Source organism: Streptomyces sp. NPDC111744, assembly GCF_055634995.1.
Genome location: NZ_JBVKCG010000001.1, coordinates 789,528 through 846,339, shown reverse-complemented (window position 1 = coordinate 846,339; position 56,812 = coordinate 789,528). Strand labels below are relative to the sequence as shown.

At 69.7% G+C, this 56,812-nt stretch carries 53 protein-coding genes, 3 pseudogenes and 1 riboswitch; of the genes and pseudogenes, 43 read left to right on the top strand and 13 right to left on the bottom strand.

Going from position 1 to position 56,812, the window contains the following annotated elements; genetic code table 11:
• The first annotated feature begins 312 nt into the window (after window positions 1–312).
• Genes ACZ7OO_RS04030 through ACZ7OO_RS04010 form a run of 5 tightly spaced genes read left to right on the top strand, consistent with a single transcriptional unit; the run spans window position 313 to window position 4,177 of the window.
• On the top strand, window positions 313–615 hold the full coding sequence (locus tag ACZ7OO_RS04030) for a hypothetical protein (protein ID WP_471501174.1): 303 nt from the start codon (window positions 313–315) through the stop codon (window positions 613–615).
• Window positions 612–2,018, top strand: coding sequence for a hypothetical protein (locus ACZ7OO_RS04025; RefSeq protein WP_471501172.1), 1,407 nt, complete (start codon window positions 612–614; stop codon window positions 2,016–2,018). The genes ACZ7OO_RS04030 and ACZ7OO_RS04025 overlap by 4 nt, the downstream gene beginning before the upstream one ends.
• Before the next feature lie 46 nt (window positions 2,019–2,064).
• Window positions 2,065–2,868: a hypothetical protein gene (locus ACZ7OO_RS04020; protein ID WP_471501170.1), complete on the top strand. Its 804-nt coding sequence runs from the start codon at window positions 2,065–2,067 to the stop codon at window positions 2,866–2,868.
• On the top strand, window positions 2,865–3,578 hold the full coding sequence (locus tag ACZ7OO_RS04015) for a hypothetical protein (protein ID WP_471501168.1): 714 nt from the start codon (window positions 2,865–2,867) through the stop codon (window positions 3,576–3,578). The genes ACZ7OO_RS04020 and ACZ7OO_RS04015 overlap by 4 nt, the downstream gene beginning before the upstream one ends.
• Window positions 3,578–4,177, top strand: a complete 600-nt coding sequence (locus ACZ7OO_RS04010) for a hypothetical protein (protein WP_471501166.1) — start codon at window positions 3,578–3,580, stop codon at window positions 4,175–4,177. Before ACZ7OO_RS04015 ends, ACZ7OO_RS04010 begins: the two co-directional genes overlap by 1 nt.
• On the opposite strand, the gene ACZ7OO_RS04005 is transcribed toward ACZ7OO_RS04010, so the two are convergent.
• Both ACZ7OO_RS04005 and ACZ7OO_RS04000 read right to left on the bottom strand, forming a co-directional pair.
• Window positions 4,167–4,730 (bottom strand): hypothetical protein, encoded by a 564-nt coding sequence (locus ACZ7OO_RS04005; RefSeq protein ID WP_471501164.1) that lies wholly within the window; start codon window positions 4,728–4,730, stop codon window positions 4,167–4,169. The genes ACZ7OO_RS04010 and ACZ7OO_RS04005 overlap by 11 nt on opposite strands.
• Before the next feature lie 18 nt (window positions 4,731–4,748).
• The gene (locus tag ACZ7OO_RS04000; protein WP_471501162.1) at window positions 4,749–5,417 is read right to left on the bottom strand and encodes a hypothetical protein; all 669 of its coding nucleotides are present in this window, start codon (window positions 5,415–5,417) and stop codon (window positions 4,749–4,751) included.
• A 584-nt stretch (window positions 5,418–6,001) separates the two neighbouring features.
• Between ACZ7OO_RS04000 and ACZ7OO_RS03995 the strand changes: the two genes are divergently transcribed.
• Genes ACZ7OO_RS03995 through ACZ7OO_RS03955 form a run of 9 tightly spaced genes read left to right on the top strand, consistent with a single transcriptional unit; the run spans window position 6,002 to window position 12,484 of the window.
• The gene (locus tag ACZ7OO_RS03995) at window positions 6,002–6,721 is read left to right on the top strand and encodes a hypothetical protein (RefSeq protein ID WP_471501160.1); all 720 of its coding nucleotides are present in this window, start codon (window positions 6,002–6,004) and stop codon (window positions 6,719–6,721) included.
• A 17-nt stretch (window positions 6,722–6,738) separates the two neighbouring features.
• Window positions 6,739–7,578, top strand: a complete 840-nt coding sequence (locus ACZ7OO_RS03990) for a hypothetical protein (RefSeq protein ID WP_471501158.1) — start codon at window positions 6,739–6,741, stop codon at window positions 7,576–7,578.
• Complete coding sequence (locus ACZ7OO_RS03985) at window positions 7,575–8,882, top strand: CpaF family protein (RefSeq protein WP_471501156.1); 1,308 nt, start codon at window positions 7,575–7,577, stop codon at window positions 8,880–8,882. Before ACZ7OO_RS03990 ends, ACZ7OO_RS03985 begins: the two co-directional genes overlap by 4 nt.
• 6 nt (window positions 8,883–8,888) lie before the next feature.
• Window positions 8,889–9,887: a type II secretion system F family protein gene (locus tag ACZ7OO_RS03980; RefSeq protein ID WP_471501154.1), complete on the top strand. Its 999-nt coding sequence runs from the start codon at window positions 8,889–8,891 to the stop codon at window positions 9,885–9,887.
• The gene (locus ACZ7OO_RS03975) at window positions 9,884–10,804 is read left to right on the top strand and encodes a type II secretion system F family protein (RefSeq protein ID WP_471501152.1); all 921 of its coding nucleotides are present in this window, start codon (window positions 9,884–9,886) and stop codon (window positions 10,802–10,804) included. The genes ACZ7OO_RS03980 and ACZ7OO_RS03975 overlap by 4 nt, the downstream gene beginning before the upstream one ends.
• Before the next feature lie 43 nt (window positions 10,805–10,847).
• The gene (locus ACZ7OO_RS03970) at window positions 10,848–11,099 is read left to right on the top strand and encodes a hypothetical protein (RefSeq protein WP_352224329.1); all 252 of its coding nucleotides are present in this window, start codon (window positions 10,848–10,850) and stop codon (window positions 11,097–11,099) included.
• A gap of 48 nt (window positions 11,100–11,147) precedes the next feature.
• Complete coding sequence (locus tag ACZ7OO_RS03965) at window positions 11,148–11,597, top strand: TadE family protein (RefSeq protein ID WP_471501257.1); 450 nt, start codon at window positions 11,148–11,150, stop codon at window positions 11,595–11,597.
• Window positions 11,598–12,026 (top strand): TadE/TadG family type IV pilus assembly protein, encoded by a 429-nt coding sequence (locus ACZ7OO_RS03960; protein ID WP_471501150.1) that lies wholly within the window; start codon window positions 11,598–11,600, stop codon window positions 12,024–12,026. It begins immediately after the preceding gene.
• Window positions 12,023–12,484 carry a TadE/TadG family type IV pilus assembly protein gene (locus tag ACZ7OO_RS03955; RefSeq protein ID WP_471501148.1) on the top strand — a complete coding sequence of 154 codons (462 nt, stop codon included), beginning with the start codon at window positions 12,023–12,025 and terminating at the stop codon, window positions 12,482–12,484. The genes ACZ7OO_RS03960 and ACZ7OO_RS03955 overlap by 4 nt, the downstream gene beginning before the upstream one ends.
• Here ACZ7OO_RS03955 and ACZ7OO_RS03950 read toward each other — a convergent pair.
• Entirely contained in the window at window positions 12,427–12,747 is a 321-nt protein-coding gene (locus tag ACZ7OO_RS03950) for a hypothetical protein (protein WP_471501146.1), read from the bottom strand. The two genes, ACZ7OO_RS03955 and ACZ7OO_RS03950, sit on opposite strands and share 58 nt — an antisense overlap.
• A gap of 93 nt (window positions 12,748–12,840) precedes the next feature.
• Between ACZ7OO_RS03950 and ACZ7OO_RS03945 the strand changes: the two genes are divergently transcribed.
• From ACZ7OO_RS03945 to ACZ7OO_RS03920, 6 genes and pseudogenes are all read left to right on the top strand, one after another.
• The gene (locus ACZ7OO_RS03945; RefSeq protein WP_471501144.1) at window positions 12,841–13,191 is read left to right on the top strand and encodes an SsgA family sporulation/cell division regulator; all 351 of its coding nucleotides are present in this window, start codon (window positions 12,841–12,843) and stop codon (window positions 13,189–13,191) included.
• A gap of 240 nt (window positions 13,192–13,431) precedes the next feature.
• The gene (locus ACZ7OO_RS03940; RefSeq protein ID WP_471501255.1) at window positions 13,432–16,416 is read left to right on the top strand and encodes a BTAD domain-containing putative transcriptional regulator; all 2,985 of its coding nucleotides are present in this window, start codon (window positions 13,432–13,434) and stop codon (window positions 16,414–16,416) included.
• Window positions 16,413–16,596: pseudogene (locus ACZ7OO_RS03935) on the top strand (prepilin peptidase); the annotation flags it as partial. The gene ACZ7OO_RS03940 and the pseudogene ACZ7OO_RS03935, both read left to right, overlap by 4 nt.
• 560 nt (window positions 16,597–17,156) lie before the next feature.
• Window positions 17,157–17,702: pseudogene (locus ACZ7OO_RS03930) on the top strand (prepilin peptidase); the annotation flags it as partial.
• Window positions 17,703–17,774: 72 nt separating this feature from the next.
• Entirely contained in the window at window positions 17,775–18,974 is a 1,200-nt protein-coding gene (gene mqnC, locus ACZ7OO_RS03925; RefSeq protein WP_471501142.1) for a cyclic dehypoxanthinyl futalosine synthase, read from the top strand.
• Between the two features lie 7 nt (window positions 18,975–18,981).
• Window positions 18,982–19,428, top strand: coding sequence for an imidazolonepropionase-like domain-containing protein (locus ACZ7OO_RS03920; RefSeq protein ID WP_352224338.1), 447 nt, complete (start codon window positions 18,982–18,984; stop codon window positions 19,426–19,428).
• A 19-nt stretch (window positions 19,429–19,447) separates the two neighbouring features.
• Here ACZ7OO_RS03920 and ACZ7OO_RS03915 read toward each other — a convergent pair whose 3' ends face one another.
• Window positions 19,448–20,458, bottom strand: a complete 1,011-nt coding sequence (locus tag ACZ7OO_RS03915) for a chitinase (RefSeq protein ID WP_471501140.1) — start codon at window positions 20,456–20,458, stop codon at window positions 19,448–19,450.
• Window positions 20,459–20,848: 390 nt separating this feature from the next.
• Between ACZ7OO_RS03915 and ACZ7OO_RS03910 the strand changes: the two genes are divergently transcribed.
• Genes ACZ7OO_RS03910 through ACZ7OO_RS03895 form a run of 4 tightly spaced genes read left to right on the top strand, consistent with a single transcriptional unit; the run spans window position 20,849 to window position 25,674 of the window.
• Window positions 20,849–21,172, top strand: coding sequence for a hypothetical protein (locus ACZ7OO_RS03910; protein ID WP_471501138.1), 324 nt, complete (start codon window positions 20,849–20,851; stop codon window positions 21,170–21,172).
• Between the two features lie 22 nt (window positions 21,173–21,194).
• The gene (locus tag ACZ7OO_RS03905; RefSeq protein WP_471501136.1) at window positions 21,195–23,666 is read left to right on the top strand and encodes a bifunctional polysaccharide deacetylase/glycosyltransferase family 2 protein; all 2,472 of its coding nucleotides are present in this window, start codon (window positions 21,195–21,197) and stop codon (window positions 23,664–23,666) included.
• The gene (locus ACZ7OO_RS03900) at window positions 23,666–24,955 is read left to right on the top strand and encodes an acyltransferase family protein (RefSeq protein ID WP_471501134.1); all 1,290 of its coding nucleotides are present in this window, start codon (window positions 23,666–23,668) and stop codon (window positions 24,953–24,955) included. Before ACZ7OO_RS03905 ends, ACZ7OO_RS03900 begins: the two co-directional genes overlap by 1 nt.
• A 23-nt stretch (window positions 24,956–24,978) precedes the next feature.
• The gene (locus tag ACZ7OO_RS03895) at window positions 24,979–25,674 is read left to right on the top strand and encodes a demethylmenaquinone methyltransferase (RefSeq protein WP_352224343.1); all 696 of its coding nucleotides are present in this window, start codon (window positions 24,979–24,981) and stop codon (window positions 25,672–25,674) included.
• Window positions 25,675–25,689: 15 nt separating this feature from the next.
• Here the strand turns inward: ACZ7OO_RS03895 and ACZ7OO_RS03890 are convergent, their stop codons facing one another.
• Both ACZ7OO_RS03890 and ACZ7OO_RS03885 read right to left on the bottom strand, forming a co-directional pair.
• Window positions 25,690–25,998 (bottom strand): PASTA domain-containing protein, encoded by a 309-nt coding sequence (locus ACZ7OO_RS03890; RefSeq protein WP_471501132.1) that lies wholly within the window; start codon window positions 25,996–25,998, stop codon window positions 25,690–25,692.
• A 110-nt stretch (window positions 25,999–26,108) separates the two neighbouring features.
• Window positions 26,109–26,645, bottom strand: coding sequence for a GNAT family N-acetyltransferase (locus ACZ7OO_RS03885; RefSeq protein WP_471501130.1), 537 nt, complete (start codon window positions 26,643–26,645; stop codon window positions 26,109–26,111).
• 48 nt (window positions 26,646–26,693) lie between these two features.
• On the opposite strand from ACZ7OO_RS03885, the gene ACZ7OO_RS03880 reads away from it, so the two are divergent.
• A complete protein-coding gene (locus ACZ7OO_RS03880) occupies window positions 26,694–28,028 on the top strand; it encodes a geranylgeranyl reductase family protein (protein WP_471501128.1) in 1,335 nt (444 codons plus the stop codon).
• A 6-nt stretch (window positions 28,029–28,034) separates the two neighbouring features.
• Here the strand turns inward: ACZ7OO_RS03880 and def are convergent, their stop codons facing one another.
• Together def and ACZ7OO_RS03870 are read right to left on the bottom strand one after the other, a co-directional pair.
• A complete protein-coding gene (gene def, locus ACZ7OO_RS03875; RefSeq protein ID WP_471501126.1) occupies window positions 28,035–28,661 on the bottom strand; it encodes a peptide deformylase in 627 nt (208 codons plus the stop codon).
• A gap of 214 nt (window positions 28,662–28,875) precedes the next feature.
• Entirely contained in the window at window positions 28,876–29,682 is an 807-nt protein-coding gene (locus tag ACZ7OO_RS03870) for a C40 family peptidase (RefSeq protein ID WP_471501124.1), read from the bottom strand.
• 756 nt (window positions 29,683–30,438) lie between these two features.
• On the opposite strand from ACZ7OO_RS03870, the gene ACZ7OO_RS03865 reads away from it, so the two are divergent.
• The 14 genes from ACZ7OO_RS03865 to nuoN are packed head-to-tail and all read left to right on the top strand — an operon-like array spanning window position 30,439 to window position 46,480.
• Window positions 30,439–30,798 carry an NADH-quinone oxidoreductase subunit A gene (locus tag ACZ7OO_RS03865; protein ID WP_007383963.1) on the top strand — a complete coding sequence of 120 codons (360 nt, stop codon included), beginning with the start codon at window positions 30,439–30,441 and terminating at the stop codon, window positions 30,796–30,798.
• A 14-nt stretch (window positions 30,799–30,812) separates the two neighbouring features.
• Window positions 30,813–31,367, top strand: coding sequence for a NuoB/complex I 20 kDa subunit family protein (locus tag ACZ7OO_RS03860; RefSeq protein ID WP_351740869.1), 555 nt, complete (start codon window positions 30,813–30,815; stop codon window positions 31,365–31,367).
• The gene (locus tag ACZ7OO_RS03855) at window positions 31,364–32,107 is read left to right on the top strand and encodes an NADH-quinone oxidoreductase subunit C (RefSeq protein WP_471501122.1); all 744 of its coding nucleotides are present in this window, start codon (window positions 31,364–31,366) and stop codon (window positions 32,105–32,107) included. The genes ACZ7OO_RS03860 and ACZ7OO_RS03855 overlap by 4 nt, the downstream gene beginning before the upstream one ends.
• Window positions 32,104–33,444, top strand: a complete 1,341-nt coding sequence (locus tag ACZ7OO_RS03850; RefSeq protein WP_471501120.1) for an NADH-quinone oxidoreductase subunit D — start codon at window positions 32,104–32,106, stop codon at window positions 33,442–33,444. Before ACZ7OO_RS03855 ends, ACZ7OO_RS03850 begins: the two co-directional genes overlap by 4 nt.
• Window positions 33,441–34,310, top strand: coding sequence for an NADH-quinone oxidoreductase subunit NuoE (gene nuoE, locus ACZ7OO_RS03845; RefSeq protein ID WP_471501118.1), 870 nt, complete (start codon window positions 33,441–33,443; stop codon window positions 34,308–34,310). The genes ACZ7OO_RS03850 and nuoE overlap by 4 nt, the downstream gene beginning before the upstream one ends.
• A complete protein-coding gene (gene nuoF, locus ACZ7OO_RS03840) occupies window positions 34,310–35,656 on the top strand; it encodes an NADH-quinone oxidoreductase subunit NuoF (protein WP_471501116.1) in 1,347 nt (448 codons plus the stop codon). Before nuoE ends, nuoF begins: the two co-directional genes overlap by 1 nt.
• Window positions 35,653–38,157, top strand: a complete 2,505-nt coding sequence (locus ACZ7OO_RS03835; protein ID WP_471501114.1) for an NADH-quinone oxidoreductase subunit G — start codon at window positions 35,653–35,655, stop codon at window positions 38,155–38,157. The genes nuoF and ACZ7OO_RS03835 overlap by 4 nt, the downstream gene beginning before the upstream one ends.
• Window positions 38,154–39,521, top strand: coding sequence for an NADH-quinone oxidoreductase subunit NuoH (gene nuoH / locus ACZ7OO_RS03830; RefSeq protein ID WP_471501112.1), 1,368 nt, complete (start codon window positions 38,154–38,156; stop codon window positions 39,519–39,521). Before ACZ7OO_RS03835 ends, nuoH begins: the two co-directional genes overlap by 4 nt.
• Window positions 39,514–40,158 carry an NADH-quinone oxidoreductase subunit NuoI gene (gene nuoI, locus ACZ7OO_RS03825; RefSeq protein ID WP_471501110.1) on the top strand — a complete coding sequence of 215 codons (645 nt, stop codon included), beginning with the start codon at window positions 39,514–39,516 and terminating at the stop codon, window positions 40,156–40,158. Before nuoH ends, nuoI begins: the two co-directional genes overlap by 8 nt.
• Entirely contained in the window at window positions 40,158–41,000 is an 843-nt protein-coding gene (locus ACZ7OO_RS03820; protein WP_471501253.1) for an NADH-quinone oxidoreductase subunit J, read from the top strand. The genes nuoI and ACZ7OO_RS03820 overlap by 1 nt, the downstream gene beginning before the upstream one ends.
• A complete protein-coding gene (nuoK, locus tag ACZ7OO_RS03815; protein ID WP_046726439.1) occupies window positions 40,997–41,296 on the top strand; it encodes an NADH-quinone oxidoreductase subunit NuoK in 300 nt (99 codons plus the stop codon). The genes ACZ7OO_RS03820 and nuoK overlap by 4 nt, the downstream gene beginning before the upstream one ends.
• Before the next feature lie 14 nt (window positions 41,297–41,310).
• Window positions 41,311–43,257, top strand: a complete 1,947-nt coding sequence (nuoL, locus tag ACZ7OO_RS03810) for an NADH-quinone oxidoreductase subunit L (protein ID WP_471501108.1) — start codon at window positions 41,311–41,313, stop codon at window positions 43,255–43,257.
• A gap of 5 nt (window positions 43,258–43,262) precedes the next feature.
• Window positions 43,263–44,834, top strand: a complete 1,572-nt coding sequence (locus ACZ7OO_RS03805; protein ID WP_471501106.1) for an NADH-quinone oxidoreductase subunit M — start codon at window positions 43,263–43,265, stop codon at window positions 44,832–44,834.
• Window positions 44,831–46,480 carry an NADH-quinone oxidoreductase subunit NuoN gene (gene nuoN / locus ACZ7OO_RS03800; RefSeq protein ID WP_471501104.1) on the top strand — a complete coding sequence of 550 codons (1,650 nt, stop codon included), beginning with the start codon at window positions 44,831–44,833 and terminating at the stop codon, window positions 46,478–46,480. Before ACZ7OO_RS03805 ends, nuoN begins: the two co-directional genes overlap by 4 nt.
• Before the next feature lie 123 nt (window positions 46,481–46,603).
• Here nuoN and ACZ7OO_RS03795 read toward each other — a convergent pair whose 3' ends face one another.
• Entirely contained in the window at window positions 46,604–47,125 is a 522-nt protein-coding gene (locus ACZ7OO_RS03795) for a hypothetical protein (protein ID WP_471501102.1), read from the bottom strand.
• Between the two features lie 311 nt (window positions 47,126–47,436).
• Here ACZ7OO_RS03795 and recQ point away from each other — a divergent pair, with 311 nt between their 5' ends.
• Window positions 47,437–49,431 (top strand): DNA helicase RecQ, encoded by a 1,995-nt coding sequence (recQ, locus tag ACZ7OO_RS03790; protein ID WP_471501100.1) that lies wholly within the window; start codon window positions 47,437–47,439, stop codon window positions 49,429–49,431.
• A gap of 144 nt (window positions 49,432–49,575) precedes the next feature.
• On the opposite strand, the gene ACZ7OO_RS03785 is transcribed toward recQ, so the two are convergent.
• The gene (locus ACZ7OO_RS03785; RefSeq protein ID WP_471501098.1) at window positions 49,576–50,514 is read right to left on the bottom strand and encodes a M56 family metallopeptidase; all 939 of its coding nucleotides are present in this window, start codon (window positions 50,512–50,514) and stop codon (window positions 49,576–49,578) included.
• Window positions 50,515–50,797: 283 nt separating this feature from the next.
• Window positions 50,798–52,015 carry a fumarylacetoacetase gene (gene fahA / locus ACZ7OO_RS03780; protein WP_471501251.1) on the bottom strand — a complete coding sequence of 406 codons (1,218 nt, stop codon included), beginning with the start codon at window positions 52,013–52,015 and terminating at the stop codon, window positions 50,798–50,800.
• 275 nt (window positions 52,016–52,290) lie between these two features.
• Between fahA and ACZ7OO_RS03775 the strand changes: the two genes are divergently transcribed.
• Together ACZ7OO_RS03775 and ACZ7OO_RS03770 are read left to right on the top strand one after the other, a co-directional pair.
• The gene (locus tag ACZ7OO_RS03775; protein WP_471501096.1) at window positions 52,291–53,535 is read left to right on the top strand and encodes a carboxylate--amine ligase; all 1,245 of its coding nucleotides are present in this window, start codon (window positions 52,291–52,293) and stop codon (window positions 53,533–53,535) included.
• Window positions 53,536–53,561: 26 nt separating this feature from the next.
• Window positions 53,562–54,175 (top strand): annotated as a pseudogene (locus tag ACZ7OO_RS03770) (FAD-dependent oxidoreductase); the annotation flags it as partial.
• Window positions 54,176–54,494: 319 nt separating this feature from the next.
• On the opposite strand, the gene ACZ7OO_RS03765 reads toward ACZ7OO_RS03770, so the two are convergent.
• Complete coding sequence (locus ACZ7OO_RS03765; protein ID WP_471501094.1) at window positions 54,495–54,767, bottom strand: hypothetical protein; 273 nt, start codon at window positions 54,765–54,767, stop codon at window positions 54,495–54,497.
• Between the two features lie 291 nt (window positions 54,768–55,058).
• Here ACZ7OO_RS03765 and ACZ7OO_RS03760 point away from each other — a divergent pair, with 291 nt between their 5' ends.
• Window positions 55,059–55,865, top strand: coding sequence for an HAD family hydrolase (locus ACZ7OO_RS03760; protein WP_471501092.1), 807 nt, complete (start codon window positions 55,059–55,061; stop codon window positions 55,863–55,865).
• Window positions 55,866–55,874: 9 nt separating this feature from the next.
• Here ACZ7OO_RS03760 and ACZ7OO_RS03755 read toward each other — a convergent pair whose 3' ends face one another.
• On the bottom strand, window positions 55,875–56,360 hold the full coding sequence (locus ACZ7OO_RS03755; RefSeq protein WP_471501090.1) for a transglycosylase SLT domain-containing protein: 486 nt from the start codon (window positions 56,358–56,360) through the stop codon (window positions 55,875–55,877).
• 3 nt (window positions 56,361–56,363) lie between these two features.
• Window positions 56,364–56,561: riboswitch (cyclic di-AMP (ydaO/yuaA leader) on the bottom strand.
• Window positions 56,562–56,812: the final 251 nt, after the last annotated feature.

Below are 56,812 nucleotides of genomic sequence, written 5' to 3'. Positions count from 1 at the left end.
GTGGGCGGGGGTGGCTTTTCCCTCGCAGGGCAGGCTGTCCAATTCGACCTGTGGAATCTGTGTTCCGCTCGTGCCGCGGTGATGTGGCACTGGATCGCTGGATATTCACGACATCTGTGCGTCTTCAGCCCCGAAGTGCGGGGATTGTGCGGATGTGGGGCGGTGGTTGGTGCGACCAGCCGGACGGTGCCCTTCCTTGGGACTCCCTTTGCGGCCTGTTGGTTGTGACCCCGAAAACCCCCGACCCACAGTGACCCTGGCCGTCTGTGTCCTGCGGGGCGGACGGGTAGGCAGGCGTTCACGGGGGTAGTAGTGGCGGATCACGTCAAGGTGTCCACGACCGAGTTGCGGGAGATCAGCCGGTCTGTCGCGAAGTTGAAGTCGAACTTTGAGCATGCGAAGGATCTCGTCGACTCGTACGGCTCCGAGATCGGGTCCGCTGATGTGGCCGGTGCCCTGGACGACTTCGCCGACGACTGGAAGAAGAAGCGCCAGCAGCTCTGTGACGGGCTGGAGTTCCTCGGGAAGACCGCGGGCGAGGCGGCCAAGGCCTACGACGGGGTCGATCAGCATCTCGCCGACGCTTTGCTCAAGGCCCAGTCGGGGGACAAGTGAGCGATCACGACTTCTCCGGCGTCGACTGGCAGACGGCTCGGTACGACGACAAGGAATTCACGCCGGGGGATCCGTATGAGGTGGCGCGGCTCGGCAAGCGGATCGCCGACACCGCCAAGCTGATCGAGGAGCAGGCCGGCAAGCTGAACAACCTCGTTGACGGGAACGGGTGGGACTCCGACGCGGGCAGGGAGTTCACCAAGAAGACCGGGGACACCGTCCAGCTGCTCAGCCAGTCACATCAGCGGTACGCGGCGGCCGGGGCGGCCCTCGGATCCTCCGTGCCGTACGAGCCCATCGCCGACACCGTCCGGGAGAACTGGGCCACCGCCCTCAACCACGCCCAGAATCGAGTTCGTGCGGCGCTCAAGAAGGCCGCCGCCGCCGACACCGACAGCCGCAATTATCAGAAGCAGATCGACCAGCACCCGTCGAGCGACGACAACCACCCCGACAAGCAGAAGCTGAAGCGGCAGAAAGAAGCCTCGGACGGGGACCTGGACGCCGCGAAGCGGGAGCTTCGGGCCGCGCTCGACTACCGCGACACCCAGGCCGGGTACGCCGCCAAGGCCATCCGGGATGCCATCGACCACGACGGGTTGAAGGATCCCAAGCACCACTGGTGGGACAACTGGAAGGACTGGGTCGCCGACATCGGGCACTGGGCGGGGGTGGCCGCGGCCGTTCTGGGCGTGCTGGCCCTCGCCCTCAGTTGGGTGCCGGTCCTCGGCGAGGTGCTCGGCGCGCTGGCGCTCATCGCCTCGGTCGTCGCTCTGGTCTGCGACACCATTTCGGCACTGGACGGCAAGGGCACCTGGCTGGACGTCGCCATCGATGCCGTCGGCGTGCTGTCCTTCGGCGCCGGGCGGGTCCTGGGGACGACGGCCAAGGAGGCGGCCATGGCCGCCCGGGGGGCGTCCGCGGTCAAGGATCTCCAGTTGGCGCGGGAGATCGGGCTCAATCCGACGGCGGCCCGCGAACTCGCCGAGACGCTCAACGGGGTCAAGCCCGGCGAGATCGGCAAGGCGCTGTCCGAGGGGCCCACGAAACTCCTGCCGCGGATGCGCTCGGTGGTCAAGGAGTCGCTGAACCTCAAGGCGTTCGCGACCGACATCCGCGATGCCCCCGCGGTGCACACGGCAGCCAAGGCCTTTGCGGAATCGGCGCCGAAGCTGTCGGAGGTCGCGGACTCCTCGTTCAAGACCATGGCGGGTCAGGCCAAAGCCCTCTACTACGGCAGTCAGGTACTGCCTCTCCTGGCCGGCTGGTCGAATCTGGCCCACACGAACCCCGACGAGCCGTGGGCCACCGGGCCGAACTTCCTCCAGGGAGCGAAGGAGATTCCGGGCATCGGGGCCGGCGGAACACCGTTCTACAACTGGCATTGGAGTACCAGCGGCTGACCCGGTCGGCTGTCTGGTGTCCCAGAGCGGAAAGAGCAAGGATCACGTGGCGAGTGGGGACGAGCGGTCCGTCGACGAGCTGTTCGCGGAACTGCCGGAGAAATGGCAGCGGTCACTTGAAGAAGTGGGCCTGGGGCTGCCGGAGCTGCGCCGTATCGCGGCCGGCCCGGAGGGCATGCAGCGGGTACGCAACATCCTCGCCGAGTTCTCGGAGGCCACCACCAACCCTCGGCCTGCGCGGGGCGGGTACGGCGGCGGAACGCCGGTGTGGCCGTGGGCCCGGCTGCTCCTGGTGGCCGCCGTATCGGTCGCCGTCTGTCTGCTCTCCAGCCTGTTCATCGGCAAGGCGGCGGCGTTCGTCGGCCTGCTGCTCGGGCTGCCGGTGTTCTGGGTGGCCTTCAAGACCCGTGACTCCCGCGGGGCCCCCGTCACCCGGTATGTCACCGCGGCCGCCTACCTCGTACTCGTCCTGGTCGGCTCTTACTTCGCCAACGCCTGGTATTTGCAGCTGCGCGGGGTGGAACAGACGGTCACCATCGCCGCGCCGACCCATCAATGGACACATGGGACCCGTGAGACGTATTGCAGGGTCCGGCTGCGGGACGGGTCCGTCCACGAGGTGATCGACAACAAGGAGAACTGTGCCGACCGGGTCGGGCAGACGACCACGGCCGTCGTCGACCCGGCAGGTCACTACAAGCCCTCTCTCGGCACGAAGTCCGACATCGGCGGCGTCCTCGAGGGCTACGTCTGCCTGGGCGCCGCCGTTGTGCTCGTTCTGGCACCGGTGACGGTCGTGGTCATGGGACGCCGCAAGCGGTACGACCAGGCGATGGGGACGGCGGTATGAACGGCGAGAGAGCCCGTGCGGGCGGTGCGGCCAGTACGGCTGACGCGGCCAGTGCGGCTGATACGGCCAGCGCGGCCGGGACGAACACGAACGTGTCCGCGTCGGCCGACACCCCTGACCCGCACCCCGCACCCCCCTCCGACTACCGCCTCGCCGTTCCCGAGGGGTGGGAGCGGATCGTGCTCGACCCCGAGCGGTGGGCGCACCGTATCGACAAGCTGGTCAAGCGCGGTCTACGGCGTACGAAGGCCGGTCCGCAGCTGGAGGCCGCACTCGCGGAGCGGATGCGGGAGCAGGCCGAGGCGGCGCACGCCAACGGCGGTGTCGAGATGTACGTCATGAACCAGATCCTCGGCCAGGTCCCGGTCTCCGCCGGCCTGGTCGTCACCGTGCTACGGCCGGCTCCCGGTACCGAGGCCGGCGACCTCGGGGACATCGCCCGCTCCCTCGCTCTGCGCGGGACCGCCGAGGACGTCACCCTCGTCGACCTCCCCGCCGGCCCGGCCGTACGCCACCGCTATCTGCGTCGCCCGGCCGCCGATGACCCCGACGGCAACAAGCTCGCCGTCACGCACCTGGACGTCCATCTCGCCGTCCCGCACAGCGACCAGCGGCTGCTGCTCTCCTTCTCCACGCCGATGGAGCCGCTGGCGGACGCCCTGGTCGGTCTCTTCGACTCCGTCGCCCGCACTCTGCAATGGATGGCCTGATGCCCGAGTTCGCCGCGTCCACGGTGCGTATGAGCGTGCCCGAGGACGCCATATCCCTGCCGGTGCGCGTGGCACGGCTCGACCTGGACGCGTGGGCCGCGGAGGCGGCCGCGCACCGCGTCGGTCCGGACGACGACGAACCCCGGCTCCGCCAGGCCCTCGCCGCCGAACTGCGCGAGGCCGCTGCCGACTCCCGCGAGCGCGGCCCGATCACCGCGCTGTCGTACGTCCCCGAGCCGCGCCTCGGCGAACTCGCCCGGATCGAGCTGTCCTCGCTGGTCGCCGACGACACGTACCCCACCATGACCGTCGACCTCCTCCAGCGCTACCTCGCGGCGCCCACCCCCGTCTCCTACCGTCCACCCGAGGCGGAACTCCGTACCCTTCCCGCCGGTCCCGCGGTGCGCGTACGGCACGCGTACGTCCAGGACGTCGGCCGGGACGGGCTGGGGACGGTGATGGAGACCTGTGTGTACGGCATCCGCGCCGATGCGACCTGGGCGCTCGTCCTGCTCACGTCCTGGCGGGCATTGGCCCACACGGACGCCCTGTGCGAGCTGACCGACGAGCTGGCGGGGACCGTCCGGGTCATGTCCTAGCCGCCTCGGCTCGTCGGGTGAGGATCACCATCCCCCACACCAGCAGCACGGCCGAAGCGATCGTCGAGGCGATGCCCACCGCCCACAGCCAGGGGTAGTGGTCGAGCACCCAACTCGATGTCCTGGGATGGTGTTTGCCGCCGTTGTCGACCGCGTTGAAGGCCAGGGAGAGGAACGGGACGAGCAGGGCCGCTGTCAGAACGGCCAGCACCGTGCGGGCCAGGGCGCGGGCCGGGCCGGCCTTCCAGGACCTGCGGCTCGCGCCGTACATCGACCAGAGGAACAGGGTGAACAGCAATGGGGCCGCCACTCCCAGGGACACTGCGAAGGCGTATGCCCCTCCCGGCCAGTTCCGCGCCGCCCAGCGCCAGGTGTCGTCGCCCCAGAACTGGTCGACCAAGGCCGGCAGGACGATGCTGCCAGCGACCGCCAGAAGACCCAGACAGCCGACGAATCCGTCCCTGCTTTTCCTCTTCCTCTTCTTGTCGCCTTCCCGGTACCGCAGCGCGGCCGGAGCCGCCTTCGGGCGCCTGGGCTTGGCCGATCCCCCCACGGCGTACCCCTCTCTCGGTCAGGCCGCTGTCAGACGGGATACGAGGGGCTCGCCCTCCAAGGACGTCAGCCGGCACCAGGAGCCGTCCGTGAAGGTGATCCTGAAGTCCCGCTTGCCGAGACTGAAGTGCCGCCGCTCGACCGCGGCGACCGTGCTCAGGTCGGTCTCCCAGAGCACCTCCTCCCAGGGTTCCCTGGGGTCCTGCAGCCCGCCGAGCACCAGCAGCCGGCGGTCGGTCAGGACCAGATGTGTTACGTCCGTGTCGGGGCGGCGATCCGGGTCCAGCTCCCAGGGGAGCGTACGGGCGATCGTGCCGGGTGCCGCCCACAGCACCGGGAAGTCCTTCTCCTCGTTCTCCGGGTCCTCGCTCTTGCCGAGGGAGCCCGAGCCGCCGGGGCCGCCCCCCACTCCCGATCCTCCGAAGACCGCGGTCAGGACGATGAGACCGAGGAGGAACACGGTCGTCAGCACGGCCCAGACGACAGGGCCCACCCTCGATGCCAACCGGTACGTCGGACCGGTCGGCCACCCCGCCAACTCGCCCTGTATGTCACGGCGATCGGGGTCCCGGAACCAGCGCCGCCCCTGGACCCGGTCCGCCGCGCCCGTCGCGAAGGACACCGGGGCACGCGCCACGAGCTCCTCGCCCGCAGGAGGCTTCCAGGAATGGCGATGCGGCACGGTCACGGTCTGGCATCCTCACAGTCATTCCCGGCAGCGAACCCTTCACCCGGCCGGGTGATCCTACTCAGCCCGCGCCATCGGCAACCGCCGTAGCGCCGAGGGCGATTCCGCGATCCGCGCTCCGGCCGGATCCGTCCCGGCATGCGTCATTCCGGCGGCCCCAGCCATCGCTCGGGCACCGGGCAAGATCACGGCATGTGTCGGGTGGGTCAACGTGAGCAATTCGTGCAAACTTCATGGGTGCGTGGTGAGGGTCGCGGACCCGTACCGAGTGCGAACAGGGAGTTCTGGATTCGCCGACGCACAGTTCGGTACGCCTCCACGTCTCCGTACTCCCAACCGCCGCACATGTCTCGGTCGTTGCAGATCGCAATGACGATTGCAGTGAGGTCAAGGTGTCCCGGCGCGCCTTGAGGGGCTTATGTGTGGCTGATACGGTGCGAGCGCTTGACACTCACCCCGCGGCGAAGTATTCGGCCGAGTCGGGGTGATTCGTGTGGAGTGTCCGCTTTCGCAATGTGGAAAGCGTTGACGGAGTTTCAGAGTTCTTGACAGACAGAGTCTTGGGTGTAACGGGGAGCGGTTGCGTGAAGATCCAAGAGCGTACGGGGGCGGGCGTCGGTCGTTCCGCCGGTCCGGCTCAGCCTTCGGTCGGTGACCGGCTTCCCACCGCGCCGCGTGAGCGCAAGCCCGCGCTGGCCGCGCTCGCGGTGCTGCTGATCCTGCTGGGCGCGCTGGGTGCGACGACGCTCGTGCTGCAGGCCGGCGACCGGGTGGAGGTCATCAAGATCACCCAGGAGATCCCCGCCGGGTCCTCGGTGACCAGCAACAACGTGACCTCGGTGATGGTCGCGGCCGACGACAGCATCCACTACGTCAAGTGGTCCCAGCTGGACGGCCTGAAGAAGCTGAAGGCCATCAACACCATCCCGGCCGGGGTCGTGGCCGTCGGTGAGATGTTCGGCAGCGGCAGCTCGCTGGCCGCGGGGAAGTCCACCGTCGGGCTGTCCCTCAAGGAGGGCCAGTACCCGAACAACCTCCAGGTCGGCGACACGGTCGCCGCCTACCGCGTCGTCACCAACACCTCCTCGTCGACCGGTGGATCCTCCTCGACCGGCAGCGGCGACCCCCTGATCGTGAGCCAGGCCAAGGTCACCTACGTCCCGCCGGCCAAGAGCGGCGATCTGGTCAGCAGCACCAACCTCGCCATCACGCTCGCCGTCGACAACGACAAGGCCGCGGACCTGGCGCAGGCCGCTGCCAACAGCCAGGTCGCCCTGGTCCGCGTACCCGGCAACGGCAACTAGAAGGCGACGACCACCCCATGGCGCTCATCGCAATCGCCGCCGACAAGGGTTCCCCCGGCGTCACCACCGCGGCCGTCGCGCTGGCCGCGGTCTGGCCGCGCCGGGTCCTGCTCGCCGAGGCCGACCCGGCCGGTGGCGACCTCGTCTACCGCAGTGCCGCCGCGCACGGCGGACCGCTCAACCCCAACACCGGCATGCTCTCCATAGCCGCCACCGCGCGACGGGGACTCGTGCCCGACCAACTCTGGGACCACGTCCAGCCGTTGAGCGGGGGACTCGAAGTGCTCGTCGGGCTCGGTATCGCCGAGCACGCCGCCGGACTCGCGGGCCTTTGGCCCACCCTCGGGCACGCCTTCGCCTCCCTCGCCGACTCGCCGAACGCCCCCGCCGACGTCATCGCCGACTGCGGCCGGATCAGCGGCGACACCCCGGCCGTGGAACTCCTTCCGCACGCCGCGCTCGTCCTGCTCGTCTCGCGCACCGAGCCCGAGGCCCTCGCCCGGGTCCGGGACCGTGCCGCCGCGCTCGCCCAGAAGCTGCACGGGGGCCCGCGCGGTGCCGGCGCCCTCGCGACCCCGCTGATCGGGGTCGTCCTGATCGCCGACCCGTCCAGCTCGGGCAAGCTGGTCAACCAGGTCAACGACATGCTCGTACACGCCCAGACCGGTGCCCGGGTCGTCGGCACCATCGCCGACGACCCCGCCGGCGCCGACCAGCTGGCCGGCCGCAAGCGCGGGCGCCTCGACAAGTCGCTGCTCATCCGCTCGGCCCGCAAGGTCACCGCCGACCTCCACCAGCAGTACGGCGCCGCCTGGACCGTACCGACGCAGGCGCCCCATGCGGGGGCCGGCCGATGACCGCTGTCGACCACCAGTTGGTCAAGCGGTTCCGGCAGGACGCCGGCGACCGGATCGCCGAGCAGCGTCGGCAGGACCAGGCGGCCAACGTCACGCCGATGTCCACCGAGGACGAACGGCAGTACGCCCGCGCGGTCATAGCCCAGATCCTGGAGGATTACGCCCGCGCGGAGATCAACGCCGGGCGCACCCCGCTGGACGCGGAGACCGAGGAGCAGTACGCGGCCGCCGTGCACGCGGCGCTGTTCGGGGTCGGCCGCCTTCAGCCGCTGCTCGACGATCCCGAGGTCGAGAACATCGACATCAACGGGTGCGACCAGGTGTTCGTCGGGTACAGCGACGGGCGGGAGAGCAAAGGGGAGCCCGTCGCCGAGACCGATGAAGAGCTCATCGAACTGATTCAGGTGCTCGGTGCCTACTCCGGGCTCTCCTCCCGGCCTTTCGACTCCGCCAATCCGCAGCTCGACCTGCGGCTGCCCGACGGGTCCCGGCTCTCCGCCGTCATGGACGTGGCCCGGCGGCCCGCGCTCTCCATCCGTCGCGCCCGCATGGGCAAGGTCTTCATCTCCGACCTCGTCGGGAACGGCACGCTGACGCCCGAGGTCGCCCACTTCATGGCCTGCGCCGTCCGCGCCCGCAAGAACATCATGATCGCGGGAGCCACCAACGCCGGCAAGACGACCCTGCTGCGCGCCCTCGCCAACGAGATCCCGCCGTACGAGCGGCTGATCACCGTCGAGCGCGCGCTGGAGCTCGGCCTGGACACCTTTCCCGATCTGCACCCGAACGTCGTCGCCTTCGAGGAGCGGCTGCCCAACTCGGAGGGGCAGGGGGCCATTTCCATGGCCGAACTCGTCCGGCGGTCCCTCCGTATGAACCCCTCCCGGGTCATCGTCGGTGAGGTCCTCGGCGACGAGATCGTCACCATGCTCAACGCGATGTCGCAGGGTAACGACGGGTCCCTGTCGACCATCCACGCCAACAGCTCCAGCGAAGTCTTCAACCGTATTTCCACCTACGCCCTCCAGGCCTCCGAGCGGCTGCCCATCGAGGCCAGCCAGATGCTGATCGCGGGCGCGGTGAACTTCGTCGTCTTCATCCAGCGGCGCAACAACTACCAGACCGGCGGCCGCCTCCAGCGCATGGTCACCTCGGTCCGTGAGGTCAACGGCGTCGACGGCCGGGTGCTGTCCAGCGAGGTGTTCGCGGAGGCCCACGACGGCCGGGTGGTACCGCATGCGCCCATAGCCTGCCTGGAGGACCTGATGGCCTACGGCTACCAGCCGCACGGGGCCTGGGGGTGACGTGACATGAACCTGGACTCCCTGGGCTCCATGGGCGGGCTCTTCTCCGCCTCGGTGCTGTACGCCCTCGGCTGCGGTGTCGCCGTCGGCGGCGGACTCGCGCTGCTGGTCCTGGCGATCCGCGGCCTGCCCGCCAAGCCCGACCACGAGAAGCAGAAGGCGAACGAGCGGGCCGCCGAACTGATCCGGTTCGCCGGTCAGCGCGGTTCGCTCGCCGCCATCGTCGGGCTCGCCGTGCTACTGCTGACCCGCTGGGCGGTGGCCGGCGTCGCCGCCGGTGTCCTCGTCTTCTTCTGGGACAAGCTGTTCGGCGGCGCAGCCGAGGAGCGGGCCGCGATGAAGCGGGTGGAAGCGCTCGCCTCCTGGACCGAGTCGCTGCGCGACACGATCGCCGGCGCGGTCGGTCTGGAGCAGGCCATCCCGGCCTCGGCCCGCGCCGCCGCGCCCATCCTCCGGCCCCATCTCGACGCGCTCGTCGACCGGTTGCGCGCCCGTACGCCGCTCCCCGACGCGCTCCAGCACCTCGCCGACGAGATCGACGACGCCTCCGCGGACATCATCGTGGCGGCGCTCATCCTCAACGCCCGACTCCGCGGCCCCGGTCTGCGCCAGGTCCTCGGCGCGCTCGCCAAGTCGGCGCGCGAGGAAGTCGACATGCGCCAGCGCGTGATGGCCCAACGGGCGTCCACGCGGCGCTCGGTGCAGATCGTCATCGCCGTGTCGGTCGCGTTCGTCCTCGGCCTCGCCGTCTTCAACCGCGACTTCGTCTCGCCGTACGGCACCGCCGTCGGCCAGCTGGTCCTGGCCCTGGTCTGCGGGCTGTTCGCGCTCGGCTTCTGGTGGCTGCGCAAGCTGTCCACCATCGAGACCCCGGAACGGTTCCTGGTCCGCGACCAGAACTCCGTCCAGTTCGTACGACCGCCCCGCACCGCGTCCGGCCAGCCCGGCCAGCCCGGTTCGCCTGGTCAGCAGCAGCTGCCCACCGAGGAAGGAGTACGCCGATGAACCTCACGATGCCGATCCTCGTCGGCGTGACCCTCGGACTGGGCGTCTACGCCCTGATCCGCGCCCTGATGCCGTCCAAGCGCAGCGCCGTCGCCCAGGTCGCCCGGATCGACGCGATGCGGGCGCGCGGCGCGGCCTACGAGTCGGTACGGCAGACCCAGGACAGCGGCCGGTTCGGCTCGTTGCGCGCCGAAGTCGGCGAGCGGGTCGCCGAGTTCTACCGGCAGCAGGGCTGGGAACAGCGTTCGTTGCGCGCCGACCTCGCCGTGCTCGACCGCGGCTGGGAGAAGTTCCTGGCGACCAAGGTGCTGCTGGCGGCCGCCGGCCTGCTCTTCGGCCCGTTCCTGTTCGCCGTCGTCTACACCATGGGCTTCGGCCACAGCCCGGTCATCCCGGTCTGGCTGGCCCTGGCCTGCTCGGCCCTGTTCTTCTTCCTGCCCGACCTGGAGGTACGACGGGACGCGGCCGACAAACGTCGGGACCTCAGGCGGGTCATCGGGGCGTACCTCGACCTGGTGTCGATGAGCCTCGCCGGCGGCCGTGGCCTGCCCGAGGCCCTGATGGCGGCCGCGGAGATCTCCGACGGCTGGGCCAACCAGCGCATCCGCAACGCCCTCGCCGACGCCCGGATCACCGGCGTCAGCCAGTGGCAGGCGCTGGGCTCGCTCGGCGAGGAGCTGGGTGTCGAGGAGCTGAAGGACCTGTCGGCCTCGCTGGCGCTCGTCGCCGACGACGGCGCCAAGGTCCGCGAGTCCCTCGCCTCCCGTGCCGAGACCATGCGCCACCGCGAACTCGCCGAGATCGAGGGCAGCGCGGGCGAGAAGTCCCAGTCGATGCTCGTCGCCCAGCTGCTGCTGTGCGCCGGCTTCCTGGTTTTCCTGATCTTCCCGGCGGCGATGCGGGTGTTCCAGGTCTGATATCCCTCCACAACCGCGAACTGTTTCGAGAGGACAACACATCATGAACGGACGGAACTTCAGCACTGGGATCCCGGCGGTGGACTTCCTGGTCACCTTCCTCCAGGGCCGGGTGCAGCGCGCCCGCTCCGGCGAACTCGACCGCGGTGCCTCCGCCGTAGAGTGGGTCATCATCTCCGCGGTCGTCGTGGCGATCGTCGGCGTGGTGGCCGCCATCATCAACGCCGCGCTGAGCGACGGCGCCAACAAGGTCGGCGACTGCATCAAGGGCGCCAGCGCGAGCAAGACCTGCTGAGCGGACGTACGACGACGGGGGCGACGGGGTGACCGGGTGACGGGGATGATGTCTGTGGGCGTGAGCAGAGGCCTGCGCGGCTGGATACGCCGCCGGGCGGCCGCCGCGCGTGGTGACTCGGGCATGACCGCGATCGAGTTCGTGTTCCTCACCCCCGTCCTCTTCTTCATGATCTTCGCGACCGTGCAGTTCGCGCTGTACTTCTTCGCCGACCACGTGGCCCAGGCGGCGGCCCAGGCCGGCGCCCGCAAGGCCCGTGCCACCGCCGACGCGGAGCCCGGCGCCTGGCGCGGCAAGGCCCAGGACGTGGTCGACTCCTACATCGGCCAACTCGGGCCGCAGCTCGTCCTCTCACCCGACGTGAAAATGCTCCAGCCGGAGCAGAACACCGTCGGCGTCGAGATCTCGGCCCACATCCCGACGGTGTTCCCGGGCCTGGACCTGACGGTGCACGCGCAGTCGTCGGGGCCGGTCGAGCGGTTCGTGGAGGACAAGTAGATGTCCGATCGCCACGAAGCAGCACACGGGAGAGCCGTGGACGACCGGGGACTGTCGACCATCGAGGTCGTCATCCTCGCCCCGGTCATGATCCTGTTCATTCTCGTCCTGGTCGCCTTCGGCCAACTCGTCGACGGGCGGGGCGCGATCGACGGCGCCGCGCGCGACGCGGCCCGCGCCGGCTCCATCCAGAAGGACCACGCCACGGCCATGTCCGAGGCCCGCAAGGCCGCCGAGGCCGACCTGTCGGACGTCTGCTCCGGCCCGGTCTCCGTCGTACAGACCAGCGCCGGCTTCGCGCCCGACAGCATCTTCACCGTCGAGGTGAGCTGCCAGGTCCGAGGCCTGGCCATGCTCGGCCTGGACATCCCGACGACCCTCTCCGCGAGCTTCTCTTCGCCCCTGGACCCGTTCCGGAGGTCGGCGTGAGCGTTGCCCTGCTGCGCAACTGGTGGGCCGCGCGTCGGCTCCGCCTCGACGACCGGGGTTCGGGCGCCGGCGCGGTCATCATCTTCACCCTGGTCTTCCTCTCCCTCTCCGCCTTCGTCATCGACGGCGGCCTGTCCATCTCCAAGCGGGAGCGTGCCGCCGACATCGCGGAACAGGCGGCCCGTTACGCGGCGCAGGACATCGACAAGGAAGCGCTGTACCAGAACCAGGGCACCGCGCCGATCAACTACCTGGACTGCGACGCCCGGGTGAAGACCTTCGCCCACGAGATGGACATGTCCACCGCCGACATCGCGGGCACGCACTGCATCGCCGCCAACGCCCAACAGGTCCAGGTAGAGGTTCAGTTGACCTACGAACCGGTCTTCACGGGCATGTTCTACGGCGGCGCCATCGTGGTGCACGGCGAGGCGACGGCCGAGAACGAGGTCGGCTGAGGGTCACGGGGCGGACGGTTGCTGCTGTTCCGGGACTCGGCCTGCTCGTCCCCGTGCGGATCCCGGGGCGTCTCGCGTACGGCTCCGCCGGCGGCGTAGGCGAGGTGCCGGACGGTCGTCGTCGGATACGCCGACACCTTGTCGATCTCGTGCCCCTCGGCCAGCCGCCGCCACACCCGGAAGTGGGCCTCGGCGACGAGGTCCTCGGCGACCGGGGCGTTCCTGGTGTCAAGCAGAGTTTCCAGCCCATCGGAAAGTGACACATGTCACTCAACTCGCTTGCGTTTCCCGCGTAATCAGACGGGCTGCGGGCGCTCTCACAGTACGACGACCGACACCGGACCCGGAGAAGCCCTGTGCCCATCACGCTCGAACAGCCCACCGGCGGCCGCCTGCTCACCGCCGACGAGCAGGAGGTGGCGGTCCCCGCGACCCTCCGCTACACCTCGGCCGACCCGCAGGCCGTGCACTTCGTGTTCCCGCCGTGGATCTCCCTGGACGGCGAGGAGGTCACCTGGAGCTTCGCCCGCGCCCTGCTGGAGGAGGGCCTGGAGACGCCGACCGCCCTCGGCAACGTGCACGTACGCCCGTACGGCCCCTCCCGTACGGTCGTCGAACTCCGCGCGGAGGAGGGCGTGGCGGCGATCGCCTTCCCCACGTCCGCCCTCACCCGCTTCCTGCTGTCGTCGCTCCGGGTCGGCGGTTGACGCACCGGACTTCGTGGACGGTCGGTTGTGTGGGGCATATGGAGGGGCGGTGTGTGCGACGGGTGGCGGTAACTCCGGTGAATTGGGCCTCGTTTGACGAAAAGGGAGAAAACGGGCGACGGTTCGCCGTTCTCCCCTTCGACGCTGTCGGTGCCAGTCAATAGGATCGTCAAGGGGACCTCGATAGGCTCGATGCGCCCCCGGCCCACTCCTTCCACACACGACCCCAGGACACCCGCCATGGCGCGACGCAGCACATCAAGCTCGACGGGAAGACCGACGGGGAACCCGTCGGGTCCGCGGAACCGGACCCCGCAGCCGGTGCGGGTGCGGCGGCGTTCGTTCGGGGACTTCGTCAAGGCGTTCCTCGCCTTCGTGGTGCTGCTCGTGCTCGTCGTCGGCGTCCCCGGCGCCCTCGCCATGACCGTCGGCTGGCCCCTGCCGCACAGCGCGCCGACGATGGACTGGCTGTCGCAGCCGATCGGCGTCGACACGTTCCTGAACACCCTGACGGTCATCGTGTGGCTGGCCTGGGCGCAGTTCACGGCGTGCGTGCTCGTGGAGGTCAAGGCCGCCGTCTCCGGCGTCGGCCTGCCCAGCCGGGTCCCCGGCGCCGGGCCCAGCCAGCTGCTCGCCCGGCAGCTCGTCGCCGCCCTGCTGCTGGTCGGCGCCACCGCCGCCAGCCTCACCCCGGGCCTGTCGCAGCTCGGGCACAGCATGGAGGGCAACCAGAAGGGCACGGTGGCCGCCGCCCAGGCGACCCCCGGCCTCCTCGCCCAGCAGCAGGAGCAGGCGAAGAGCACCGCCGCCGCCCTCGCCGAGCAGGCCAGCCACGCCGCGGCCCAGGCCGCGCACGGCTCCACCGCCGCGCACGGCGCGACGAAGTACTACCGGATCCAGCCGCCCGAGGGCCGCCACCACGACTCCCTCTGGGAGATAGCGCAGCGCCACCTCGGCGACGGCCGCCGGTACAAGGAGATCTACGAGCTCAACAAGGACCGCATCCAGCCCGACGGCTCCCGGCTCTCCGAGGCCAGCCTCATCCGGCCCGGCTGGATCATGGAGATGCCCGGCGACGCCCACGGCGGCGAACTCGTCGAGAATCCCGACGCGCATGTCTCGCCGGACGTCCAGCAGCAGATCGGCGACTACGCCAGGACCGGCGACCACGCCCAACAGCAGCAACAGCACCAGCAGCAGGGCGGGCAGCACGCGGGCGAGGACGGGGCGACCGCGCAGATCACCGTGCCCAGCCAGCGTCAGGCCGGCGACGCCGGCGCGTCCACCCACGCGCAGGACACCTCCGGCCACACGTCCCGCGGGTCTTCTTTCGGGTCTTCCTTCGGGCTGTCCGAAGCGCTGCTCGGTGCCCCCCTCCTCGCCGCCGGGCTGCTCGCCGCCCTCGGCCGACGGCGTCGGCAGGCCCTGTGGCAGTCGGCGCTCGGCGCCGTCGGCGGCCGGCGCGGCATGGAGCCGCCGACCCCGACCGGTGACGCCCAGGACGTGCAGGACGCGCTCCTGGTCGGCGCGGACCCGGAGGGCGTACGACTGCTCGACCGGTCCCTGCGCGGACTCGCCGCCGCCCTCACCGCCGAGTCCCGCTCGCTGCCGGTGGTCTACGCGGTCTGGCTCAGCCACGGCGATCTGCATCTGCAACTCGCCCAGCCCGCGGGCAAACCCCCCGCGCCCTGGCAGCTCGGCCAGGACCAGACGTTCTGGACGCTGTCCCGCGCGGACGCCGAGCGCTACGAGGACACCGACACCGCGGCGCCGTACCCCGGCCTGGTCAGCCTCGGCACCATGGACGACTCGCGGCTGCTGCTCAACCTGGAGGCCGTCCCCGGCATCGTCTCGCTGAGCGGCCGGGAGGCCGACCGCGCCGCCGTGTTCGCCTCGGTCGCCGCCGAACTCGCCACCAACGGCTGGTCGGACCGTATGACCATCACCCTGGTCGGCTTCGGTGCGGACCTCACCCCGCTCGCCCCCAACCGGCTGCGCCATCTCGACGACGTGGACGCGCTGTTCGAGACGATGGAGGCGGAGACCCGGCAGCGGCGCGGCGCGCTGGGTGCCGCCGGGCACGACTCGGTCCTCACCGGCCGCACCGGCCCGGCCCAGCACACCCGCTGGGCGCCGAACCTGGTGCTGCTGGCCGCCCAGCCGTCCGCCGAGGACGCGGTGCGGCTCGCCGAACTCGCGGCCGACGCCGCCCGGCTGGGCATCGGCTACCTGGTCGGCACTGAGAACAGCGACCTGCCCGGGGCCGCCTGGGCGATGGAGATCACCCCGGACGGCAGGCTCCTCGCCCCGCTTCTCGGCCTCGAACTGGACGCCCAGCTGCTGCCCGCGGTGCAGCAGCGCGCGGTCGTCGAGCTGTTCGTCGAGGCCGACCCCGAGCGCGACCCCGACGGGCCGACCAACGCCCCGCCGTTCCTCGTCGACATCAGCGAGCAGGGGCGGCCCGCGGTGTACGCGCGGCTGGTCGGGCCGTACGAGATCATGGGGCTCGACACCCCGGACGGGAACCGCAGCGCGCTCCTCCACGAGGCCCTGGCGCTCCTCCTGCTGCACCGCGAGGGCGTGCACCCGCGCGTGCTGTCCTCCGCGCTGTGGCCGCGCGGGGTGACGGAGGACGTCCGCGACGCGCTCCTCGAGCGGCTGGGGGCCTGGCTGGGCACCGACCCGGACGGCAGCCCGCGGCTGCGCGCCGACGACACCGGCCGCCTCGTGCTCGCCAAGTCGGTCGTCTCCGACCTCGACGTGCTGCGTTCGCTCTACTACGAGGCCACCCAGGGCAAGGGCGCGGAGAGCCGTGCGGTCCGCGGCCGTCTCCTCACCGACGCGCTGGTGCTCGTCCGTGGCCCGTTGCTCGCCGACCGCGCGGAGGGCCGTTACCGCTGGCTCACCCACGAGATCATCGACGCCCAGCTCCCGCTGCTGGTCGCCGACATCGGCCTCGCCCTGTCCGCGTTCCATCTGGAGAAGGACCGCGCGGAGAAGGCGATCGAGGCGCTCGGCGCGGCGCTGAGGACCGCTTCGGCCGACGAGCGCCTGTGGAACGAGCTGCTGCGCGCCACCCACGCCACCGGCGACCCGGACCGCGTCCGTGCCCTCGCCGCCGACCTCATCGCCCGCAGCGGGGCGCGTGGCCTGCCCCCGCGCACCGAGGCCCTCCTCGACGAACTCCTGCCGACCTGGCGCGAGGGCGCCGCCGCGACAGGATGACCGCCCTGGACCTCGCCCTCCCGGCCGCCGCCGCCCTCTGGGGCGCGGCGACCGGCACCGTGCTGCCCCGCGCCGCGTACCGCTTCTCGGCACCGCCGGAGGAGGAGTGGCGCACAACCTGCCCCGAAGGCCACCCGGTCAAGGGCTGGCTGGGCCGGGGGTGGTGCACGGAGTGCGCGACAGCCGAGGGGTCGCGGGACTCCGCCCTCACACCGGCGCCCGGGCGCGAGTCGGCACCGACGCCCGACCAGCGTCCCACGCCCGCCGGCCACCCCACCGCACCCACGCCCGACGACGCCTCCACGCGCGACGCCCAACCCACCGAGACAGCGCTTGGCGATGGGCGCGCGCCGACGCACGCCGACCGTCGCGCGCCCGGCAACCAACCCTCCGCGCCCGCGCCTGACGACGGGTTCGCGCCCGGCGCCCAACCCTCCGCGCCGGCGCCCGCAGACGGGTTCGCGCCCGCCGACCAGCGCTCCGCGCTAGCACCCGACGAACGGTTCGCGTCCGCGCCCAGTGGCGAGCCCTCCGCGCCCGCGCCTGACGACGGGTTCGCGCCCGGCGCCCAACCTTCCGCGTCCGCACCCAACGCCGGGTTCGAGCCCAGCGGCGAGCTCGCCGCGCCCGGGACCGACGGCCGGTTCGCGTCCGCCGCCCAACCCGCCGCGCCCCTGCCCGCGTCCGGTGATCAGCGCACGCCCCCACTCCCCTTCCACCCCCCATCCCGCCCCCGTGCCGCCTACGGTCCGCGCACCACACCCCTAGCCCTCGCCACCGCCCTGGTCTGTGTAGCCCAGGCCCTCGCCACCGGTACCCGGCCCGAGCTGGCCGTCTGGTTGGTGCTCGCGCCGGTGGGCGTGCTGCTCGCGGCCGTCGACTTCCGGGTTCAGCGTCTCCCGGACCCCCTCACCCTCCCCCTCGCGGCCGCTGCCCTCGTCCTCCTCGGTGGGGCCGCCCTGCTCCCCGAACCCGCCGGAGACTGGCTCACCTCCCTCTACGCGGCCCTCGCCCTCGGCGGCGCCTACTTCGTCCTCTTCCTCATCAACCCCGGCGGCATGGGCTTCGGCGACGTGAAGCTGGCGCTCGGCATGGGCGCCGTACTCGGCTGGTACGGCTGGCCCACCGTGCTGCTCGGCACCTTCGCCGGTTTCCTGTTCGGCGCGCTGTACGGCGGTGCGCTCGTCGTCGTACGGCGGGCCGGGCGCAAGACGGCGATCCCGTTCGGGCCGTTCCTGATCGCGGGCGCGTTCGCGGGGCTGCTGATCGGCGCGTACACGGCCTGAGGTCGGACCGCTCGAAGGCCTGGCGTAGGCTGGCCGGGTCTGTCCACAACCCTTGACGAAAGGGACGCCCTGGTGACCGAGAAGACCGACCTCCAGTCTGTCCTCGACCGTGCCGCCGCCGGTGGGCGGATCACCCCGGAAGAGGCGCTCGACCTCTACCGCGACGCCCCCCTGCACGCGCTGGGTGCCGCCGCCGACGCCGTACGCCGCCGCCGGTACGCGGGTACCGAGCACATCGCGACGTACATCATCGAGCGGAACATCAACTACACGAACGTGTGCGTCACGGCGTGCAAGTTCTGCGCCTTCTACGCGGCCCCCAAGGACACGGCGAAGGGCTGGACCCGCGACCTCGACGACATCCTGCGCCGCTGCGCGGAGACGATCGAGCTGGGCGGCACCCAGATCATGTTCCAGGGCGGCCACCACCCCGACTTCGGCGTCGAGTACTACGAGCAGAACTTCAGGGCGATCAAGGACGCGTTCCCGCAGCTGGTTATCCACAGCCTGGGGGCGTCCGAGGTCGAGCACATGGCCCGGATCTCCGGCGTCTCGGTCGAAGAGGCCATCACCCGCATCCACGAGGCCGGCCTCGACTCCTTCGCGGGCGCCGGCGCGGAACTCCTCCCCGCGCGCCCCCGCAAGGCCATCGCGCCCCTCAAGGAGAGCGGCGAGCGCTGGCTGGAGATCATGGAAGCGGCGCACAAGCTGGGCGTGGAGTCCACGTCCACGATGCTCATGGGCACCGGCGAGACCAACGCCGAGCGCATCGAGCACCTGCGGATGATCCGTGACGTCCAGGACCGCACGGGCGGCTTCCGGGCCTTCATCCCGTACACCTACCAGCCCGAGAACAACCACCTGAAGGGCCGCACGCAGGCGACCCTCTTCGAGTACCTGCGGATGATCGCGATCGCGCGGCTCTTCCTCGACAACGTCGCCCACATCCAGGGCTCCTGGCTGACGACCGGCAAGGAGGTCGGCCAGCTCTCGCTCCACTACGGCGCCGACGACCTCGGCTCGATCATGCTGGAGGAGAACGTCGTCTCGTCGGCCGGCGCCAAGCACCGCTCCAACCGCCTGGAGATCATCGACCTGATCCGCAAGGCGGGCCGCGTCCCGGCGCAGCGCTCGACGACGTACGAGCACCTCGTGGTCCACGACGACCCGGCGAACGACCCGGTGGACGAGCGGGTGATGTCCCACATCTCCTCAACGGCGATCGAGGGCGGGACGGCGCACCCGGAGCTGAAGCTCCTCACCTCCAACTGACCGGACCGTGGAGACGATTCACGCCGCGGACCGGGTCTTCGTCGCATGGGACTCCGAACCGATCGAGAACGGCGCCGTGGTGGTCGTACAGGACCGGATCGGCGCGGTGGGGCCGTACGAGGAGCTCCGCGAGCGGTTCCCGCGGGCACGGGTACGCAGGTGGCCGGGCGCCCTCGGCCCGGCCCGAGTCCACGAGGGCCCGCTCCCCGACGCCCCGTCCGCACGCGAACGCGTCCACGCCGTCATGAAGTCGGGCGCGACGGCCGTCGTCGAGGAGTACGCCGATTCCCCCGAACTCCGGGCGGCGGCCGAGCGAAACGACGTCGCCGTACTCCCCGGCACGCGCCTGGCACGGCTCAGCGAGACAGCCAGAGCCGACTTGGCCGTGTTCGACGAGACGGGGGCGTGCATCGCGACCGTCTGCGCCGGGCGTCTCGTCCACAGACGGCGCTAGCAGCGCTCTCAAAGAAGCGTCACCCGGCGAACGCCTCCCCGAACGCTCCCGAACTCTGGTTCACCCCGCTGCAGTTGGTCGCGGCGTCGTCGTTCCCCGAACTCCCGCTCTCACACTGCTGGTCCCGGAACGTCGACCACATCGAGACCCAGGCGATCCCCTTCTCCTCCGCGAAGCCGCGCACATCGGCGGTGTCCGACAGCGTGAACGTCTCCCCGTCCACGTCGTTCACCCCGATCATCGAGGTCAGCGCCATTCCGCCCCACGCCGCCGCGTCCGAGAGACCGAACACCTTCTTCAGCTGGGTGTGCGCGGCCTTCGCCGAGGTGACCGCGTAGTCGCCCATGTCCCCGCCGTACGACTCGCCGTAGTTCATGGTCATGATGTTGACCGTCGAGACCTGTACGTCGTACTTGTTCGCGGACTCCAGCAGCGCGAGGCCGTCGGAGTCGAGCCCCGACGGCATCACGGGCAGGGTGAAGGAGACCTCCAGGTCCGGCCGTTCCTTCTGGAGCTGGGCGATCGCCTGGGACCGCAGGGCGACCGAGCCGGAGTCGGCCAGTGTGTCGCCCTCGATGTCGAAGTCGGCCTGGGTGGAGCCCGCGGCGTCCAGCGCGGCGCCGTACGCCGCGGCGAGCTTCGACGCGCTGGAACACGTCGTCGCCAGCTCCTTCCCCGAGGCCCCGCCGAAGGACACCCGGACCGAGGCGCCGTCCTGCGTCAGCTTGGAGATACGGGACTTCACGGCCGAACTGCCGATCGCCGTCGTCCCGTTCCACTTCGGCGTGCAAGTGCTGCCGTCGGAGATCACGAAGGCCAGGTTGTACGTCGACGGTGAGCCCGCGTCGTCCGTGTCGGCGGCCTCCGTCGCGCTGACGTAGGGCGCGTAGGACGTACTCGACGTACCTGACGTGCCTTTCGACGGTGCGGGCGCCGCGTCCGACGTGCCGGCGGAGCCCGAGGAACACCCCGTCACTGCCATGGCAAACAGGCAGGTAAGCCCAGCAGCCGGCCTCAGGAAACCCCGCATTAAGATGCACCCGCTCTCGTGATTTGTGTCTCAGGGTCGAAACAAACCCTAATTCGAAAGGAAAACGTCTCACACGTACATGGTGTTCAATTGTTCGACCGATACACAGAATACTCATGGAAGGAAGGGAGCGAATCGGGCGAATAGTGCGCCACAAAAGGGGCATTTGACTGGTTTCCCGTTCCGGATGGTTCCCGCAGGTGTTCATAGAATCTCTCAGTGAAAAGACAGGCTAAGGCGTTTCTCATGGGCGCCTCACAAGAACCCAGAAGGCGATCACATAAAGGCTCCCTAATATCCGGGGATATGCAATCCGAGCCTGCCATCGAAAGCCGTGCCGCGGCGCGCGGTCGCCGCCGCAAACAAGGCAACGGGTCTGCCGAGGGGCCCGTGTTCGTCGACTCCTCCGGACGCCGGTCCAAGCTGCTGCGCCGCGTCGGCCTTCTCCTCGGCGTCGTCTGCCTCGCCTACACGGGCGTGCTCGGCGCCGCCTTCATGGGCTGGGGCACCTCGCTCACCCCGGACTCGCTGCTCCCCGACTTCGCACGCGCGGGCAACGCCCCCGGTGGCGAGCGCCCGCGGGGCGGCATCGGCCGGCAGGCCGGTCTGCCCAGTGGCCGCCCCTCGGCGCCGCCCTCGACCGCCGCCACCCCGTCCGTAGCCGCATCCGTAGCGGCGTCCGCGTCCGCGTCCGCCTCCGCCACCGCCAACTGACCGGAACGCAGGCCCTTTTCCCATGACCACACCGACGTCCTCACGCGGCCGCAGGCGCGCCCCCTCCCGCATCGAGCGGGCGGCAGGCAGGGCCGCGGCGCTGCAGAGACCACGTGTCATCCTCGCCCTGCTGCTCCTGCTGGCGCTGACCTGCGTGATGCTGCTCGACGGCTATCTGCGCGCAGAGGTCGGCGGCGACCAGCGGGTCCGCACCGGCGCCAGCTCCAGCAAGGTGCCGGACAAGGTCCTCGACGGCGGGCCGATCCTCACCTTCCGGGGCGGCCAGGCGACCACCGTCTCGGTCCCCTCCAAGACCATCGCGCTCACCTTCGACGACGGCCCCAACCCCACCTACACCCCGCAGGTCCTCAAGATCCTCGACCAGTACGACATCCCGGCCACCTTCTTCCTGGTCGGCTCGATGGTGTCGCGCTACCCGAGCATCGTGAAGACCATGGTCGAGCAGGGCAACGAGGTGGGCATCCACACCTTCACGCACGTCGACCTGTCGTACCAGAGCGACGCCCGGATCAACCGCGAGATGCAGCAGACCCAGCTCGCGCTCGCCGGCGCGGCCGGGATCACGACGACCCTCTTCCGCGCGCCGTACTCCTCGGAGACGGACGCCATCGACAACTACAGCTGGCCCGTCTACCAGAAGCTCGGCAAGGAGGGCTACACCAGCGTCTTCGTCGACACCGACAGCGACGACTGGAAGAAGCCGGGCGTCTCCAAGATCATCAACTGGGCCACACCGAAGAAGAACAAGGGCGCCTCGGTGCTCTTCCACGACGCCGGCGGCGAGCGCTCGCAGACGATCAAGGCGCTGCCCCGGTACATCAAGAAGATGAAGGCGAAGGGCTACACCTTCACCACCATCAGCGGTGTCATCCAGGAGCAGGGCACGGGCAACGGGCGGTCCGCCACGACGGCCGGCGACGCCAGCGGCACCGCCGGCACGTCCGCCACGGGAGTCGCCGAGGCCGGCGCCCTCACCGGCACGGGAACGGGCACCGGCACCGGCACCCCGCCCGGCGGAACCGGAACCGGAACCGGAACCGGAACCGGAACCGGAACCGGGAACGGAACAGGAACCGGGACCGGGACCGCGCCGAACGGCGAGAGCGCTCCGAACACCGGCACCGCCAACAGCAACACCAACCGCAACCCCCTCACCACCGGCCTCCAGGCCGCCCACCGCACGGCCACCGGCATGACCCTCTACGAGGGCAAGGCGCTCCTCGTGGCGGTCGCGATCGCCGAGTGGGCCCTGCCGGTGCTGTCGGTCCTGCTCCTCGTCGTCGGTGTCGCGGTCATGGGTCGCTTCGGCATGATGCTGCTGATCGCCCGCCGCCACTACCGGCTGCGCAACAGACGCCGGTTCAGCTGGGGGCCGCCGGTCACCGGACCGGTGAGCGTGATCGTCCCGGCGTACAACGAGAAGGAGTGCATCGCCAACACCCTGGAGTCGCTGGCGCGGAGCACCCATCCGATCGAGGTGATCGTCGTCGACGACGGCTCCACGGACGGCACTTCGGAGATCGCCCGCGCCGCCGCCGACAAGCTGGGCATGACCAACGTCCGGGTCATCCGCCAGGAGAACGCCGGCAAACCGGCCGCCCTCAACAACGGTGTTCGCAGCGCCAGTTACGACATCGTGGTGATGATGGACGGCGACACGGTCTTCGAACCGGAGACGGTACGACACCTGGTGCAGCCCTTCGCCGACCCCGAGGTCGGCGCGGTCGCCGGCAACGCCAAGGTCGGCAACCGCAACACGATCATCGGCGCCTGGCAGCACATCGAGTACGTGATGGGCTTCAACCTCGACCGCCGTATGTACGACCTGCTGCGCTGCATGCCGACGATCCCCGGCGCGATCGGCGCGTTCCGCCGTGAAGCGGTGCTCCAGGTCGGCGGGATGAGCGAGGACACCCTCGCCGAGGACACCGACATCACCATCGCCATGCACCGCGCGGGCTGGCGGGTCGTCTACCAGGAGCACGCCAAGGCCTGGACGGAGGCGCCCGGTTCGCTCAAACAGCTGTGGTCCCAGCGCTACCGCTGGTCGTACGGCACCATGCAGGCCCTGTGGAAGCACCGCAAGTCCCTGACGGACAAGGGCCCGTCGGGCCGCTTCGGCCGGGTGGGCATGCCCCTGGTGGTCCTTTTCCAGATCGTCACGCCCGTCTTCGCCCCGCTCATCGACGTCTTCACGGCCTACTCCATGATCTTCGTCGACTTCGAGGCGGCCCTGCTGGCCTGGCTGGCGGTCCTCGGCATCCAACTCGGCTGCGCCGCCTATGCGTTCCGCCTGGACAAGGAGCGGTACCGCTACCTCCTGATGATGCCGCTCCAGCAACTGGCCTACCGCCAGATGATGTACCTCGTCCTCATCCACTCCTGCATCACCGCCCTCACCGGCGGCCGCCTGCGCTGGCAGAAACTCAAGCGCACGGGTGAGGTTGGCACCCCGGCGGGGGCGAGCGGCTGATGACCTGGGACCAGCAGCAGAACCCGTACCAGCAGGGATACGGCCACGACTACAACCCGTACGGCGGTCAGCAGCAGTACGGCCAGCAGTACGCGCAGCAGCCGTATCCGCAGCAACAGCAGTACGTCGATTACGGGCCCGGCCCGGTAGCGGAGCAGACGGCCCCGCTACCGGCGGTGGAACCGCAGGAACCGGAGCCCGAGCCGCAGTCTCCTGCCGAGGAACCGGCACCCGCTCCCGATCCGCGGCCAAAGCCCCCGGGCAGGGACCGCTACTTCGACACCCTCCGCGCGGTCGCCCTGATCCGCGTCGTCACCTATCACACCTTCGGCTGGGCCTGGTGCGGCATGGTGTTCCCCTCCATGGGCATCATGTTCGGCCTGGCCGGCACGCTGATGGCGAAGTCGCTGGAGCGCCCGGCGCCGAAGGTGGTCAAGAGCCGCCTGCGCCGTCTGCTCCCGCCGTTCTGGTTCTGGGGCTTCTTCGTCGTCCTCGCGATGCTGATCCACGACTGGATGCCGGGCTGGCAGATCGTCTACTGGGTGGTGCCGCTCGGCGACCCGCCGGGCAACGCCTGGGGCGAACAGGCCTGGGAGATCCTCTGGTACCTGCGCACGTACCTCTGGTTCGTCCTCCTCTCGCCGGCCCTGCTGTGGATCTTCCGCAAGGCGCCCGTCCCGGTCCTCGTCCTCTCGCTCGTCCCGATCCTGATCCTGAACTTCGTCTGGTCGGGCCCGGACAACCGCCTCGGCAGCGCCCTGTGGGACCTGTCGACGTACCTCTTCTGCTGGATCCTCGGCTTCGCCCACCGCGACGGCGTGCTCCAGCGGATGAAACCGGCCCTGGTGGTCGTCGTCTCGCTCGCCGCGATCGGGTACGGCGGCTGGTACGCCTTCTCGCACCAGGCCGACTTCGGGACCTACGACCTGGACGAGGACCCCCTCGCGCAGGCCTTCTGGTCGGCCGGGTTCGTGCTGCTGCTGATGTGGGCCAAGGCGTACTTCAGGATCGACTTCGCCTGGCTGACCCGCTTCCGGCGGCTGGACCGGACGGTCACCGTCTTCAACGCCCGCGCGGTGACGATCTACCTCTGGCACGAGATCGCGCTGATCCTGGCGGTTCCGCTGATCGACCAGATGTGGAACGTGCCCGCGTTCGAGAAGTGGCTTCCGCTGGACAGCCAGTGGTTCATGTTCGGCGTCGGCTGGATTCTGATCGCGGTGTTCATCCTGCTGTGCGGCTGGGTGGAGGACGTGGCGGCGAAGAAGAAGCCCAGGCTTCTGCCGTGACGGCGGGCTGCAAGAATGGCGAGGTGACCCGCGCCTCCCTGAACAAGCAGCCGCACGAAGTCGCCTCGATGTTCGACGACGTGGCGGAACGGTACGACCTGACCAACGACGTGCTGTCGCTCGGCCAGGACCGGCACTGGCGGAAGGAGGTCGCCCGGGCGGTCGACGCGCGGCCCGCGCAGAAGATCCTCGACCTGGCGGCCGGCACGGGCACCTCCTCCCAGCCGTTCGCCCGGGCCGGCGCCTATGTCGTGCCCTGCGACTTCTCCCTCGGGATGCTCCAGGTCGGCAAGCGGCGCACCGACTGGATGCCCTTCACCGCCGGGGACGCCACCCGGCTGCCGTTCAAGGACGACACCTTCGACGCCGTGACGATCTCCTTCGGCCTGCGCAACGTCCAGGACACCGACGCGGCCCTGCGGGAGATGTACCGGGTGACACGGCCCGGCGGCCGGGTGGTGATCTGCGAGTTCTCGCACCCCACCTGGGCGCCCTTCCGGACCGTCTACACCGAGTACCTGATGCGCGCGCTGCCCCCGGTGGCCCGTGCGGTCTCCTCCAACCCGGACGCCTACGTCTATCTCGCCGAGTCCATCCGCGCCTGGCCCGACCAGCCCGCGCTGGCCGGACGGCTGCGCGAGGCGGGCTGGTCGAAGGTGGCCTGGCGCAACCTCACCGGCGGGGTCGTCGCCCTGCACCGGGGCTTCAAGGAGGCCTGAACACCGTCCCGGGCGTCACCCGCCGATCACCTCGAAGGTGTCACCGGGCCGGTTTAGCTCCCGTTGCAGCCCTCCCGTCGGTGGCCGTGGGATGCGTGGCTCGCGCACGCCTCCGCCGCCCTCGCCCTCACCGAAGTCGAACCACACGTACACCATCGAGTCCCGCGGCACTTCGGCACCGGGCTGCGGGAACTGGCGTACGACGTAGTCGACGACCGTGAGATGGAAGTCCGGCCGGTCCGGCGCGTTGAGGAACAGTCCCCGCGCCTGGGCGGTCTCGCGCGCGTCCACGGCCATCAGCCCTACCAGCCGTGGCACACGCACTTCGGGTGTTTTGGGTGTTATATGCACAGATGTCACCCCCAGCGGTACTGGAAGGGTAACCCCCGGCATATGGCACCCGGAAGCGGCAAGTGTCTTTCTGTAGCAGATCGTTACTCTGAGTTACCAATCGCATGGCTGGTCTGCAGGTCGAGCCGGAAGCAGAGCGCGTCCTCCTGGAACCGCGGATGCGGGAATGTCTCCGCGAGTTCCATCCCGAGGCGGCGGGTGACCGAGACCGACCGCTCGTTCCCCGGCCGCACCATCGCCACCACCTTCGGCACGCCCGCCGCTCGCAGCCGCTCCAGCGTCACCAGCGCCGCCGCCGTGGCGTATCCCTGGCCCCAGTACTCCCTGCCGAGCCGCCAGCCGATCTCGATCTCGCCCCTGGGTCCCCACTCCTGCGGCCACGGCTGGGCGCCGGTGAAGCCGATGACCCGACCGGACTCGTCGGCCATCGTCCACAGGCAGAACCCGAGCTCCGCGTCGTGCCGGCGCTGCCGGGCGGTGAGCTCCTCGTAGACGGACAGCTCCGCGGACCTGCCGCCGTGGAACTCCATGACGTCCGGGTCGTCGAAGACCCGGTACCAGGCGAACGCGTCCTCGTGCGTGGGCACACGCAGCCGTACCGCGGGGAGAGCTCGGTTCACAGGGGCAGCCCTTCAGCCGGGTGATCAGTACCGCTGAATAGACTGCCCATGTCCAGTGCCGGTCGGCACGCAGATTTCGAGCCTTGGGGAGCCCCCGCCGTGACCGAGCCCCTCTCCGAAAACACCGCCGATGTCATCGTCGTCGGCGCGGGGCCAGCCGGCTCCACGACGGCGTACCACCTCGCCAAGTCCGGTCTCGACGTACTCCTGCTGGAGAAGACCGAGTTCCCGCGCGAGAAGGTGTGCGGCGACGGACTCACCCCGCGCGCGGTGAAACAGCTGGTCGCCATGGGTATCGACATCTCCGAGGAGGCCGGCTGGCTGCGCAACAAGGGCCTGCGCATCGTCGGCGGCGGCACCCGCCTCCAGCTGGACTGGCCGGATCTCGCCTCCTTCCCCGACTACGGCCTGGTCCGCAAACGCGACGACTTCGACGAACAGCTCGCCCGCCAGGCGCAGAAGGGGGGCGCCCGCCTCTTCGAGCGCTGCAACGTCGGCGCCCCGATCATCGACGACCGCACCGGCCGGATCACCGGCGTGCACGCCAAGCTGGGCGAGGAGAAGCGCGAAGTCACCTTCCACGCGCCGCTCGTCGTGGCCGCCGACGGCAACTCCACCCGCCTCTCCCTGGCGATGGGTCTGCACCGCCGCGAGGACCGCCCGATGGGCGTGGCCGTCCGGACCTACTTCACCTCCCCTCGTCACGAGGACGACTACCTGGAGTCCTGGCTGGAGCTCTGGGACCGCCGCGGCGCCCAGGACCGCCTGCTGCCCGGCTACGGCTGGATCTTCGGCATGGGCGACGGCACCTCCAACGTCGGTCTGGGCGTCCTGAACACCTCCGACTCCTTCAAGGAACTGGACTGGCGTGAGGTCCTCAAGGCCTGGTGCGCCTCCATGCCCGCGGACTGGGGCTACACCCCGGAGAACATGACCGGCCCGATCCGCGGCGCCGCCCTCCCCATGGCCTTCAATCGCCAGCCGCACTACACGCGCGGCCTGCTCCTCGTCGGCGACGCCGGCGGCCTGGTGAACCCCTTCAACGGCGAGGGCATCGCCTACGCCATGGAGTCCGGCCAGATCGCCGCCGACGTCATCGTCCAGGCGCACGCGCGGGCCACGCCCGCCCAGCGCGAGACGGCCCTGCAGCGCTACCCGCGCGTCCTCAAGGACACCTACGGCGGCTACTACACGCTGGGCCGTGCCTTCGTGAAGCTCATCGGCAACCCGAAGGTCATGCAGATCGCGGCCCAGCGCGGCCTGACCCATCCGCTGCTGATGAAGTTCACCCTGAAGCTCCTGGCGAACCTCACGGACCCGACCGGCGGTGACGCGATGGACCGCATCATCAACGGCCTGAGCAAGGTGGCACCGAAGGCGTGAGCGCCGCTACGAGGTGAGCGCCTCGGCGTTGGCGGCCCGGCGGGCGTAGACCTCCTCCCGCCGGGCCGCCACCTGCCGCAGTGCCTTCTTGCGCTCCCGGCCGGAGAGCCGGTCGAGATACACGCGTCCGTTCACATGGTCGGTCTCGTGCGCGAGGCAGCGGGCGAAATACCCTGTTCCCTCAAGGGTGAGCGGATTGCCTTCCTTGTCCTGCCCGTGGACGACCGCCCGGTCAGGGCGCGGTACCTCCATGACGGCACCCGGCACCGACAGGCAGCCCTCACTGTCGTCGAGCAGCCGCCGCCCGGCCGGGCCCTGCGTCTCCAGCACAGGGTTGACGATGTGCCCGACATGTCGGACACCGTCGTCGTCGGGGCAGTCGTACACGAACAGCCGCAGATCGACCCCGACTTGGTTGGCCGCGAGGCCGGCTCCTTCGGCGACGTACATCGTGAGGAACATGTCGTCGACGAGTGCGGCGAGGTCGGGCCCGAACTCCGTGACGTCCCGGCACGGCTTGTGCAGGACTTCCTCACCGGTCTCGGTGATCCGGCGCACCGAACCCCGCCGGGCTTCCGGGGCGTGACGGGGGTAGTGGTCCATGGGGTTTCCCTGGACGAAGACGCGTGGCATCGCGATGTCCCCTTCTCGGGTCTCGGGCCGCTCCGTGCGAGCGGCATGCATCGAGGATCCCAGGAGTCACCGGATCGCGGGCGGCCCTGTGGATAACCCCGGCGGCCGTCGCGTGAGGATACGCCGGAAGGGCCGCTGCCCCCGAGCGGCTGCGGCCCTACCGTGCTTGTGCGATGCCCGAGTTGCCTCAGGTTGCCCCGGGTTGCCCTTGTTGTCAGAGCACCCGCACCGCGCCGGTCGGCGGGTCGTACGACAGCGGGTGCTCTCCGACGCCGCTGGAGGGGTTCTGCGCGCCGACGAACATCCCGTCGCCGACGTACACGGCCACGTGGTACGCGCTGCCGGAGCTGCCCCAGTAGAGGATGTCGCCGGGCTGCAGGTCGCTCAGCGAAACCTGGGTGCCCTGCGTCGACTGGTCCTGGGAGACGCGCGGCAGGCTGACGCCGACCGACTTGAAGGCGGCCTGCACGAGACCCGAGCAGTCCCACGAGTTGGGGCCCGTGCCGCCGGAGACGTAGGCGTCACCGATCTGTGCCTTCACGAAGGCGACCACTGCGGCGGCCGAACCGGTCGCCGTGGAGGTGCTCGTGGAGACGCTGGAGCTGGTGGAGGTGGCGCTGAGCGTGGTCCGCTCGGCGCTGCGCGAGGCGGCGCGCTCAGCGGCCTTCTTGCGCGCCTCCTCGGCCTTCGTCTTGGCCTCGGCCTTCTTCTTCGCCTCGGCGAGGTCCGACTTGGCCTGCTTCGCGGCCTTTGCGGCGGCCGCGTCGCGCTCGGCCTGGAGCGCGTAGTTCGCCGCGGCCTGCTGTGTGGCGTCGGCGGACTGGGCCACCTGGGTGGCCAGATCGGCCGTCAGGGTGGGCAGTTCGAGCGTCTGCGTCACGGGTTCGGCGGCACTCGCCGAGGCCGCGCCCGCCGCTGCCATGCCGAGGACGCCACTGGCAACTCCGGCGCGCACGGCGATGCTTGTCGTCGCGCTGCGGCGGGGTTTCCGGTGGCTGCGTATGTGAGCGGTGTGGGACATGGGAACAACCGGTACCAGGGGCTCCTTCATATCTTCAAGAAACGTGTGGTGCGCCACAGTTGTTCAATCAGGGTCGCGAATCCCTCGCGTGTCATTCCTTATTGACGCCGTAACGGACATTGCGGGCGCCCGTGATCAAGCCTGTGATCACGTTCTTTCGTCATAACGTCCGAATTGCTCCCCGCTTACCATCGGTTGAGGTGATTGGCCAAGCCCGGTTCTCAGAGGTCTCTCATCGGTGTGGCGGAGGTCACGGAACGGTTACCGGGAGGGGTGCGTCTCGTGTGTGCGTCGAGCCCGCCCGAGTTCGTGAACGTGTGCACGCGTCCACATCGCCCCCCACCCCTCCCTCTGATGTGTGAATGCCGTCCTCTATCAAGGCGGTCGGTCCATCGCGAATTTGCATGCAGAGGAACCCTCTTGATATAGAGACGCCCACTCTGGACCCTCTCCCGCCTGCGCCGACGGTCGAAATTGTCACCTCTGGTGATCAGCTGAACGCTTCCGGTATGAAGATCACCACTCATCCGCCTTCATGATCGATCGTCAGGTGGTGGAGATCACAAAGCTTGTGTAATACCCCGTGTCGCAGATCACAGAGCGACGGGCATAAGATGCGAGGCAGCTGGGCTTGTGACCTGCTTCACATGTTCGCGATCTTCGCCCGGGACGCGCGGGGTTCGTGTGACGGATGAGGCAAGTGGGAGCCCGGCCGAACCGCCACCAGTCAGTGCCGACTGAGAGGAGCGAGGAGCGGTGAACGCGTATGCGCCCATCCTCGTACTGGGAGCCCTCGGGGCAGGCTTTGCGATCTTCTCCGTGGTCATGGCCACGCTGATCGGTCCGAAGCGGTACAACCGCGCCAAACTCGAAGCCTACGAGTGCGGAATCGAGCCGACCCCCACGCCGGCCGGCGGCGGGCGTTTCCCGATCAAGTACTACCTGACGGCGATGCTCTTCATCGTCTTCGACATCGAGATCGTCTTCCTCTACCCCTGGGCCGTCACCTTCGACGCCCTGGGTGTTTTCGGGCTCGTGGAGATGCTGCTCTTCGTGCTCACCGTCTTCGTCGCCTACGCGTACGTCTGGCGGCGCGGCGGCCTGGAATGGGACTGAGGGGCTTTTAAGTCATGGGACTCGAAGAAAAGCTGCCGAGCGGTTTCCTGCTGACCACCGTCGAGCAGGCCGCGGGCTGGGTGCGCAAGGCGTCCGTCTTCCCCGCCACCTTCGGCCTCGCCTGCTGCGCCTTCGAAATGATGACGGCGGGAGCGGGCCGGTACGACCTCGCACGGTTCGGCATGGAGGTCTTCCGCGGCTCACCGCGCCAGGCCGACCTGATGATCGTCGCCGGCCGGGTCAGCCAGAAGATGGCGCCCGTCCTGCGGCAGGTCTACGACCAGATGCCCAACCCCAAGTGGGTGATCTCCATGGGCGTCTGCGCCTCCTCGGGCGGCATGTTCAACAACTACGCCATCGTCCAGGGCGTCGACCACATCGTCCCGGTCGACATCTACCTGCCCGGCTGCCCGCCCCGCCCCGAGATGCTGATGGACGCGATCCTCAAGCTCCACCAGAAGATCCAGAGCTCCAAGCTCGGCGTCAACGCGAAGGAAGCGGCCCGCGAGGCGGAGGAGGCGGCGCTCAAGGCGCTGCCCACGATCGAGATGAAGGGGCTGCTGCGGTGAGCGACGCGAACGGCCACAACGGGGTCAACCCCGAGAAGGACCTGGCCGCCGACAACCTCCCCGGCCAGCGCGGCCAGGGCGGCGAGGAGATCCGCGTCCAGCGCGGCATGTTCGGCGCCAACAACGGCGGCGACACATCCGGCTACGGCGGTCTGGTCCGCTCGGTCCGGCTCCCGGGACCGGCGACCCGCCCGTACGGCGGCTGGTTCGACGAGGTCGCCGACGAGCTGGAGGGCGCCCTGGAGGAGCAGGGGCTGCTGCCCGGCAACGCCATCGAGAAGACGGTCGTCGACCGCGGCGAGGTCACCTTCCACATCGAACGCGAGCACCTGCTGCGCGTCGCCCGCACCCTGCGTGACGACCCCGCGCTCCGGTTCGAGCTGTGCACCGGCGTCAGCGGTGTCCACTACCTCCACGACAAGGGCCGCGAGCTGCACGCCGTCTACCACCTGCGCTCGATCACCCACAACCGGCTGATCCGCCTCGAGGTCAGCGCCCCGGACGCCGACCCGCACATCCCGTCCCTGGTCTCCGTGTATCCGACCAACGACTGGCACGAACGGGAGACCTACGACTTCTTCGGGATCGTCTTCGACGGTCACCCGGCCCTGACCCGGATCCTCATGCCGGACGACTGGCAGGGCCATCCGCAGCGCAAGGACTACCCCCTCGGCGGCATCCCCGTCGAGTACAAGGGCGCCCAGATCCCGGCTCCGGACCAGCGGAGGTCGTACTCGTGAGCACACAGTCAGCATCCGCCGCGTCGACCGCCTCGGCGCGCGAGACCACCGAGGGCACCGTATATACGGTCACCGGTGGCGACTGGGACGAGATCGTCCAGTCCGCGGCCCGCGCCGACGACGAACGCATCGTCGTCAACATGGGTCCCCAGCACCCCTCCACCCATGGGGTGCTCCGGCTGATCCTGGAGATCGACGGCGAGACCGTCACCGAGACCCGCTGCGGCGTCGGCTATCTGCACACCGGCATCGAGAAGAACCTCGAGTACCGCACCTGGACGCAGGGCTCCGCCTTCGTCACGCGCATGGACTACCTGACGTCCTTCTTCAACGAGACCGCCTACTGTCTCGCCGTCGAGAATCTCCTCGGCATCGAGGACCAGGTCCCCGACCGCGCCACGATCATCCGGGTGCTCCTGATGGAGCTGAACCGGATCTCCTCGCACCTGGTCGCCATCGCCACCGGCGGCATGGAGCTGGGCGCCACCACGGTCATGATCTACGGATTCCGTGATCGTGAAATGATTCTCGACCTCTTCGAGCTCATCACCGGCCTGCGGATGAACCACGCGTACATCCGTCCCGGCGGACTCGCCCAGGACCTGCCGCCCGGCGCGGTGGACCAGATCCGCGAGTTCATCAAGAAGATGCGGAAGAACCTCCCCGAGTACGACAAGCTCGCCACCGGGAACCCCGTCTTCAAGGGCCGTATGCAGGGCATCGGCTACCTCGACCTGGCCGGCTGCATGGCCCTCGGCGCCACCGGCCCCATCCTGCGCGCCACCGGCCTGCCGCACGACCTGCGCAAGTCCCAGCCCTACTGCGGCTACGAGAACTACGACTTCGATGTCGCCGTCGCCGAGACCTGCGACGCCTACGGCCGCTTCCTGATCCGCCTGGAGGAGATGCGCCAGTCGCTCAGGATCGTCGAGCAGTGCCTGGACCGGCTCCAGCCCGGACCGGTCATGGTCGCCGACAAGAAGATCGCCTGGCCCGCCCAGCTCGCCCTGGGACCGGACGGACTCGGCAACTCCCTCGACCACATCAAGAAGATCATGGGCACCTCCATGGAGGCCCTGATCCATCACTTCAAGCTGGTCACCGAGGGCTTCCGGGTCCCGCCCGGACAGGTCTACACGGCCATCGAGTCACCCAAGGGCGAACTCGGGGCGCACGTCGTCTCCGATGGCGGCACCCGCCCCTACCGGGTCCACTTCCGTGACCCGTCCTTCGCCAACCTTCAGGCCATCGCGGCGATGTGTGAGGGCGGCCAGGTGGCCGACGTCATCGTCGTCATCGCGTCCATCGACCCGGTACTGGGAGGCGTCGACCGGTGAACACCTCTTCTTCGGAGCGGGGCGTCAGCCTGGGCATGCCCGAGCTGCCCGCGCCCGCGTATCCGGACGACGTCCGGGCCCGACTGGAGACGGACGCGCGCGACATCATCGCGCGCTACCCCGACTCCCGGTCCGCCCTGCTGCCGTTGCTGCATCTCGTGCAGTCGGAGGAGGGACACGTCACGCGCACCGGGATGCGGTTCTGCGCCGACGTGCTGGAGCTGACCACGGCGGAGGTCACCGCGGTCGCCACCTTCTACACCATGTACCGGCGCAAGCCCTCCGGCGACTACCAGGTGGGCGTCTGCACCAACACACTGTGCGCGGTGATGGGCGGCGACGCCATCTTCGAGACCCTCCAGGAGCACCTGGGCGTCGGCAACGGCGAGACCACCGACGACGGCAGGGTCACCCTGGAGCACATCGAGTGCAACGCGGCCTGCGACTTCGCGCCGGTCGTGATGGTCAACTGGGAGTTCTTCGACAATCAGACCCCGGCGAGCGCCAGGCGCCTGGTCGACGACCTGCGCGCGGGCCGGGATGTCGAGCCCACGCGCGGAGCCCGGCTGTGCACCTTCAAGGAGACCGCGCGGATCCTGGCCGGCTTCCCCGACGAGCGGCCCGGGGCCGTCGAGGAGAGCGGGAGCGCGGGACCCGCGTCGCTGGTGGGCCTCCACCTGGCAAGGGGAGAGGCCGCACCCGCGCGCGTGGTCCATCCGCGCGGCGGTCCGCAGGAGGAGACGCAGGACCGGACGGTGCACGAGCCGTCGCCGGCCGAGCACCTCAGTTCCCATGACGCGCCGCAGGAGACCTCGGCCTCCGACCCGTCGCACCCGGCAGGGCCTGTCGCCGAGGAGGGGGAGTGATGACGGTGGTACCCGATCTCAAGGACACCAGCCCCGAGAAGCTGCTCGCACCCGTGCTGTCGGCCTTCTGGGACGAGGACCGGTCCTGGACGCTGGACGTCTACCGAAGGCACGAAGGATACGAGGGGCTCCGCAAGGCGCTCGCCATGTCACCGGACGACCTGATCGCCTACGTGAAGGAGTCCGGGCTGCGCGGCCGTGGCGGCGCGGGATTCCCGACCGGGATGAAGTGGCAGTTCATTCCACAGGGAGACGGCAAACCGCACTATCTGGTTGTCAACGCCGACGAATCGGAGCCCGGGACCTGCAAGGACATCCCGCTCCTCTTCGCGAACCCGCACAGCCTCATCGAGGGCATCGTGATCGCGTGCTACGCCATCCGGTCGTCGCATGCCTTCATCTATCTGCGTGGTGAAGTCGTCCCCGTCCTGCGGCGGTTGCACGAGGCCGTGCGCGAGGCCTACGCGGCCGGCTACCTCGGCGAGAACATCCTCGGCAGCGGTCTCGACCTGAACCTCACCGTGCACGCCGGCGCCGGCGCGTACATCTGCGGTGAGGAGACCGCACTGCTCGACTCGCTCGAAGGCCGCCGTGGTCAACCGCGGCTGCGTCCCCCCTTCCCTGCTGTCGAAGGGCTCTATGCCTGCCCGACTGTTGTGAACAACGTCGAGTCCATCGCGTCGGTTCCCGCCATCCTGCAAAACGGCAAGGAATGGTTCAGGTCGATGGGGAGTGAGAAGTCGCCCGGCTTCACGCTCTACTCCCTGAGCGGCCATGTCGCCAGCCCCGGCCAGTACGAGGCACCGCTCGGCATCACCCTGCGCCAACTCCTCGACATGAGCGGCGGCATGCGCACCGGCCACCGCCTGAAGTTCTGGACACCGGGCGGCTCCTCGACGCCCATGTTCACCGACGAGCACCTCGACGTCCCTCTCGACTACGAAGGAGTGGGGGCCGCCGGTTCCATGCTCGGCACCAAAGCCCTCCAGTGCTTCGACGAGACCACCTGCGTCGTGCGTGCCGTCACCCGCTGGACCGAGTTCTACGCGCACGAGTCCTGCGGCAAGTGCACCCCATGCCGCGAAGGCACCTACTGGCTGGTGCAGTTGCTGCGCGACATCGAGGCCGGCAAGGGCGTGATGTCCGACCTCGACAAGCTGAACGACATCGCCGACAACATCAACGGCAAGTCCTTCTGCGCCCTCGGCGACGGCGCCGCATCACCGATCTTCTCCTCGCTGAAGTACTTCCGCGAGGAGTACGAACAGCACATCACGGGCCGGGGCTGCCCCTTCGACCCGGCCAAGTCGACGGCCTGGGCGGACCGCCCGGAGGTGAACGCATGACCGTGACCACGAGTTCCCCCTCCTCGGGGGGAACGGCGGCGGTCCCGCCGCAGGACCTCGTCACGCTGACGATCGACGGCGTCGAGATCAGCGTGCCCAAGGGCACCCTGGTCATCCGCGCCGCCGAACAACTCGGCATCGAGATCCCGCGCTTCTGCGACCACCCCCTACTGGACCCGGCCGGCGCCTGCCGCCAGTGCATCGTCGAGGTCGAGGGCCAGCGCAAGCCCATGGCGTCCTGCACGATCACCTGCACCGACGGCATGGTGGTGAAGACCCATCTCACCTCCCCGGTCGCCGAGAAGGCCCAGCACGGGGTGATGGAGCTGCTGCTCATCAACCACCCGCTGGACTGCCCGGTCTGTGACAAGGGCGGCGAGTGCCCGCTGCAGAACCAGGCGATGTCCCACGGCAACACGGAGTCCCGCTTCGACGGCAGGAAGCGCACCTACGAGAAGCCCGTCCCGATCTCCACCCAGGTGCTCCTCGACCGCGAGCGCTGCGTGCTGTGCGCCCGCTGCACCCGGTTCTCCAACCAGGTCGCCGGCGACCCGATGATCGAGCTCCTGGAACGCGGCGCGCTGCAGCAGGTCGGCATCGGCGAGGGCGACCCGTTCGAGTCGTACTTCTCCGGCAACACCATCCAGATCTGCCCGGTGGGCGCACTGACCTCGGCGGCGTATCGCTTCCGCTCCCGCCCCTTCGACCTGATCTCCTCGCCGTCCGTGTGCGAGCACTGTGCGGGCGGCTGCGCCACCCGCACCGACCACCGGCGCGGCAAGGTCATGCGGCGGCTCGCCGCCAACGACCCCGAGGTCAACGAGGAGTGGATCTGCGACAAGGGACGCTTCGCGTTCCGCTACGCACAGCAGAAGGACCGCCTGGAGACCCCGCTGGTCCGCAACGCCCAGGGCGTACTCGAACCCGCCTCCTGGCCGGAGGCGCTCGACGCGGCCGCCCAGGGACTGGCCGCCGCCCGCTCCCGGGCCGGCGTCCTCACCGGCGGCAGGCTCACCGTCGAGGACGCCTACGCCTACAGCAAGTTCGCGCGCGTGGCACTCGACACCAACGACATCGACTTCCGCGCGCGCGTGCACAGCAGCGAGGAGGCCGACTTCCTGGCAGCCCGGATCGCCGGCCGCGGCCGCGACCTCGACGGTACGGGCGTCACCTACACGTCGCTGGAGCAGGCACCCGCGGTCCTGCTGGTCGGTTTCGAGTCGGAGGAGGAGGCGCCCGGCGTCTTCCTGCGGCTGCGCAAGGCCTGGCGCAAGCACAAGCAGAAGGTGTTCTCGCTCGCCACGCACGCCACGCGCGGCCTGGAGAAGACCGGCGGCACGCTTCTGCCGGCCGCACCCGGCACCGAGACCGAATGGCTGGACGCGCTCGCGAGCGGCGTCGGCCTGGAGGAGCCCGGTACACAGGCCGCCGAGGCACTGCGCAGCGATGGCGCGGTGATCGTCGTAGGTGAGCGGCTGGCGTCGGTCGTCGGTGGTCTGACCGCCGCCGTACGGGCCGCCACCGCCACCGGCGCACAGCTGGTGTGGATCCCGCGCCGGGCCGGGGAGCGCGGCGCGATCGAGGCGGGCGCGCTGCCGTCGCTGCTGCCGGGCGGCCGCCCGGCCACCGACCCACGCGCGCGTGACGAGGTCGCCGCCGCCTGGGGTGTGTCCGAACTCCCGCTCCGCTACGGCCGCGACACCGGCCAGATCGTCGAGGCCGCCGCCCGCGGCGAACTCTCCGCCCTGCTGGTCGCCGGCGTAGAGGTCACCGACCTGCCCGACCCGGCACGCGCGCGTGCGGCACTCGAAGCCGTCGGCTTCCTGGTCTCGCTGGAGCTGCGGCCCAGCGAGGTCACCGAGCGCGCCGACGTGGTCCTCCCGGTCGCCGCCGTCGCCGAGAAGGCCGGCACCTTCCTCAACTGGGAGGGCCGGGTGCGGTTCTTCGAGGCCGCGCTCAAGCCCGAGCAGATGGCCCGGCGGCTCGCGCCCACCGACGCGCGCGTGCTGCAGATGCTCGCCGACGCCATGGACGTCCACCTCGGCCTGCCCGACCTGCGCACCACGCGCGCGGAACTCGACCGGCTCGGCGCCTGGGACGGCCCGAAGGCCTCCGAACCGCTGGAGACGGCGGGACCGCTGCCACGGCCGGCGGCCGGGGAGGCCGTGCTCGCCGGTCACCGGCTCCTCCTCGACCAGGGCGTCCTCCAGGAAGGCGACGAGGCCCTCGCCGGCACCCGGCACGCCGCCCACGCACGCCTGTCCGCCGCGACCGCCGCCGAGGCCGGCATCGACAACGGCGACCTCGTCGCCGTCACCTCGGGCGCCGGCACCGTCGAACTCCCGCTCAAGATCACCGAGATGCCCGACCGCGTGGTCTGGCTCCCGCTGAACTCCGTGGGCGGCGGCGTCGCCTCCGACACCGGGGCGCTGCCCGGCGCCCTGGTCCGTATCGGCCCGGCGGCCACCGCCGGTGAGGCCCCCAAGGAGGTGGAGGCATGAACCCGTACCTCGCTGCTGAAGACCTCTCCATGTTCGGCCGCGACCCCTGGTGGCTGGTCTTCATCAAGGCGGTCTTCTGCTTCGCCTTCCTGATGGTGACCGTGCTGATCTCCATCGTCATGGAGCGCAAGGTCATCGCCTGGATGCAGCTGCGCATCGGCCCCAACCGGCACGGCCCCTGGGGCATGCTCCAGTCGCTCGCCGACGGTGTGAAGCTGATGCTCAAGGAAGACGTCATCGTCAAACGCGCGGACAAGGCCGTCTACATCCTCGCGCCGATCGTCGCGGCCATCCCGGCGTTCATGGCCATCGCGGTCATCCCGTTCGGCCCGGCCGGCAACGAGGTCTCCGTCTTCGGCCACCGCACCACGATGCAGCTCACCGACCTGCCGATCGCGATGCTCTACATCCTCGCGGTCGCCTCCGTCGGCATCTACGGCATCGTCCTCGCCGGCTGGAGCTCCGGATCCACCTACCCGCTCCTCGGCGGCCTGCGCTCCTGCGCCCAGATGATCTCCTACGAGATCGCCATGGGCGCCGCGTTCGCCTCGGTGTTCCTGTACTCGGGCTCCATGTCGACGTCCACGATCGTCGCCCAGCAGCACGACCGCTGGTACATCCTGCTGCTGCCGGTCTCGTTCATCCTCTACGTCGTCACCATGGTCGGCGAGACCAACCGCGCCCCCTTCGACATGCCGGAGTCCGAGGGCGACCTCGTCGGCGGCTTCAACACCGAGTACTCGTCGATCAAGTTCGCGATGTTCATGCTCGCCGAGTACGTCAACATGGTGACGGTCTCCGCCGTGTCGGCCACCCTGTTCCTGGGCGGCTGGCGCGCCCCCTGGCCGATCAGCACCGTCTGGGCGGGTGCCAACCACGGCTGGTGGCCGATGCTCTGGTTCGTAGCCAAGGTCGTACTGCTGCTGTTCGTCTTCGTCTGGCTGCGCGCCAGCCTCCCGCGCGTGCGCTACGACCAGCTGATGAAGCTCGGCTGGAAGGTCCTCATCCCGGTCTCGGTCGTCTGGCTGATGCTCGTCGCCACCGTACGGACCCTCCGCAACGAGAACTACGGCTTCGCCGACATCGCCCTCTACGTCGGCGGCGGAGTCCTCGCCCTGCTGCTCCTGTCGTTCGTCGTCGACATGTTCCGCGACAAGGGCGGCAAGGAGGCCGCGCAGCCCACCGCGGAACCGGTCGCGTTCGACCCGATGGCAGGCGGATTCCCCGTACCGCCGCTGCCCGGACAGGAGCTGCCGCCGGTGCCCCGGCGCAGCCCGCGCCGGGAACGGGAGCTGATTGTCAGTGGCGGACCGGACACTGTCAGTGACGGACCTACGGATGGAAAGGAGGCGTCCGATGGCTGAGGAGCCCAAGGAGACCGAGCCCGGTTTCCTGAACCCCGTGGCCGGCTTCGGCGTGACCTTCAAGGCCATGTTCAAGAAGCGGCTGACCGAGCAGTACCCCGAGCAGAAGAAGACCACGGCCCCGCGGTTCCACGGACGGCACCAGCTCAACCGCCATCCGGACGGCCTGGAGAAGTGCGTCGGCTGCGAACTGTGCGCCTGGGCCTGCCCCGCCGACGCCATCTACGTCGAGGGCGCCGACAACACCGACGAGGAGCGCTACTCGCCGGGCGAGCGTTACGGCCGCGTCTACCAGATCAACTACGCCCGCTGCATCCTGTGCGGCCTGTGCATCGAGGCGTGCCCCACGCGCGCGCTCACGATGACCAACGAGTTCGAACTGGCCGACACCAGCCGCGCCAACCTCATCTACACCAAGGAACAGCTGCTCGCCGGCCTTGAGGACGGCATGGTCGACACCCCGCACGCGATCTTCCCCGGTACCGACGAACAGGACTACTACCGGGGCCTGGTGACCGAGGCCGCGCCCGGGACCGTACAGCAGGCGGCCGTCTCCAAGGGCGAGCCGCATCAGGGCGAGCCGCATCCGTCGGCCGGCCCTTCGGGCGCGGCCAAGGACGAGGAGGTGGACGCATGATGGGCCCACAGCTCGCCGCATACGCCACCTCCACCGGCGAGGCCTTCCAGTTCTGGATCCTCGGCACCGTCGCCGTGATCGGCGCCCTGGGCACCGTCTTCATGAAGCGGGCCGTGCACAGCGCTCTCTGCCTCGCCGGCACCATGATCGTCCTGGCGGTGTTCTACCTCGCCAACGGCGCCTACTTCCTGGGCATCGTGCAGATCGTCGTCTACACCGGCGCGATCATGATGCTGTTCCTCTTCGTGGTGATGCTGGTCGGCGTGACCGCCGCCGACTCCCTGACCGAGACCATCAAGGGCCAGCGCTGGCTGGCCCTTCTCTGCGGTGTCGGCTTCGGAGTCCTGCTGTTCGCGGGCATCGCCAACGCCTCCCTGAAGGACTTCGCCGGCACCGGCCAGGCCAACGCCAACGGCAATGTGGAGGGCCTCGCCGCCCTCATCTTCACCAAGTACGTCTTCGCGTTCGAAATCACCGGCGCCCTGCTCATCACCGCGGCCGTCGGCGCCATGGTGCTCACCCACCGCGAGCGCACCGAGCGCGCCAGGACCCAGCGCGAGCAGTCCGAACAGCGAGTCCGCGAGGGCAAGCACGTACCGCCGCTGCCCGCCCCCGGCGTCTACGCCCGGCACAACGCCGTCGACATCGCCGGCCTGCTGCCCGACGGCACCCCCTCCGAGCTCACGGTCAACAAGACGCTGCGCGACCGCGGCCAGATCCGTGACGTGTCCGCGGAGGCCCTCAACGATCTGCGGGCCCTGGAACAGCGCGCCGAGGAACGGCTGGAGCGGACCCCGATCGAGCCGGAGAACCTCAAGCGGCCCGAGGAGGCGTCGAAGTGAACCCGGTCTACTACCTCTATCTCGCCGCCCTGTTGTTCACGATCGGCGCCACCGGTGTGCTGATCAGACGGAACGCGATCGTCGTCTTCATGTGCATCGAGCTGATGCTCAACGCCTGCAACCTCGCGTTCGTCGTCTTCTCCCGGATGCACGGCAATCTCGACGGCCAGATCATCGCCTTCTTCACGATGGTCGTCGCCGCCGCGGAGGTCGTGGTCGGGCTCGCGATCATCGTGTCGCTGTTCCGTACCCGCCACTCGGCCTCGGTCGACGACGCCAGCCTGATGAAGCTGTAAGGGGTCGCTGAATCGTGGAGAACCTGATTGCGCTGCTGATCGCGGCGCCGCTGCTCGGAGCGGCCGTCCTCCTGGTCGGCGGCCGCCGCCTGGACGCCGTCGGCCACTGGATTGGCACGCTCCTGTCGACGACCTCCTTCGTGTTCGGCGTGATCCTCTTCGCCGGTCTGCTGGGCAAGGACCCCGAACACCGCACCCTGATGCAGCACCTGTTCAGCTGGGTGCCGGTGGCCGGTTTCCAGGCGGACGTCACCTTCCGCCTCGACCAGCTGTCGATGACGTTCGTCCTGCTGATCACCGGCGTCGGTTCGCTCATCCACCTGTACTCGGTCGGGTACATGGAGCACGACGAGCGCCGCCGCCGCTTCTTCGGCTACCTCAACCTGTTCCTCGCGGCGATGCTGCTGCTCGTCCTCGCCGACAACTACCTGCTGCTGTACGTCGGATGGGAGGGCGTCGGCCTCGCCTCCTACCTGCTGATCGGCTTCTGGCAGCACAAGCCCAGCGCGGCCACCGCGGCGAAGAAGGCCTTCCTGGTCAACCGGGTCGGCGACATGGGCCTGTCGATCGCGATCATGCTGATGTTCACGACGTTCGGCACGTTCGCCTTCGGCCCCGTCCTCGGCCACGCGACCGACGCCTCCGAGGGCAGGCTTACCGCGATCGGCCTGATGCTGCTGCTCGCCGCCTGCGGCAAGTCCGCCCAGGTACCGCTGCAGTCCTGGCTCGGGGACGCCATGGAGGGCCCGACCCCGGTCTCGGCCCTCATCCACGCGGCGACCATGGTGACCGCCGGCGTCTACCTGATCGTCCGCTCCGGAGCGATCTTCAACGCCGCCCCCGACGCCCAGTTGGTCGTCACCGTCGTAGGCGCCGTCACGCTCCTGTTCGGTGCGATCGTCGGTTGTGCGAAGGACGACATCAAGAAGGCCCTCGCCGGCTCGACCATGTCGCAGATCGGCTACATGGTGCTCGCCGCCGGCCTCGGCCCGATCGGCTACGTCTTCGCGATCATGCACCTGGTGACACACGGCTTCTTCAAGGCCGGGCTGTTCCTCGGCGCCGGTTCCGTCATGCACGGCATGAACGACGAGGTCGACATGCGCAGGTACGGCGGCCTGCGCAAGTACATGCCGATCACCTTCATCACCTTCGGCCTCGGCTACCTCGCGATCATCGGCTTCCCGGGCCTGTCCGGCTTCTTCTCCAAGGACAAGATCATCGAGGCGGCGTTCGCCAAGGGCGGCACCGAGGGCTGGATCCTCGGCGCCTGCGCCCTCCTCGGCGCGGCCATCACCGCGTTCTACATGACGCGCGTGATGCTGATGACGTTCTTCGGCGAGGAACGCTGGCGCAACCAGCCCACCCGGTCCCCGCAGGCGCCCAGCGCCGAGCCCGCCGCCGAACACCGCGGCGAGCACGCGGAACCGCACCCGCACGAGTCCCCGAAGGTCATGACGATCCCGATGATCGTCCTGGCGATCGGCTCGGTCTTCGGCGGCGCGTTCTTCAGCATCGGCGACCGCTTCCTGCACTGGCTGGAGCCGGTCACCGGCCACAGCGAGGGCAACTCCCCGCTCAGCGCGGCCACCGTCACCGGCGCCACCATGGTCTGCCTGATCATCGGCGTCGGCATCGCCTACCTGCAGTACGGCCGCCGCGCCGTCCCCGCCGTCGCCCCGCGCGGTTCGCTGCTCACCCGCGCGGCCCGCCGCGACCTCCTCCAGGACGACTTCAACCACGTCGTCCTGGTCCGCGGCGGCGAACACCTCACCCGCTCCCTCGTCTACGTCGACCACACCCTGGTCGACGGGGTCGTCAACGGCACGGCGGCGGGCTTCGGCGGGCTCTCCGGTCGGCTGCGCAAGCTCCAGAACGGCTACGCGCGCTCGTACGCGGTCTCGATGTTCGGCGGCGCAGCCCTCCTGGTCGCCGCGACCCTGCTGATGAGGGCGGTCTGATACCGATGTCCTTTCCTCTGCTGACAGCGACGGCGGCGCTCCCGGCCGTCGGGGCGGTCGCCACGGCCGCCGTACCGGCCGCCCAGCGCACCGCCGCCAAATGGCTCGCGCTGCTGGTCTCGCTCGGCACGCTCGTGCTGGCGATCGTCGTCCTGGTCCGCTTCGACCCGGGCGGCTCCCGCTACCAGCTCACCGAGTCCCACCCCTGGATCAAGGACTTCGGAGTCAGGTACGACCTCGGCGTCGACGGCATCGCGGTCGCCCTGATCGCGCTGACCGCGCTGCTGATCCCGTTCATCATCCTGGCGGGCTGGCACGACGCCGACCCGCTGGAGACCGGCAACAGGCGGTGGCGGCCGACACAGGGCTTCTTCGCCCTGATCCTGGCCGTCGAGGCGATGGTGATCATCTCCTTCGAGTCCACCGACGTCTTCCTCTTCTACATCTTCTTCGAAGCCATGCTGATCCCGATGTACTTCCTCATCGGCGGCTTCGGCGACCGCGCCCACGCGGGCTCCGACGAGAACGCGGCGGCCCAACGGTCGTACGCCGCCGTGAAGTTCCTCCTCTACAACCTGGTCGGCGGTCTGATCATGCTGGCCGCGGTCATCGGCCTCTATGTGGTCGCCGGGAACTTCTCCCTCGCGGAGATCGCACAGGCCCGCGCGAACGGTTCGCTGCACATGGCGACCAGCACCGAACGCTGGCTGTTCCTCGGCTTCTTCTTCGCGTTCGCGGTGAAGGCGCCGCTGTGGCCGCTGCACACCTGGCTGCCCAACGCCATGCAGGAGTCCACCGCCCCCGTCGCCGTCCTCATCACGGCGGTCGTCGACAAGGTGGGCACGTTCGCGATGCTCCGCTTCTGCCTCCAGCTGTTCCCGGAGGCCTCGAAGTGGGCGACACCCGTCATCCTCGTGCTCGCCGTGATCAGCATCATCTACGGCGCACTGCTCGCCGTCGGCCAGCGCGACATCAAGCGCCTGGTCGCCTACGCGTCCATCTCGCACTTCGGCTTCATCATCCTCGGCATCTTCGCGATGACCAGCCAGGGCCAGTCCGGCGCCACCCTCTACATGGTCAACCACGGCATCTCCACGGCCGCGCTGATGCTGGTCGCCGGCTTCCTGATCTCCCGGCGCGGCTCGCGGCTCATCGCCGACTACGGCGGTGTGCAGAAGGTCGCCCCGGTACTCGCCGGCACCTTCCTGATCGGCGGCCTGGCCACCCTGTCCCTGCCGGGTCTCGCACCGTTCGTGAGCGAGTTCCTGGTCCTGGTCGGCACGTTCACGCGCTACCCGGCCCTCGGCATCATCGCCACCTTCGGCATCGTCCTCGCCGCGCTCTACACCCTCGTCCTCTACCAGCGGACGATGACGGGCCCGGTGAAACCGGAGGTCTCCGCGATGCCCGACCTACGCGCGCGTGAACTCGTCGTCGTCACCCCGCTGATCGTCCTGCTGATCTTCCTGGGCGTCTATCCGAAGCCCGTCACGGACATCGTCAACCCGGCGGTCAAGCAGACCATGTCGGACGTACACAAGACCGATCCCAAGCCCGCAGTGGAGGCGGCCAAGTGAGCGCAGCAGCCGTCCACAGCCTGTGGACAACCGCGGCCGAGCCGATCTCGAAGATCGACACGCCGAAGATCGAATACGGGCAACTGTCACCCACCCTGATCGTCCTCGGCGCGGCGATCGTCGGAGTGCTCGTCGAGGCGTTCGTCCCGCGCAAGTCCCGCTACTACGCGCAGGTCTTCGTCTCCGCCGTGGCGCTGTGCGCGGCCTTCGCGGCAGTCGTCGCACTGGCCGCGGACGGATACGGCACCACCAAGGCGCACATCGCCGCCATGGGCGCGATCGCCGTCGACGGACCGTCCCTGTTCCTGCAGGGCACGATCCTGCTGGCCGGCCTGCTCGGCCTGTTCACCTTCGCCGAACGCCGCCTCGACCCGGCCGCCCACGGCAACCGCGTCGACTCATTCGCCGCACAAGCCGCCTCCGTGCCCGGCAGCGACAGCGAGAAAGCCGCGGTGAAGGCGGGCTTCACCACCACCGAGGTCTTCCCACTGCTCCTCTTCGCCGTCGCCGGCATGCTGGTCTTCCCCTCGGCCAACGACCTGCTGACGCTCTTCGTGGCCCTGGAAGTCTTCTCCCTCCCGCTCTACCTGATGTGCGCCCTGGCCCGCCGCAAGCGCCTGATGTCCCAGGAAGCCGCGGTCAAGTACTTCCTGCTCGGCGCCTTCGCCTCCGCGTTCACCCTGTTCGGCATCGCCCTGCTGTACGGCTACGCCGGCTCGGTCTCGTACGCCACCATCGCCCAGGTCGTCGACGGCACCGTCACCAACATCGACCCCGCCCTCGCCGGCACCATGGGCAACGACGCGCTGCTCCTGATCGGCACCGCGATGGTCGTCATGGGCCTGCTCTTCAAGGTCGGCGCGATCCCCTTCCACATGTGGACCCCCGACGTCTACCAGGGCGCGCCCACCCCGGTGACCGGCTTCATGGCCGCGGCGACCAAGGTGGCAGCCTTCGGCGCACTGCTGCGACTTCTGTACGTCGTCCTGCCCGGCATGCGCTGGGACTGGCGGCCGGTCATGTGGGGCGTCGCGATCATCACCATGCTGGGCGGCGCGATCGTCGCGATCACCCAGACCGACATCAAGAGACTGCTCGCGTACTCGTCGATCGCCCACGCCGGATTCATCCTCGCGGGTGTCATCGCGACCTCGAAGGACGGCGTGTCGTCCGTCCTCTTCTACCTGGCCGGGTACTCCTTCGTGACCATCGGCGCGTTCGCCGTGGTCACCCTGGTGCGCGACGCCGGCGGCGAGGCCACACACCTGTCCAAGTGGGCCGGCCTCGGCCGCCGATCGCCGCTGGTCGCAGCCGTCTTCGCGGTGTTCCTGCTCGCCTTCGCCGGTATCCCGCTGACCTCCGGCTTCGCCGGGAAGTTCGCCGTGTTCAAGGCGGCGGCGGAAGGCGGGGCCGCCCCGCTGGTCGTCATCGGTGTGATCTCGTCGGCGATCGCCGCTTTCTTCTACATCCGCGTGATCGTGCTGATGTTCTTCAGCGAGCCCAGGCCCGACGGCCCCACGGTCGCCGTCCCGTCGCCGCTGACCATGGCGGCGATCGGCGTCGGCGTCGCGGTCACACTGGTGCTCGGTGTGGCACCGCAGTACTTCCTGGACCTGGCGAGCCAGGCCGGAGTGTTCGTGCGCTGACCCGTTCCCGTACCGTGGGCCCCGGTTCCTCGCGAGGAACCGGGGCCCACGCGCGCGTGCGCAGCACGGGCTACAGGGCTACGGGCACGGCACGGCTCGGCACCGCGTCGGCCACGGCTGTGGCTACGAGCACGTCACCATCGGGTTCCACGGCGCGAACAGACCGCTCGGATTGTCCTTCCAGATCCAGGCGTGCAGCGTGTACACAGAACCCACGCCGTCCAGTTCCGCCGGCCCCTGGAACGTCTGCCCGAACAGTGTCGGCGCGGCGCTACCGGTGCCGGCGCGCACGATCCACTCCGCCCCCACCAGGGCGTGGCCGCCGTCGCTGTCGGTCTCGTAGAGAAGACCCGCGGGCTCGGCCGGGTCGAGGCTGCCGATGTTCGCAGCGTTGACGTAGTGGTAGCCCGAGCCTCCCTTGCCGGTCTGGGTGTCATGGGCGCAGCCACCGGTGGGGGTGTACCCGTCCGTGATCGCGAACGGCTCGTACTGGTAGTCCGTCGTCGCCGTGTACGTCGGGGTCAGATCCGTCCATATGAACGGGTCGGCCACGGGGACGGGAGCCGCGTCGGCGGGAACCGCGGCCAGAGCGAACGGCACGGCCAACGCCAGAACGGCGCCGGCGGTGCGGGACCTGAGAGACATCCTGATGCTCCTTGGGGCCGAAGAGGCACGCGGGTGCGGTGCCTCCGTACAGGGCGGGCCTCCCCGGTCCCGCCCGTGCAGCATGGCCCGCGCCGCTTCCGGGCCGCCACGCGAAGACGGCCAAAGGGCTGAGGACGGCCAAAGGGCTGAGGACTCCGCCGAACAGGGGGGTTCCGCCCCGCACACTCCTACGGACGGCGGGCCTGTGGATAACTCCGGCGCTGTCGGTCCATGCCTCTATCGTGGGGGCAGTGGTCGAGGGACGACGTACGGGGGACACGACGATGGGTGGGACGGGCGGAACCGACGAGATGCCAGGGACGACCGAGCCGCCGGGGACGCGGCAGCCGCCCGGACCGGCGGACAGCGAGGCACTGGCCACGCTGCACAGGGTTTTCGGGTACGACGCCTTCCGCGGCGAGCAGGAAGCGATCATCGAGCATGTGGTCGCGGGCGGGGACGCCGTCGTCCTCATGCCCACCGGCGGCGGAAAATCACTGTGCTACCAGATCCCCGCCCTGGTCAGACCCGGTACGGGCATCGTGGTCTCACCGCTCATCGCACTCATGCAGGACCAGGTGGACGCCCTGCGCGCCCTCGGTGTGAACGCCGGGTTCGTCAACTCCACCCAGGACTTCGACGAGCGGCGCGTGGTCGAGGCCCAGTTCCTCGCCGGAGAGCTCGACCTGCTCTACCTGGCGCCGGAGCGGCTGCGCCTGGACTCCACGCTGGACCTGCTCGCCCGCGGCAAGATCGCCGTCTTCGCGATCGACGAGGCGCACTGCGTCTCCCAGTGGGGCCACGACTTCCGCCCCGACTATCTGTCCCTCTCCCTCCTCGGCGAGCGCTGGCCGGACGTCCCGCGCATCGCGCTCACGGCCACCGCCACCCACGCGACCCACGAGGAGATCACCCAGCGGCTGCACATGCCTGCCGCCCGGCACTTCGTGGCCAGTTTCGACCGGCCCAACATCCAGTACCGGATCATCCCCAAGGCCGACCCCAAGAAGCAGCTGCTCACCTTCCTCCGCCAGGAACACGAAGGTGACGCGGGCATCGTCTACTGCCTCTCCCGCAAGTCGGTCGAGTCCACAGCGGAATTCCTGACCCGCAACGGCATCGATGCCGTCCCTTACCATGCCGGCCTGGACGCGGGCACCCGCGCGGCCCACCAGTCCCGCTTCCTGCGCGAGGACGGCCTGGTCGTGGTCGCCACCATCGCCTTCGGCATGGGTATCGACAAACCCGACGTCCGTTTCGTCGCCCACCTCGACCTGCCCAAGTCCGTCGAGGGCTACTACCAGGAGACCGGCCGCGCCGGTCGCGACGGCCTGCCCTCCACCGTCTGGATGGCCTACGGCCTCAACGACGTCATTCAGCAGCGCAAACTCATCCAGTCCGGCGAGGGCGACGAGGCGTTCCGCCGCCGCGCCCAGGCCCACCTCGACTCCATGCTCGCCCTGTGCGAGACCGCCCAGTGCCGCCGCGGACAACTGCTCAACTACTTCGGCCAGGAACCCGCTCGGGAGGGCTGCGGCAACTGCGACACCTGCCTCATCCCGCCGGAGACCTGGGACGGCACCGTCGCCGCCCAGAAGGTCCTCTCCACGGTGGTACGACTGCAGCGCGAACGCGGGCAGAAGTTCGGCGCCGTCCAGATCGTCGACATCCTGCTCGGCAAGCGCACCGGCAAGGTCATACAGTTCGACCACGACCAGCTGTCCGTCTTCGGTATCGGCACCGACCTCGACGAAGGTGAATGGCGAAGCGTCGTCCGGCAACTGCTCGCCCAGGGACTGCTGGCCGTCGAGGGCGAATACGGCACGCTGGTGCTCACCGAGGCCAGTGGCACGGTACTGCGGAGGGAACGGGACGTTCCACTCCGCAAGGAGCCGAAGAAACCGGTGGTCTCCCGGTCCTCCGGGACGTCCGGATCCTCCGGGTCCTCCGGCAAGGGCAAGGCGAAGGCAGCTGTGGCAGAGCTGCCCGAGGACCTGCTCCCCGCCTTCGAGGCACTGCGCGCCTGGCGTGCCGAACAGGCCCGCGAACAGGGCGTACCGGCGTACGTGATCTTCCACGACGCCACGCTCCGGGAGATCGTCGGCCGATGGCCCGAGACGATCGCCGAACTGGCCACGGTCGGCGGCGTCGGCGAGAAGAAGCTCATGACGTACGGGGAGGGCGTGCTCGGGGTACTGGCCTCCCTGACGGCACCGTCCTCCCCGGCCCCTGCGGCGGCGGGGACCGGGGACGAGGACCACTGGCCCGAGATGGACGCGGAGCCGGAGCCGGACGACTGGATATAGCCCGACCCGGCCCCGAAGCCGTCCTCCAGGCCGGCCGCTTCCATGCCTGAAGCCGATCGCCCGCGCATCGACACGAACTCGGTCAACCGTTCACGGGTCTGGTCGAAGTTCCCCGCGTCCGGCAGGTCGCCGGCGGCAGGTGCCCTACCCGAGTGCCGTCAGCCCCGGTGCGAACGTGATCAGCAGGGGCAGCAGGGGTACCAGTGCGGCCACTGTCGTCGTCAGGGCCCGCTGGCGGCGCAGCAGCCGTGGTGGTGGTTCCAGGAGGCGGTCGACCCGCTCGCCGAGCAGTCGGCGACTCGACGCGCAGGACAGGACTCCGCGGTGCTGGTTCAGTTCGATCAGTGCCAGTGCGGTCGTGAGGTGGCCGCAGCGGCGGGATGCCGCGTCGTCGGCGGCGAGTTCGACGAGCCGGTAGGTCTGGTCGCAGAAGTGGGAGAAGAGCGGCACCCGCGGGAAGCCCGTGGCCAGTGCGCTGGACAGGTGGAGCAGCCAGTCGTGGTGGGCGCGAGCGTGGCCCCGCTCGTGGGTGAGTACGGCGTCGAGCTGGTGGTCGGTGAGGCGGTGCAGTGCCCCGGTGGTCACGACCAGCTGCGGTGGATGCCCGGGCATCCACCAGGCGTCCGGGTATTCGTCCTCCAGCACCAGCATCGGTCCGCGTGCCGCAGGCAGCCCGGCCGGCAGTTCCGGTGCCCGTTCGCGCAGGTGTGCGCGGGTCTGGTCGCGGCGCCGCCGGGCCTCGACCAGTTCGCGGGCGAGCATCGCCGTCGTCCACGCGGCCCCGCAGGCGAGCAGCACCGTGAGGGCGACCGCCCACAGGGGCGCGACGGAGAGGTCGTACGCCGCGGCGACCGCCGGTGGCGCCGGCGCGAACACCCGGTCGCGCACGGTGTGGAAGACGGCCGCCGCGCCCAGGACGAGTGCGGTCAGGCAGCACATCAGCACGGTGGCGACCAGGCACTGCCAGACCCACAGCGCGACCACCGGTTCCCGTTCGGGCCACAGGGCCTGCACCAGCGCACGCGGCGCGGGCACCGCGGCCGTCAGGGCGACGACGCTCAGCAGGAGCAGGCAGACGGTCATGCCGAGGCTCCGTTTCCTGATCGGAGAGGTGCGCGGGTGGTGGGTGGTGCGGGGGTGATGCGCCGTTGCGCGACAGGGTGCGTGCGCCGACGCACCACGTAATGCGTGCGCCGTCGCCTCGCATGGTGCGCGTGCGGGCGCATCGCATGGTGCGTGTCCCGTCAGTATGACGGGACGGAGCACCCCGAGTCAGGTGCCGACGAGGATCCGGGTACCCTCCTGCCCAAACCCCGGCAGTCGGCGCGGCCGTACTCCTGCAAGCGCTCCCCGACCCGACCGCCTCTCACGCCGCCACGATCCGCCCGCTGACCTCCCCGAGCCCCACCCGGCTTCCGCCCGGGCCCGGTGCCCACGCGGTCAGCGTCACCACGTCGCCGTCCTCCAGGTACGTCCGCTTGCCGTCCGGGAGTTCGAGCGGGTCCCGCCCGTTCCAGGTGAGCTCCAGGAGCGACCCGAGCTCCCCGGGGTCCGTACCGCTCACCGTGCCGGAGCCGTACAGGTCGCCGGTGCGCAGTGAGGCGCCGTTGACGGTCAGGTGGGCGAGTTGCTGCGCGGCGGTCCAGTACATGGTGGAGAACGGCGGCTCGGACACCACCTGACCGTTGATCGCGATCGACATCCGCAGGTCGTAGCCCGCGGGCTCCTCGGCGGAGTCGTCGAGATACGGCAGCAGCGGATGCGTCCGGTGCGGCGGGGCGACCCGTGCGTCCTCCAGCGCGTCCAGCGGGGTGATCCACGCCGAGACCGAGGTGGCGAACGACTTGCCGAGGAACGGGCCGAGCGGGACGTACTCCCAGGCCTGGATGTCGCGCGCCGACCAGTCGTTCAGGAGAGTGAGTCCGAACACGTGCTCCCGGAAGTCGCTCAGCGCCACCGGCCGCCCCTGCTCGGAGGGCGCGCCGACGACGAAGCCCACCTCGGCTTCGATGTCCAGCCGGACCGACGGGCCGAACACCGGCGCCTCCGAGGGGTCCGGAGTGGTCTTCCGCTGGCCTGACGGCCGTACGACGTCCGTCCCCGACACCACGACCGTGCCCGCGCGGCCGTGGTAGCCGATCGGCAGGTGCTTCCAGTTGGGGGTGAGCGGTTCGGCGGCGTCGGGGCGGAAGATGCGGCCGGCGTTCCGGGCGTGGTTCTCGGAGGCGTAGAAGTCGACGTAGTCGGCGACCTCGAAGGGGAGATGCAGGGTCACCGCGGACAGCGGGTGGAAGAGGGGTTCGAGTGCCTCGCGGTGAGCGGGCACGGTCACCCAGGCCGTCAGGGCGCGCCGTACGTCCGACCAGGTGGTGCGTCCCGCGGCCAGCAGTGGGTTGAGGGTCGGGCGGGCCAGCAGTGACGCGTACGGGGAGCCGAGCGCGAGAGCCGCGGCGCCGGCGTCCAGGACGTGGTCGCCGAGGCGGACGCCGACCCTCCGTTCCGTGCTCTCGGGCGTCGAAAACACGCCATACGGGAGATTGTGCGGGCCGAAGGGGTCACCCTCGGGGACCTCGAAGGGGGGCAAGGGGGGCATGGGGTGGCTGCCTCGCTCTCATCCGTGTCGCGCTGGGCCAAGTATGTGGTGACGTTGCTATGGCGTTGCGCGGCATTCCATGTGGTCGCGCCACACGTTACGGGTGAGTTGGCTGTCGTGGCAGTGTCTAAAGAGTTCGCAATGTCCGAATAGGCCTTGTCAGAGGGGTCAATTCCGGCTTAGCGTCCTTTGGGGGACACGGGCGGGGTGGGTCCGGTCCGTAGGGGGGACACGTGGGGGGACCCGTGGCCAGGAATGCCGTCAGCATGCCGTTCGAAGCGGATCGCGACGTGCCGGGCCTGATCGTCAAGTTCGGCGACTATCCGCTGCACCATGGCGGGGTCGGCGCGATTCGCAGCCTGGGCCGGCTGGGCGTTCCCATGTACGCGATCACGGAGGACGCCTACACACCGGCGGCTTCCTCCCGTTACCTCAAACGGGCGTTCGTGTGGCCGACAACGGGCGCCGAGGAACCGGCTCATCTGGTCGAGGGACTGCTGCGCATCGGCCGCCGCATCGGCCGGCCGACCGTGCTGATCCCCACCGACGAGGAGGCCGCCGTCCTGATCGCCGAGCACCAGGACGCGCTCGGCGACCGCTTCCTCTTCCCGCGCGTGGAGTCCGCACTGCCCCGCCGGCTCGCCAGCAAGCAGGGCCTGCACGAACTGTGCGTGGAACACGGCATCCCCAGTCCGACGTCCGCCTTCCCGCAGTCGTACGACGAGATCGTCGACTTCGCCGAGAAGGCCCGCTTCCCGATCGTCGCCAAGAACCGCGAGGCGTTCGTCCGGCGCGCGCAACCCGCCGTCAACGGCACGACGAAGATCGCCACCCGCGAAGGGTTGCTCGCTCTCGCGCGTGACTGGGGCACCCATCCGGGTGTCATTCTCCAGGAGTACCTCCCGAGGGAGGACGCCGAGGACTGGATCGTGCACGCCTACTTCGACGCCGACTCGAACCCGCGCGCCCTGTTCACCGGCGTCAAGGTGCGCTCCTGGCCGCCGCACGCGGGCATGACGGCGAACGCGTACGTCGTCGACAACCCGGAACTCGCCGACCTCGCCGCGCGTTTCATCAAACAGATCGGCTTCAGCGGCATCATCGACCTCGACCTGCGCTTCGACCGCCGCGACAGGCAGTACAAGCTGCTCGACTTCAACCCGCGCATGGGCGCCCAGTTCCGGCTCTTCGAGAGCGAGTCGGGGGTGGACGTGGTCCGCGCCATGCACCTGGACCTGACCGGGCGCCGCGTTCCGGAGGGGGAACAGCGCGCCGGTCACCGGTACGTCGTGGAGAACATCGACCTGCCCGCCCTCCTCGCCTACCGCCGCAGCGGCTATACGACACCGCACGCACCCGAACGGCCGAGCGGGACCGAACTGGCCTGGCTCGCGGGTGACGACCCACTGCCGTTCGTCACGATGCTCGCCCGCTTCGTGCGTCCGGGCGCGAAGCACCTCTTTCAGCTGTGGCGCACCAACCGCCGCGGCTCCAGCACCTCCACGAAGTAGGCACCACGTTCCTGGGGAGGGACTTCGTGATCCAACCGGTAGCAGTCATAGGTGCCGGGCCCTTCGGCCTGTCCACCGCCGCCCATCTACGGGCGCGCGGCATCCCCGTCCGGGTCTTCGGCGACCCCATGGTCAGCTGGCGCGACCACATGCCCGAGGGCATGCTCCTGAAGTCGACGCCCGCCGCCTCCAACCTCGACTGCCCGCAGCGCGGGCACACCCTCGCCGACTACTGCGACGCGGCGTGCATCCGCAGGCTGGTGACCGACGAGGACATCATCCCGGTGGAGACCTTCATCGGCTACGGCGAGTGGTTCCAGCAGAAGCTGGTGCCCGAGCTGGAGCGGGTGCGGGTGGTCTCCGGGGACCGCGACAAGGCGGCCGGGTTCGAACTGAAGTTGGACTCGGGAGAGTTGTTCACCGCCCGCGCGGTCGTCGTCGCCACCGGCCTGTCGGGACTCGCCCATCTCCCCGCGGTGCTCGCGAAAGCGGCGGCGGACGGGCCCACGGCCCCGTCTCACACAGCTCCCAGCACCACGACCTGACCCGCTGCTCCGGCAAGGAACTGATCGTCGTCGGTGCCGGACAGTCCGCGCTGGAGACGGCGGCTCTCGCGGCCGAGGCGGGCGCCCAGGTGCGGGCCAAACACCTGGCGGCTGCCCACGCCTGACGCCCGCCCCGCCCACCGCCCCGGATCCGGCGCCGCCCACCCGCACTGGGGGCCAGGCCGCCAGCCGCCCCTGGATCCGGGCCGACACCCGCCTCCGCGGGCCGGGCCGCCACCCCCGCCCCGGGGCTGTGCCGCCTCGGCCGCGGCTGCCAGGCCAGGAACTCCTCGATCGACCCGGGCGGATTGGCGGCTTCCGTGGCCTCGACCTCCCTTCCCGGGCAGTACATGTAAGGCCACCACCGGCAGCGGTCGCCCGAGGACCTTCTCGATGCGGCCCCCGGCATGCGGATCATGCGTCAGCCGTACGCACGCGTCGGCGAAGTGCAGCCCCAACAGCTCGCCTCGCGTCCAGTTCGGCGTTCTCGCCGTCCCCGTCGAACCAGAGTCCGAGCCGCCGGACCTCCTCGGTGGACAGCACGCCGCCGACCGGGTCCCCAGGACAGTTGCCGAGCATCTCGAAGCCACCGAGGAGCCAACGCCCGTAGTTCCAGCGCGCCTCGCCGGGGTCCGCCGGGTCCCGTTCGGCCTCGTACTGGCTCTCGGTGTCGTCGCCGGCCGCCACGTACGGTCTGCGCTCGTCGTCGTCGACACGACGGATACGGAACGACGGCGTAGATCTCCGGCCGCAGCGCCCGCGGAAGCCGCTCCAGCGCGTCGGACGCCGACTCCAGCAGATGCGCGCGGGAGACCCCCGGTCTGTCCGTCCTACGCCCGCCCCGTCCGATCGGTGCCATCAACCCACCGCCAACGTAACGTGGCCCACTGACAACGCCCCATCACGGAGGCGGCGGGCGCCACTTGAGGCCGAAACGCACAGTGAGTCTCCGAGGCGTGCTGTCCGTATTCTCTGATCATGGTCGCACCCACCCCGTACTCACTGATCGCCACCGACCTGGACGGCACGCTGCTGCGCGCCGACGACACCCTGTCGGAACGGTCGCTCGCCGCGCTCGCGCGGGCCGGCCGGGCCGGCGCCCGGCATCTCGTGGTGACCGGGCGCCCCGCGCCGAGAGTGCGCCCCCTCCTGGACGACCTCGGCTGCACGGGACTCGCGGTCTGCGGCCAGGGAGCGCAGGTGTACGACGCCGGCACAGCCCGACTGCTGTGGTCGGTCACCCTGGACCGGGAGCTGGCGGAGACCGCCCTCGGCAAGATCGAGGCCGAGGTCGGACAGGTGTACGCGGCGGTCGACCAGGACGGCGTGGACGGGCTCACGCTCATCGAGCCGGGCTATCTGATGCCCCACCCCACGCTGCCCGCGCTGCGCGTCGACCGGCGTGACGACCTGTGGTGCGCGCCCATCAGCAAGGTGCTGCTGCGCCACCACACCCTCTCCGACGACGAACTGGCGGCCACCGCGCGCGCGGTGGTGGGATCGCTGGCGACGGTCACCATGTCGGGGCCGGGGACCGTCGAGCTCCAGCCGTGCGGGGTGACCAAGGCGACCGGGCTGGCGCTGGCCGCCGACCACCTGGGGCTGAGCCCCGAACAGGCCGTCGCCTTCGGTGACATGCCCAACGACGTGCCCATGTTCGACTGGGCGTCCTACGGGGTGGCCATGGCCAACGCCCATCCCGAACTCAAGGCGGTGGCCGACGAGATCACCTTGTCGAACGAGGACGACGGCATCGCCGTCGTCCTCGAAAGACTCTTCAGCTGACGGCGCCGGTCAGTACGCGCCGTGCACGTTGTCCATCGAGCCGTACCGCGCGGCGGCGTAGTTGCAGGCGGCGGTGATGTTCGCGACCGGGTCGTAGATGTCGAACGACGTGCCGTCCACGTGGTAGGTCTTGAACGTCGGGTCGATCACCTGGAGCAGGCCCTTGGACGGGATGCCGGCGGCCGCGTTGGAGTCCCAGAGGTTGATGGCCTGCGGGTTGCCGGACGACTCACGCATCACGTTGCGGTAGATGCCGTTGTAGCTGCCGGGGATGTGCTTCTCGGCCATGATCGCGAGCGACTCGCGGATCCAGCCGTCGAGGTTGTTCGGGTACCCGGCGAGCGTCGTCGAGGCCGTCGAGGTGGAGGTGGCGGCGGAGGCGGTGGTCGCCCCGATGAGCGGGAGGGCGAGAACGGCGGCGCCGGTGCCGGCGATGGCAAGCGTGCGGACGATGCGGTTACGGCGGGGACGGCGGTGCTGAGTGGCAGCAGACATGGCGAAGTTCCTCTCCGTCGCCTACGAGGTGAGCTGTCGGGTTCGGGCGCGGGGAGTGCCCGGCCGCACCGCCCGAAGGCGAGGCGACTTCACCCCTAGCCGTTCCGGTACGACGTCCGTCGTTGACGTCGGCCGCCCGGTCCGGCGACTTACCTGGATCCCCCGCTCCTGCCGTGCGAATGGACTCGTCGATGGGTCACGACGGGCGGCGGCAGGATTCGGCGTCCGCCCGGCGAGCGGGAACGTATGCGAGAGCACATGTCCGGAACAAGTGCTGGATTCACACAACACACCGATTGACCTTGATCTGAGTCGTATGGGGTACTTGATCCTTTGCGGCTGCCAAGCCACAACTCGCCCACAGGGAACGGAAAGAAAGGTTCGTCCTAGCCTTTACGGCCTCCCGACCGACGTGACCCACTTCACGAAGTGGCAATCGCGGCAAATCAGAC

Coding starts and splice junctions, on each gene's coding strand:
- ACZ7OO_RS03775 (WP_471501096.1), top strand. CDS start 52,291: ATGCCGTTCGAAGCGGATCGCGACGTGCCGGGCCTGATCGTCAAGTTC.
- ACZ7OO_RS03940 (WP_471501255.1), top strand. CDS start 13,432: ATGGCGCGACGCAGCACATCAAGCTCGACGGGAAGACCGACGGGGAAC.
- ACZ7OO_RS03820 (WP_471501253.1), top strand. CDS start 40,158: ATGGGCCCACAGCTCGCCGCATACGCCACCTCCACCGGCGAGGCCTTC.
- ACZ7OO_RS03985 (WP_471501156.1), top strand. CDS start 7,575: ATGACCGCTGTCGACCACCAGTTGGTCAAGCGGTTCCGGCAGGACGCC.
- ACZ7OO_RS03860 (WP_351740869.1), top strand. CDS start 30,813: ATGGGACTCGAAGAAAAGCTGCCGAGCGGTTTCCTGCTGACCACCGTC.
- ACZ7OO_RS03970 (WP_352224329.1), top strand. CDS start 10,848: ATGAACGGACGGAACTTCAGCACTGGGATCCCGGCGGTGGACTTCCTG.
- ACZ7OO_RS03915 (WP_471501140.1), bottom strand. CDS start 20,458: ATGCGGGGTTTCCTGAGGCCGGCTGCTGGGCTTACCTGCCTGTTTGCC.
- def (WP_471501126.1), bottom strand. CDS start 28,661: ATGCCACGCGTCTTCGTCCAGGGAAACCCCATGGACCACTACCCCCGT.
- ACZ7OO_RS03795 (WP_471501102.1), bottom strand. CDS start 47,125: ATGTCTCTCAGGTCCCGCACCGCCGGCGCCGTTCTGGCGTTGGCCGTG.
- ACZ7OO_RS03900 (WP_471501134.1), top strand. CDS start 23,666: ATGACCTGGGACCAGCAGCAGAACCCGTACCAGCAGGGATACGGCCAC.
- nuoI (WP_471501110.1), top strand. CDS start 39,514: ATGGCTGAGGAGCCCAAGGAGACCGAGCCCGGTTTCCTGAACCCCGTG.
- ACZ7OO_RS03805 (WP_471501106.1), top strand. CDS start 43,263: ATGTCCTTTCCTCTGCTGACAGCGACGGCGGCGCTCCCGGCCGTCGGG.
- ACZ7OO_RS03965 (WP_471501257.1), top strand. CDS start 11,148: ATGTCTGTGGGCGTGAGCAGAGGCCTGCGCGGCTGGATACGCCGCCGG.
- ACZ7OO_RS03755 (WP_471501090.1), bottom strand. CDS start 56,360: ATGTCTGCTGCCACTCAGCACCGCCGTCCCCGCCGTAACCGCATCGTC.
- ACZ7OO_RS03880 (WP_471501128.1), top strand. CDS start 26,694: ATGTCCAGTGCCGGTCGGCACGCAGATTTCGAGCCTTGGGGAGCCCCC.
- ACZ7OO_RS03975 (WP_471501152.1), top strand. CDS start 9,884: ATGAACCTCACGATGCCGATCCTCGTCGGCGTGACCCTCGGACTGGGC.
- ACZ7OO_RS03990 (WP_471501158.1), top strand. CDS start 6,739: ATGGCGCTCATCGCAATCGCCGCCGACAAGGGTTCCCCCGGCGTCACC.
- ACZ7OO_RS03905 (WP_471501136.1), top strand. CDS start 21,195: ATGACCACACCGACGTCCTCACGCGGCCGCAGGCGCGCCCCCTCCCGC.
- recQ (WP_471501100.1), top strand. CDS start 47,437: ATGCCAGGGACGACCGAGCCGCCGGGGACGCGGCAGCCGCCCGGACCG.
- nuoH (WP_471501112.1), top strand. CDS start 38,154: ATGAACCCGTACCTCGCTGCTGAAGACCTCTCCATGTTCGGCCGCGAC.
- ACZ7OO_RS03960 (WP_471501150.1), top strand. CDS start 11,598: ATGTCCGATCGCCACGAAGCAGCACACGGGAGAGCCGTGGACGACCGG.
- nuoF (WP_471501116.1), top strand. CDS start 34,310: ATGACGGTGGTACCCGATCTCAAGGACACCAGCCCCGAGAAGCTGCTC.
- ACZ7OO_RS03835 (WP_471501114.1), top strand. CDS start 35,653: ATGACCGTGACCACGAGTTCCCCCTCCTCGGGGGGAACGGCGGCGGTC.
- ACZ7OO_RS03785 (WP_471501098.1), bottom strand. CDS start 50,514: ATGACCGTCTGCCTGCTCCTGCTGAGCGTCGTCGCCCTGACGGCCGCG.
- ACZ7OO_RS04015 (WP_471501168.1), top strand. CDS start 2,865: ATGAACGGCGAGAGAGCCCGTGCGGGCGGTGCGGCCAGTACGGCTGAC.
- ACZ7OO_RS04010 (WP_471501166.1), top strand. CDS start 3,578: ATGCCCGAGTTCGCCGCGTCCACGGTGCGTATGAGCGTGCCCGAGGAC.
- ACZ7OO_RS03870 (WP_471501124.1), bottom strand. CDS start 29,682: ATGTCCCACACCGCTCACATACGCAGCCACCGGAAACCCCGCCGCAGC.
- ACZ7OO_RS03760 (WP_471501092.1), top strand. CDS start 55,059: ATGGTCGCACCCACCCCGTACTCACTGATCGCCACCGACCTGGACGGC.
- ACZ7OO_RS03980 (WP_471501154.1), top strand. CDS start 8,889: ATGAACCTGGACTCCCTGGGCTCCATGGGCGGGCTCTTCTCCGCCTCG.